The sequence below is a fragment of the Streptomyces sp. NPDC037126 genome (genome assembly GCF_055605965.1).
Genome location: NZ_JBVJTD010000007.1, coordinates 57,672 through 113,570 on the forward strand (window position 1 = coordinate 57,672; position 55,899 = coordinate 113,570).

The following is a 55,899-nucleotide window of genomic DNA, read 5'->3' on the forward strand; positions in this document are numbered from 1 at the left end:
GGCCGCTGCCGATCAGCAGCAGGTGGTCGCAGGAGTCCTCCAGTTCTGCGATCACGTGGGAGGACATGACGATCGTGGTGCCGTGCTGGGCTGCAGTGGACATGAGGGTGCCCATCAGCTCGTGGCGGCCCAGCGGGTCGAGATCGGCCATCGGCTCGTCCAGCAGCAGCAGTTCGGGCCGCTTGGCCAGGGCGAGGGCGAGCGCGACGCGGGTGCGCTGGCCGCCGGAGAGCGAGCGGACCCGGGCCGCGGGGTCCAGGTCGCCACCCGCCACGACCCGCTGCGCGGTTGCCGGGTCCCAGCGGCCGGGGTTGAGGTCGGCACCCATGCGGAGGGTCTCGGCGACAGTGAGCTGCGGATACAGCGGCTTGTCCTGGGTGACGAAGCCGATGCGAGGCCGCACGTGAGCCGGATGGTCACCGAGTACCGTGAGCGAGCCGTCACTTGGGCCGATCACGCCCGCCGCCAGGGCGAGCAGCGTCGACTTGCCCGCGCCGTTGGGCCCCGCGAGCGCGCAGACGCGTCCGGCGGGCAGCCGGAAGGTGCACTCGCGCAGGGCCCAACTCCCGTGCCGTGAGAAGGACTTGCCCAGCCCCCTCGCCTCGATGGCGATGTTCGTCACTGCTGTTCCTTTCCCGTGGGCTCGAAGTGCTCGTCCAGCACCAGAGCGAAGAGCGCCGCCACGTCGTCGCGCTCCAGGCCGGCCTCGCGGGCGCGCGTCGCCCACTCGGCCAGTTCGCCCCTGAGTGGAGAGTCGCCCGGTGCGGCGCCGAGCGACTTGCGTACGAAGGTGCCGAGTCCCCGGCGGGCCTCGACCAGCCCCTCCCGTTCCAGTTCCCGGTAGGCCTTGAGCACCGTGTTCGGGTTGACCGCCGTGGCCTCCACGACCTCCCGTGCGGCGGGCAGCTTGTCACCGGGCTGCAGCATGCCCAGCCGCAGAGCCTGTTTGGTCTGCTGGACGATCTGCACGTAGGTGGCGACCCCGCTGCGCCGGTCGATCCGGTATTCGATCATCCCGGCAAACACCCTTTCACTAATTGAGTAGTGAATAGTGGATCAGGGCCGCTGCGGCTGTCAAGCGAACCCATCGGTGGGCGCATCCGTCGGGTGCGGCTACCTGCGGATCCGCCTGCGGGACTCCGACGGACCCTTCGCCGCCGGGCGCGTCGGAATCCGGCCATGCTCCCCCGGGGAACGCGGGCCGCTGCGCCGTCGGCGCCCGTCACTTCGCCGACTGTCGTGGCAGGCCGTTATTGTGCCGTTTCATGACCGATGACTTGCGGGGACACATACCGCCCCCCGCCCGCCAAGGGAGTGGCGACGCACGTCCGTTGCCCGGGCGCGAGACGGAGATCCAGCTGCTGCGGGAGGCCTTGGCCGGACTGCGGGACGGGGCAGGGCGGGCAGTGGCACTCGTCGGGGAGCCGGGCATCGGCAAGAGTGCTCTCATGTGGGCCGTGGCGGCCGAGGCGCGTGCCGTCGGCATACCGGTACGCGCGGCGCGTAGACGGGCCGAGGGCGCACACACCGGGGCCGGCTCCCCGCACCTGCAGGACCTCGGTGATCTCGCGGCCGAGGCGGCCGAGGGCGGCCCGCTGCTGGCCGTGGTGGAGGACTTCCATCTCCTCGCGGCGGACCAGCTCCCGAGCATGGAACGACTGCTTCAGGCGACCTCTACGGGACAGGTCCTGTGTCTCGTGGCGTGCCGGCCGCGACAGCTCTCACCCAGGTACGCGGAGATGATCTCCTGGGCGGCCTCCGTGGGCCTTCTGGAGGTGCACGACGTAGGACCGTTGTCCCGCGATCAGGCCATGGAACTGCTCGGTGACCATCCGCACGCCGACGAGATCCACGAGGAGGCACAGGGCAATCCGCAGTACCTCAAGGTGCTCGCGGCCCGGGGCCGTACCGGCTCCGAGGCCGTCACCGCCCTTCTCGGGGAGCTGGCCGGTCTCGATCCCGAGGCCCTCTCGGTCCTCCAGGCCGCGGCCGTCCTCGACGAACCGTTCCATCTGGAGCTGGTGGCCGCCGTCGCCGGGCAGGAGGCGTCCGCCGCCAGGCATGTGCTGGACACGCTGACGCGGCTCGACCTCGTCCGGCCCGCCGTACCCGCGCCGCGACTCGAACTGCGCCACCGGGCCGTGCGCGACGTCGTCTACGAGTGGCTCGAACCCAGCCGGCGCACCGAGCTGCACCGGCGGGCCGACGCCGCGCTGGCCGAGCAGGCCGCGCCCCTATCGAGACGTGCCCGTCATGTCGCCCGTGCCGCGGACCCCGGCCGTCCCGAGGACCTGACGATCCTGATCGCCGCCGCACGCAGCACCCTGTACACCTCCCCCGCCGTCGCCGCCGACTACCTGCGGGCGGCGCTGCCCCTGCTGCGCGAGGGCCAGGACCACTGGCACGAGACACAGGTGCTCCTCGCCCGCGCCCGTCTGCTGACCGGAGACGCGTCCGAAGGCCGCGAACTGCTCGACGCCCTGCGGTCGGCCATGCCCGGCCGCCCCGGCGAGGTCGCCGCGCTGGTCGACTCCAGCCGGATCGAGCGGCGTTTCGGGCGGTACACGGAGGCAGGCGCCCTCGCCCGATCGGGGCTCGCGGCGCTGGCCGACAAGGACGCCGCGATCGCGGCCGCCCTGCACACCGAGATGGCCGACCACACCTACGACCTTCAGCAGTACGAGGCGTCCCGGCAGCACGCCGATACAGCGGCGGCCATCGCCGAGCGGCACCACGACCACGTCGGCCAGGCCCGGGCACTGGCGCAGGCCGCACTCGGCTACCTGTTCACCGGCGACCTGACCACGGCGCAGGCGCGGGCTTCGACCGCCGCCGAACTCATCGACGCCGGCGCCGACTCCTCCCTGCTGACCAATCTCGACGCCTCGGTGCAGGTCGGGTTGACGGAGGGCATGCTGGGGCGGCTGATGGACGCCGACCGGCACCTGACGCGTGCGGCGGTCCTGTCCCGGCGAACCGGACAGACCTACATCGAACCGCAGATCCTCACGGTGCTCGCCAACGCCCAGCTGCGTTCGGGAAACCTCGACGGCACGCTGGCCACCCTCGAGCGGATCACCCTGCGCAGGGAAGGGGACTTCAATCCGTCGGAGGAGGCAGTCGGCGCCATGGTGCGGGCCGAGGCCCTCTTCTGGCGGGACGGTCCCGGCGACCTGGAGGAGGCCGAGGCGTCGGCCGCGCGCACCCTCGCCGTCGCCGGTGACACGCCGACCGCGTGGGCGGTCACCGTCCGCTGCTTCCACGCCGAACTCGTTCTGCGCACCGGTGACCCGGCGCGGGCCCGGTGGCTGCTGCTGGACGCCGCGGGCGGCCCCGAGCTGCCCAGGCTCACCGCCTGGCGCAAGCCCCGCTGGTGCGACACCCTGGCGCAGGCGTCTCTCGCCGTGGGCGACCGTGAGTCGGTCGAGCACTGGGCCCGGCTCGCCGAGCGGTGCGTCGAGGAACTCCCCTCCCCCGGCCGGACGGGTTTCGCCCTGCGCGCCCGGATGAGGGCCCACGCCGCGCGGGGGCAGACCGCAGCGGCGCTACAGAAGGCGGCGGAGGCGGTCTCCGACTTCTCCCTCAGCGGTGAACGCATCGAGGCCTGCGGCACCCTGCTGGCTTCGGCCGAGCTGTCCCTGGACGCGGGACGAACCCACGGCGTGGCCGAATGGCTCGACGGTGCGGCCGTCCTCGCCGACCAGTGCGGCTCCGGCCGCCTGGCGGGCGAGGTCGGCGAGCGGCGGACCCGGCTGGCCGGCCACGCCGGGAGGACCGACACACTGCCGTCACTGACCGCACGCGAACGCGAGATCGCCGGCCTTGCCAGCACCGGCATGACCAACGTCGGAATCGCCACGACCCTCTTTCTCAGCGTCCGGACCGTGGAGACCCATCTGCGGCAGGTCTACCGCAAGCTCGGCGTCTCCAACCGTGCCGCCCTCACCCGCAGGATCATGGACAGCACCCCGTCCGAAGCGCCGCGGACGAATGCCGACTGACGGGCGCGACCGGCGGGTTACGGTGCCGGTGCGCCCTCTGCCGGGCTACTTGACGTCGACGTACTCGCCGGCCGAGGTGACGGCGGCGGTGGTGGTGTCGGTCGCGAAGGAGAATCGGTAGTAGCCGTCGGACGTGGCCTTGGTGGTGGTCCTGAGCGCGCCGCCGGTGCCGCTGGTGAGCGTCTTGAGGGTCTTGTAGGTGTTGCTGCCCTTCGGGCGGAACTGCAGCATCACCTTCTGGCCCGTGTAGCCCGCGTAGGTGCCGTGGTTCCAGTCGGCGCGCTTCAGCTTGCCGGTGACGGTGAGGGTTCCGCCCTTCTTCACCGGCTCCGGAGCGGCGTCGGCGGTCAGCTGGGCGGCCTTCTTCAGGTGGGTGGTGGCGACGTCGTCGTTGTAGCTGGCGTTGGCATAGAGGTCGTAGCCGCCGAGGAACAGCTTCCACGTCCCGGCGGCGCCGTTGTTCTTGAAGTCGGAAGCCGCGTTGACGTGGAAGACGGCCTTGCAACTGTAAGTGCCCGTCCGGGTCGTCGACTCGGTACAGGTGGGGTCGTCGGTCGTACCCAGGGACCCCGTGATGGTGTCGGCGCTGGAGCTGTCGGTGCCCTGCCAGAGAAAGGCCTCCGTGAGCGCAACGCCGCTGGAACTCGTCGCGGTGTAGCTGACGTTGATGGTCGTCTTGGTGGTGACGCCGAGGACGGTGTCCTTGCCGCCGTTGATGACGGCCTTCGAGAACGTCATGCTGCCCAGCGAGGTCCGCGGCTGCGCGGTCCTCGTGGCGAAGGCGCCGAGCCTCGCCGACGCTCCCGGGCGCTCCGCGGCCTGTGCGGCCGCCGGTAGAGCGAGGGCGGACCCGACGACGGCGACGGAAACAACGGCGGCGGTGGCGTGTATGCGCATGTGCATTCCCCGTGGTGTCGTAAGCGGCCCGCCGGGTCGTCTCCCCGCCGGGCCTGTCGCTGCACAGTACGTTTCACGGGTCGCGGCCCCGCATCCGTGCAATCACGCAGACCACTACGCAGGTTCACCGCACGATCCGCTGGACGCGGCGACACCACGCGTCCAGCCCGGGGATCCCTCCCAGGAGGAGTCCGGCTCACAGACGGTGAATCGCTCACGGCAGGGCCCACCCCCGCCGCGACCATCGGCGGGCTGCCCGGCCGGGTAGCTCACAGCTGTCTGCGGATCCCCGGCCCGTGGGCAGGCGTCCGTGCTGGTCGGGCAGGTCGTCCTTGATGGCCCGCCGGGCGTCGCCTCGGCGCAGGATGGGCAGGACGGTGTGCTGGCGGACGTCCTCCACGAGGAAGGCCGTACCCAGGAGCAGCGCGGCGGCGGCCAGTGCGAAGGCATGGGGCGCGCCGAGTTGGTAGGCCGCATCGAAGGCCGCGCGCACCGTCGAGACGGTCAGGACCGCGCCGAGCAGCGACTTGCCGAGGAAACCGACCACGGCCAGCGGTACGAGCATCAGGGCGAAGGCACACGGGTGCATGCCGACCGCGGTGCTGGTCTGCTGCGTGGGGGCGATGATGTGGAGCACGCGGAGACCGACCCAGGACGTGGCGAACAGTCCCAGCGCGGTGGCCGCACCGGTGTCGCGGGTCAGCTACGCCATCACCGCGGCGAGGAGCTCCAGCGGGAACACGAACACCGCCATCAGGATCCCCGCCGAACGGACCTGCTCACCGGTGAGCACACCCAGCGCGATGCCGGCCAGCAGCGCCATACCGATGCCGAACATTACACCGATATAGATCTAATGCGAAGAAAATGCAGATGCTCCCAGTGCCCAGCCACCACGTCGCCTGACGTCGGCCGCTTCCGACCACCGGGGCCGTGTCCCAGCGGGGCCGGCCGGTCGCGCTTCGGGTGCCCCAGCGGGGGAACGCGGCCCGGCACCGGGGCCTCGCCCCCGTTCGGAGCAGCGACGGCCTAGGGTCGGCGAGCGGATTCGTCTCGGCAGGTCACCGGCTCGGCACGGCGCGCAGTCATAGGCGGGGGCCGCTGTTACGGTCGGTCTGCTCTTTCGGTTCTGTGGGCCTGCGCGTCCTGGAAAGTGGGCCGGCACCGCACCCGCACGGTTTCAGGAGGCGGCGTATGCGGGTTGGCCTGCATGCCCTGGGCATCGGGAACGGTGCTCGTCCAGAGGTGATCCGGGCGGTGGCCCAGGCGGCCGAGACGCATGGGATCAGCCGGCTCTGGGCGGGCGAGCACGTCGTCCTGGTCGATGCCCCTGCCTCGCCGTACCCCTATTCGGACGACGGCCGGATCGCCGTCCCTGCCGACGCCGACTGGCTCGACCCGCTGCTGGCGCTGAGTTTCGCGGCGGCCGTGACGAAGGAGATCGGGCTCGCCACCGGAGTCCTGCTGCTCCCGGAGCACAATCCCGTGGTGGTCGCCAAGCAAGCCGCGACCCTGGACGTCCTGTCGGCCGGACGGCTCACCCTCGGCATCGGCATCGGCTGGTCCGCGGACGAATTCGCCGCACTCGGTGTGCCGTTCACCGCGCGCGGCCGTCGCACGGAGGAGTACCTAGCCGCCATGCGGACCTTGTGGCGCGAGGAACCGGCCACGTTCGAGGGAGACTTCACGCGCTTTCACGGCGTGCGCGTGAATCCCAAACCTGTTCGCGAACACGGGATCCCGGTCGTCATGGGCGGCAACAGCACCACGGCGCTGCGCAGGGCCGCGACGGTCGCGGACGGGTGGTACGGCTTCAATCTCTCGGTCGCCGAGGCCGTGGAGCGTGTGTCGGTCCTGACCGAGCACGACCCGCAGCCGAACGACTCGACGCGGAAGCGCACCGTGGCGGTGGCCCTGACCGACGCGACCCCGGCGGATCTGCCAGACCTGGCCGACGCCGGAGTGACCGAAGTCGTCATCGTCGGGTCACCGCCCTCGGCACCCGAGGAGGCCGTGAGCTGGGTTGCGGATATCGCCGACTGCTGGGTGGGAGCGGCCGCCCGTTAGTGGTGCCGGTGCTCCTTGGTGGTGCCGGTGCTCCATGGTGGTGCCGGTACGACGCCGGGGCGCCGCACCTTTCCACGTCACCCGCCGGCACCGGCCGCGCCTTCGTGGCAGCCCCGTACGTCGGGACGCCGAGACATCAGCCGAATACACTTTGAGTATCTATGTCCGCCCTTGCGGGCACATGAAGGGTTGTGCCATGGATGGTGTCGCCGACATGGGGGGCACCCAGGGATGGGGTCCCGTTCACCCGCCGAACCGCGACGAACCCGTCTTCGCGCAAGACTGGGAACGCAAGGCGTTCGCGCTCGCGATCCTCTCCAGCCGCGTCGCGTGCGGCGGCGTCAACACGGACGCCTTCCGGCACGCCCTGGAGCGCTTGGACCGGGCCGCCTACCTGGACGACGGCTACTACGGGCGCTGGCTCAACGCCGGCGAGCTGCTGCTCACCGAACACTCCGTCCTGGCGCCGGGCGCGATCGAGGCCCGCGCCCGCAACCTGCGTGGCGAGGGTGTCGAGGAACCGCCGATCCCCGAGCCCAACCGGCCCGACTACGCCCCCACCGCCGAGGGCTCGCTGCGCTCCGTCGACGCGGCCCCCGCCTTCGGTGTCGGCGAGCGGGTACGCGCCAGGAACAGGTCCGTGCCCGGGCACACCCGGCTGCCCGGCTACGTCCGGGGACACACCGGGGTCGTGGACGTCGTCCAGCCCGCCCATGTGCTGCCCGACACCAACGCGCACTTCGAGGGCGAGAACCCGCAGTACGTCTACTCGGTGCGGTTCGACTCGCGCGAACTCTGGGGCGCCGACGTCGACCCCTTCGCCCTGACCGTGGACATGTACGAGAGCTACCTGGAGACCATCGCATGACCACCACCGGCGGCCCGGACGAGTTCCCTTCCGTGGCGCTGCGCACCGAGGCCCTCGAGCAGTTGCTCACCGAGCGCGGCCTGATCGACCCGAAGGTGATGAACGGGATCATCACCGACTACGAGACCAATGTGGGCCCGCTCAACGGTGCCAAGGTCGTCGCCAGGGCCTGGACCGACCCCGACTACCGTCGGCGCCTGCTCGAAGACGGCACCGCCGCCATCAAAGAACTGGGCTTCTCGGGGCCGCAGGGCGAGCACATCGTCGTGGTGGAGAACACCCCGTCCACCCACAACGTGGTGGTGTGCACGCTGTGTTCGTGCTATCCGTGGCCCGTGCTCGGCCTGCCGCCGGGCTGGTACAAGGACCCCGCCTATCGCGCGCGGGTGGTCAGGGAGCCGCGCACGGTGCTGTCGGAGATGGGACTCGACCTCGGCGACGACGTGCGGATCATCGTCCGGGACTCCACCAGTGAGGTCCGCTGGCTGGTGCTGCCCGAGCGGCCGGCCGGCACCGAACATCTCACCGAGGCGGAACTCGTGCCCCTGATCACCAGGGATGCGATGGTCGGCGTGGCCAAGGTGGCGGCTCCGTGAGCGCGCCGCTCGACGTCGAGGGTCCGGGCGCGCCGCCCCGCTCCAACGGTGAGCTGGTGTTCGCCGAGCCGTGGGAGAGCCGCGCTTTCGGCATGGCCGTGACCCTGTACGAGGCGGGTGCCTTCACCTGGCCGGAATTCCAGGCCGCGCTGATCGCCCGGATCGCCGCCTGGGAAGCCTCGGCGCGGCAGGGCGAGCCGTACCACTACTACCGGCTCTGGCTGGCCGCCCTGGAGGACGTGCTCGCGGGCCTGCGCGCGGTGACCACGGACGAGGTCACCACACGCGCCCGGTCCCTGGCGCGGCGCCCCCCGGGCCACGACCACCCAGACCACGACGACCATCCGCACTGACCTGCAACGCAGCCCCGGGCACACAGCCCGGCCCGGGCGCCGGTCCCCTCCCTCGGACACCGCTGACCAGCCGCTTCATCGGCTGTCCGGCACGCCCACGAACGAGTGAAACCACCCCCGGTCAGGGGTGAGGGCCCCGGGCGCGGTGATCATCACGGTCTCCCCCCGCCGTCGGCAGCCCGGCACACCTGCGTGTTATCCCCCGCCTCCTCGCCCTCGCCAACGGCCGCGGTGACGGGACCGGCCTGGACGTCCCGCCCGGCGACACCGCCCTCAGCGTCCGGCAGATCTACCCCGGCACCGTCTTCTCCACCCAGGCCCAGGGCCGTGACGTCGTCGTCGCCGAACTGAAACGGCGCTTCCCCGAGGCCGAGAAGACCATCACCACCAGCGGCTTCCCCGAGACCGGCGGGGCGGCCGGGCGGCACCCTGCGGTCGTACGGGATCCTCGCCGACATACTCAAGCGGTTCGGCGCCCAGGTCGACCTTCGCCATGAGCACGTGTGCTTCGTGCCGTCGGTCAGCGCGGTCTCCGTCCGCGACATCGACCAGCAGAAGGATCTCTACGCCGACATCGACGACAACGATCCGTCGGAGAGCGATGTCGACGACTTCGTCTGCTTTTCCACCAACACCGGCCACACCGCCATCACCGGCGAACTGTGCACGTGGCTGCCGGACCGGCTGCCTGACTGATCCCGGACTCCCCCGGGGCTTGCCATCGGGCAGCCTGCGTTGACCCGCGAGAGCCACCGCGAGGGGTTTTCGCAGGTCAACGTGCGGTTACGCGCTCCGCGCGATTGGTCACCAGGCGACCGGCAGCTCGGCAAGGCAACGGAAGACGGGGTGCTCCTCACGGAAACGCAGGCGAGACGCCTCGCATGCCAGGCGCAGGTTCGGCAGCCTGTTGAACAGGGAGCCGAGGGCGAGGGTCACCTCCAGCCGGCCCAGCGACGCGCCGAGGCAGAAGTGGGGACCATGGCCCCACAGCAGGTGGCCGGAGGCGTCGCGGTGGATGTCGAGGCGTTCGGGGTCGGGGAAGACAGTGGCGTCGTGGTTGGCCGCGAGCAGGCTGATCATCACCGACTCGCCCTGCCTGACCAGGGTGTCGCCGATCAGGAGGTCCTCGGTGGCCTGCCGTACGACGCCGTCCTGGATGACCGACCAGAAGCGCATCGACTCCTCCACGAACCCCGGCAGGAGCGCCCCGCTCTCGGCGAGGACCTCGGCGCGCAGCCCTTCGTCGGTCAGGAGGCTCAAACTGCTCACCGCTATCTGACTGGCGGTCGACTCATGGCCGGCGATGAGCACCAGCTTGAGGATGCCCAGGAGAGCGGCGCGGTCGAGTTCGCCGGTCGCCACGTGGTCGACGACGAGTCGGCTGATCAGGTCGTCACCCGGGTCGTACTCCTTGGCGCGCGCCGTCTCGTCAAGGAAGTCGATGATCCGGTGGTGCGCGGCCAGGGAAGCCGCCGGGTCGCCGTCCGTGAGCATGAGCTGGGTCTGCTCCAGGAAGAACGGGGTGTGCGTGTCCGGGATCCCCATCAGCCGGGCGATGACGAGTGCCGACACCTTGACGGCGAAGTCCCGCACCAGGTCCGCCGGTTGACGGCCGGCTGCCAGTGCGTCGGCGACCTGGTCGGTCACCTCCTGGAGCCGGGGCCGCAGCGTGCGCACCCGGCGTACGGTGAACTCCGGCGCGACCATCCTGCGGAGCCGGCCGTGCTCCGGGTCGTCCATGCGCAGGAATCCGCTCGGCCGGCCGTCGGCGGGCACGGGGATGCGCAGGGGAAAGCCGGGCCGGATCTCGTCGGCGCTCAGCCGGGGGTCCTTGAGGGCGGCCTTCACGTCCTCGTAGCGGGTGATCAGCCAGACCAGCTGTGCCTCACCTGCGCCTGCCGGCAGACGGACCAACGCCGGCGGGCCGTCACGAACCACGCCGAGGGCTGGCGGCGGCGACATCGGACACACGCGGGCCAGCGGCCAGTCGAGCACACTGGGGTGTGCAACGGGCATGGTCCTCCCCTTCATCGCGTACGAATGCCCGCGCCGCCCGCATCCCCGGCGGCGGGTGCCCCAACCGGACCACACAAGCACCGGCCGCTGACACCTCGGTGACCGACCGCTGACCCCGCCCGGCAGCCGGCCGCCGAAGCGAGGAGCGTGCCCTCTTTGATCGAGTCCTCGCGCGCAGACGGCAGCCTCGCGCGTGACGGCACGCACGGTGGCCGAGCTCGACGCGACAGCAGCGCTGGGCGACGTCTCACAGGCCTTGCCGCAGGTACTGCGCCCCGCAGCCGCGGCAGAAGGGTTCGGCCTCGGGCGTACCCCACTCCCGGGCGGGCCGGGTCTCGGCGGCGGGGTCGAGCTCGCGGCCACACATGGCCGCGCATCCCTGATGACCGAATGCGCGTCTCGTCGGCGTCCGGATGGAGAGCCTTGCCCGCACGGGCCTGTGCGCCGTGGCGGCCGAGTACCCGGGACGCCCCGTGCGAAGCGCCTGCCTGGTTCCGCCACGTTCGATATCCCCCGTTCGCCCACCTAAGCAGTTGAAACATGTATAGAGTTCCCCCGCACTTGTTCGACTTCAAAAGGGGGGGTCCCTTTGCGTACTCGTCTTGCCGTCTCGGCCGTGGCGGTCGCCGTCGCCGGCGTCTTCTTCAGTGCGCCCGCCGCGTCCGCGGCGACGCTGCCGTCCACCAACACCGCCCACCACTGCACCCACCACACCACCGGGCTCTGCGGCTGGACGCACCACCAGAAGCCCAAGGACAAGTACGAGACCGCCAAGTGCGTGGACGCGTCCCTGTCCTACTCGCGGCACTCGCAGGGCACGTGCTCCCACCACCACGGCGTCCGCTACTGGTTCAAGTAGACCTCGCGCGCAGAGGTGGGCCAGCCTGAAGGGTGGCCCACCTCGCCGTCCCGTGTCCAACATGTGCCCTCCAGGAGACTGATGACGGCAACCGGCGTGGTGCCCATGGTCTTCGTGCACGGGACACGCTTCAGCGCGGGACAGTGGAGTGTGCAGCTTGCGGCGCTCGGCGACGAATTCCCGTTGACCGCCGTCGACTTGCCCGGGCATGGGAAGCGCTCGTCCCAGCCCTGAAGCCTGAGCAGCGCAAGCGACGTCATCGCATCCGCGGTGGACACGCTGGGCGGATACGCCTCGCTGGAGCTCGCGCGCCGTCACCCGGAGCGACTGCGTGGGCTGATCCTCGCGGGAGCCAGCGTCTCCACCCGTGGTCCGCGGGCGGCGCCGTACCGGCCGTACCGGTGGATCGCCCGGCTCGTATCCCGCATACCGGTGCATCGGCTGGCACAGTGGAACGACCGGTTGCTGCGGCGGCTCTATCCGCCAGAGATGGTGGAGGCGACCATCCGTTCCGGCTACGCGAAGGCGCCGGTGCTGATCCTGAACGGCGAGAGGGACGGCTTCTTCCGGTCCGGCGAGGCCGACTTCGCCCGCGCGCATCCGCACGCCCGCGTCGAGTTGATCCCGCGGGCACGACACCTCGCGAACTTCGACGATCCGGACGCGTTCACCGACGCCGTCCGCCGCTTCGCCCAGCAGCTCCCTGCCCTTGGCTGACCGCGCCACCGCCAGGGCCCCGCACGCGGCCGGCGTCCCACCCGGGCCTGCCGCCACGCGCTTCACGCGGGAGCGATGAGTTCGGGCCCCGGATCCGGTCTGCCCCGGCATGACTCGCATCATCGCTGACATCTCGGTCTCTCTCGACGGCTTCGTCACCGGGCTCGACCCCGGCCCGCACAACGGCCTGGGCACCGGCGGCGAGGCCCTGCACACATGGGCGTTCTCCGACGACCCCGACGACCGCCGGATCCTGCGCGAGGGGACCGCACGCTCGGGCGCCGTCGTCCTCGGCCGCCACCTCTTCGACGTGGTCGACGGGCCCAAAGGCTGGGACGACACGTCCGGCTACGGCGCCGGCGAGGTGGGCAAGCCCGCCTTGGTCGTCGTGACGGCCTCGCCGCCGGAGTCGGTGCGGACGACCGACCTCGACTGGACGTTCGTCACCACCGGCCTGCCCGACGCCGTCGCCGCCGCGCGCGAGCGAGCCGAGGCGGCCTCGTCGGACAGCGGCAAGGATCTCGACGTGATCCTCATGGGCGGCGGCGCCACGATCCGCTCGGCGCTCGGCGCCGGCCTTGTCGACGTGCTGACGCTGCACCTCGCACCCGTCGTGCTGGGCGCCGGGACACCACTGTTCACCGGCGGAGCGCCGCGCAAGCTGGTGCGGCGGAGCGTGATCCCGACGTCGACCGCGACGCACCTGACCTACGACCTCTCCCGGTGATCCGATGACCACTGTCAACGCCAATGAGATCGCCCTGGGCATCGAGTCGTTCGGTGACGACGACGCGCCGCTCGTCCTGCTCGCGGGCGGGACGACGATGCTCTCCTGGCCCGACGCGCTGTGCGAGCGCCTCGCCGCCGGCGGGCGCCGTGTGGTGCGCTACGACCTGCGCGACAGCGGGGAGTCGACAACGACCGATCCGGAGGCGCCCGCCTACACCCTGCGCGGCCTCGCCGCCGACGCGGCGGCCCTTGCGGACGCGCTCGGCGGGGCGCCTGCGCACCTCGGGGGGATCGGCGTCGGCGGGATGGTCGCCCAGGTGGCCGCGCTCGATCATCCGGGCGCGTTCTCGGCGCTCACCCTGGTCGGCACCCGCGCGGTCGCCCCCGGCCCGCCCGACGATGACCTCCCCGACCATGACCGGGCGACCATGAGCCGGCTGTTCGCGCGTCCGATGCCCGACTGGGCCGACCGCGACGCGGTTGCGGACTTCGCCGCCGCCGGCGCGGAGATCCTCGGCGACGACCCCGTCGCCGCACGGGCAATCGCCGCACGCGTCTGGGACCGCACGCAGGGCACCGCACCCCCGGTCCAGATGGCCAACCAGATGGGCATGGTGTTCTCCAGACTCGACTGCACACCGCGCTGGCGCGAGCGCCTGCCCGAGATCGGGGTCCCCACGCTCGTCGTCCACGGCCGCCACAACCGGTTCTTCCCCGTCGGCAACGGCGAGGCGATCGCGCGCGCGATCCCCGGGGCACGGCTGCTCGTCCTCGACGAGGCCGCCACCGCGATCCCCGGTGCGGCGGTCGGCGAGGTCACCGAGGCGATGCTCACGCTGTCATAGAGGACGGCGTGTGCCGCGCGGCTCCGGCCCCCACGCAGCCTCGGTGGGCGAAGTCGGAAGCCTTCTCCGTCGGCGCTCTGCGCATCGTTCTGAGGGGCGACAGGTAGGTGGGCAGAACGCTCAGCGTCACTCCGACTGCACCTGTCCACAGGGTGCCTGCCGCTCCGAACGCGGAACCCGAGTGCCACCCCCGGACACGAACCGGTGATCACTCGGTCCATGGCCCTCTGCAGGACGTTGCGCCCGGCCCCGTACTCCTCGGCGAGCAGTGCCCGTGACGGCAGGCGCTCGCCGATCTCCCGCTCCCCCGCGAGAAACCGTGCGCGCAGCGCTTCGCCCACTTCGAGGTACGGAGCCTCTCGGGGCATGGATGATCCTCCGGTTGTACGTTGCCAGGGGTGTTGGCGAGTTACTGCACCCTGGGAAAGCTGCTGGATCAGGAACACGCTCCGCGCTCACGCACCGGTGCCGGTTCGCAGCGAGTCGCCGTGGTGGTGTCGTGCCGGCCCGTCCGTGCCGCACTGGCAAGATGGCGACATGGAACGTGTCCTTGGAATCGGTGGGTACTTCGTCCGAGCCGCCGACCCGGCTGCCCTGAGCGCGTGGTACCGCGACTGCCTGGGCCTGGACGCGGACGAGAACGGCTTGTGGCGTCAGGGGGTCGGGCCGACGGTGTTCGCCACGTTCGAGTCCGAGACCGACTACTTCGGGTCCCCCGCGCAGCAGACCATGCTCAACTTCCGGGTCCGTGACCTGGATGCGATGCTGGCGCAGTTGCGTGCCAAGGGAGCGGACGTGGCGGCGGAGACGCAGGACATGGACGGCGTCGGCCGATTCGGCTGGGTCACCGATCCCGAGGGCAACCGGGTCGAACTGTGGCAGCCCGCCTGACCCTGCCTCCCACGGCGGCGAGGTGCTGGTGGGGGCCGCGGCTCAGCCCGACCCGGCAGATTCAGCGTGCGATCCGGTGCCCCCGGTGACGCAGCCGGAACGCGCCGTAGACGAGGTCCGCGAGCAGCACGACGGCGCCGATGATGAGCAGGTAGAACAGGGCATGTGAGGCGAAGCCGATGATGCCCAGTACGACGGCTATGAGGATCAGGAGCAGGAACAGGCTCATCGGCTCTCCCAGTGGCCTCGGTGGTTTCAGCGGCGGGCGAGGCGGCGCTCGCCGCCGGCACCCGCGGCGTAGTCGAGCGCGTAGTGGGCGAAGACAGCCGGCTCCGCCGAAGCCGGCAGCTCGCCGTCCGTGTCGATCGCGGGGGCCTTCTTGACCATGTTCTTCTCGTAGGCGACCTTCAGGTACCCAGGACCCACGGTCGCGTCCACGAGCGGCACGAACACCAGTCGGCGGCGAGTGGGCAAGCCGGTGGTGATCGTGGCGTACAGCGGCTTGTCTGTCGCGGTGTCCACGTACACCGACTCCAGGACCCCGATCTTGTGGCCACCGGGGTCGACCACGTCGTGACCACGCCATTCACGGATGTCGCCTGCTTCGAACACGATAGACCTCCAGGCGTACGAGTACCCCGTGCCCGCACGGCATGCCTCCGACGTCGTCGTACGGGAAAATCGAAGGGTGCCTGGGCGTGTGCCGCGTCCACCGGAACCGCCAGGGCGCGTTCGGGGGGGAAGCAGATGTCCATGACGCATATGGGGTCCGGCTCTGGGAAGGCGGAGTGCGTCCCCTTGAAGCCGGGGGGAGGGAGTTCGATATGAGCCAGGTCAGGACGAGTCGGCCGGATCTTCCTCGGCCGTTGCGCGTCGTCGCCTCCGGGCTCCGCCGCTTGCCCGGAGCCGAGCAGGTGAACAGGGTCGCCGACGGAGCACTGGACTTGATCGGCGCGGTCTCTCCGCGAGGCCGCCGGATGGCGGTGTACGCCGGAGCCGGAGTGCTTGGCGTGGCCGGGGTGGTGGAATGGCCGGTCGCCGTCACGGGCGCGGCCATCGCCTGGCTGACACAGCCGCGTCCCGGACAGGCGGCGCAGTCGCCGGCGGGCGCGTCCCGTGAGACGGCGCCGCACCGCCCGCCCATGGAGGCCGCGCCCGGTCCCGCTCCCGTGGGACGCGCCGCCGTCCCACGTCGCTACGGCGCCGGTGACAGGCTGACCCCTTCCCACTTCCACGACGATCGCTCCGAAGGCCATGTGCACGAGCAGCCGGCGAAAGTCGGGGACCCCGCCACCACCTCGGGACTCAAGCAGGTCGCGGAGGCCTCCGCGCACCACCACGGCCCGGCCTCGCGAGACAGGGACCCCCTGCACGGCAGGCCCCGGTAGCAGAACCCGGAGCCCTGGCACTCGGTGGCGAAGCGGCGTCCTCCTGATTCGGTTCGGCCACTTCGATGTCACCGAGTGCCCACCGTGCGTGATGTTCGATCGCCGGGTCGGGCAGGATGCTCCACCGCATGACGGCGTCGCTTCCCGAGGGTCAGACCGGTCTGCCGTGCGGCAGAGGCCGGGTCAGATACCGAATGCGGCAGCGTAGTGGACGGTTCCGCCGGGTAGCGGACGGTCGGTGTCGAGGCTGAGTGCCATCAGGGCGTCGTCCGGGACGTCGATGGTCACTCCGATGCCGTGCTCCGAGGCGCGGACGAACCCGAACCGGGGGTAGTACGTCGGGTGTCCGAGGACGACCACATGGTGCTCCCCCAGCGACCTTGCCGCGGCCAGGGCCGCGCGGACGGCCGCGGTGCCCGCACCGGTTCGCTGATGTTCCGGGCGGACCGCACACGGCGCCAGGCACAGGGCCGGTGTGGTGCCTATGCGGCAGCGGGTCAGCAGGGCGTGGCCCACGGGGCGGCCGGCCTCGTCCGCCGCGACGAGGGAGAGGCCCTCGATCCAGGCTGCCGGGTCGGCGCGCAGGGCGTCGACGAGGTCGGCCTCCGCGGCGGTGGGGAAGGCGGCGAGGGTGATGTCGCGGATGGCAGGGATGTCGGCGCTGGTTTCGGCGCGCGTGATCCAGGTGTTGCCCATGAGGATGGAAGATCCGTTTCAGAGGAGGTTCGTGTGGTTGCCCGGCGAGCTCACGCTCTCGGCGAGGGCGGGTGGGAAGGTCAGGCCACGGCCCGGGACGTGAGGGAGACCCGGGCGCTGCGCACGGTGGCCCTTAGCGCGGTCATCAACCCCACCTCCTCGATCCTCGACGCCTGCACACGAACGCGGTAACCATACAACGCTCCGAGCGCCCGCCGAGGGTCGCGATGACCCCTGACGTTCCGCCGTCGAACCATCCGCCACCGCTTCAACGGAGTTGAGCCGAGTAGCGGCCTTTGTAAGTCCGTTTGCGTCAGGTCGTCTCGGTACAGGTGTACGCCCATCAGCCGGCGGAAGGCGTGAGGACGGTACGGTCGAACGGGCCGCCGTGCGCGGCGGCGTACTCGACGGCTTCGTCGGCCTCGTCGAGCGGGAACGCCCGGACGTGTTCGGGATCGAGATCCAGCGCACGGGACGCCACGAGTCGGATCATGCCGACGTTCGCCGAGCGTGGGTACATCCACTGTCCGCGCACGGTGACGGAGTTGCGCATGATCCACGGGTAGGGCAGGGCGAATTCCGCGCCGCCGAGCATGCCGACGCCGCCCATGAGGACGACCCGGCCGCTCTCGCGGACGGTCATGGCCGCCGTCCGCGCCACCGAGCTGGGCGCGGCGGGCGGGAGCAGGTCGATCACCATGTCGATCGGGCCTTCCGCGGCCGCGGACATGGCGAGGTGGTCGGCGGATTCGTCCTCGGTCAGCTGAACCGGGCGCACGCGGGGGCCGAACCGGTCGGCGAGGAGGTCGAGCACGGCACGGTTGCGGCCGGGCGCGACCACGCGACCGGCGCCCATGGCGAGCGCCACGGCGACCGCGGCGCTGCCCAGATTGCCGGTGGCACCGCTGACGAGCAGCGTCTCACCCGCTTGGAGGCCGCCGGCCAGGAGCCCTCCGTAGGGGATCACGTACACACCGAGCGAGGACCAGCGCGCCGGGTCGCTCTCCGCTTCCACGGGCAGCGGGTAGACGTTCTCCGTGGGTACCCGCATGAGTTCGGCGAACGCCCCCTCGTGCAGGTGCCGCGCGAGCCTGGCGCCGCCGTCGCCGCGGGAGCTCCAGCCCTGCAGCATGATGTCGGGGATCAGAGCGTCGTCGCGGGAGCGGACCGTGCAGTCGCACCACACCAGGTCACCGACGCGCAGCCGGGTGGCGTCCGGTCCGACGCCGACGACCCGTCCCACGCCACCAGTACCCGGGACCACGGGGGGTTCGAGCGGATAGTTCCGCCGGCCGCTGAAGACCTCGTCGGCGTACGGCGCGACGCCGGCCGCCAGGACCTGTACCAGGACCTCACCGCCGCCTGCCTCGGGATCGGGTATCTCCTGCACGGTGAGCGGGGCACCGAACTTCGTCAGGACTGCAGCTCGCATCTTTCGGCCTCCTTGATCGTCCGTCTTCGAGGCTAGGAGCCTGCAAGGCATGCGCCAAGCGAGGATGTGGCATATCTGGTATGCGTAGTGCGCATGGACTTCTCCAGTACGGCTCTGCGGGTGCTGCGACAGGTCGCCGAGTCGGGGAGCTTCACCGCGGCGGCCTCCCAGCTCGGCTACACCCAGTCGGCGGTCTCGCGTCAGGCAGCGGCGCTCGAACGGAGCGCGGGCGCCGTGCTGTTCGAGCGCCGCTTCGACGGGGTGCTGCTCACCCCCGCCGGTCTGACCCTGCTGCGGCACGCTCGGACGATCCTGGACTCCGTCGAGGCGGCCGAGCACGAGCTCAGCGGATCGGTCCCGCAGGTAGAACTGGTGCGGGTGGGAATGTTCCCCATCGCCGGGGCGGCGCTCCTGCCCGGTGTGCTCACACGGCTGGCGGCGGCCGGTCCGCACATCACGGTCACGACGCGTGAGGGCACCACGCCCGCTCTGATCCGGGCCCTGCGGGCGGGCTCGATCGATGTCGCCGTGCTGACCTCCCGCCCGCCGCACCGGCCGTCCGACGGCGAGTCCCCACGGCTGCACATCGAAACGGTCGAGGACACCGAACTGCTCGTGGGGGCGCCGACGACCGGCCTCTTCTCCGGCCGTGGCGCGGTGCACGTCGACGAGCTCGTCGACGCGCCCTGGATCGCCGCCGCGTCATCGAGTACCGAGCCTCTGCTCGGCGTCTGGCCCGGCCTGCCCGGGCGGCCACGCATCGTCCACACCACGAGCGACTGGCTGACGAAACTGCAGCTGGTCGCCGGTGGCTTCGGCGTGACGACGGTCCCGTCCCGCATGTCGGCACTGCTGCCGCACGGCGTGAGCCTGCTGCGTGTGGAGGGGGTGCCACCAGAGGTGCGGCGGATTCTCGTGGCCCGGCTTCCCGGCCGGCCGACCCCCGGAGTCTCCGCTGTGACACGGGCGCTCGCCCCGCTCGCCTGACGCGTGGCGCCGGGCAGCCGAGGCACCAGACCATCACGGTCTCCGAGGCCTGCCGGGCACCGGTCCGCGCTGTCCTCGGGTGACGTGACGAGGCTGTCCGCGGGACAGAACACCCGCACCTGTTCCGGCTCCGGCCGATGCTCTTCGTCGTCCGGGGCCCGCGGTCACCCGACGGTGTTCCAGAACGTGCAGTGGTGGCGGGCCCGCACCGTGCGTGTGGGGACGATGTGGTCCGGCGCCAGGGACAGCACCGTCCGCCGGGACCAATGAGGCGACGCCGGGCCGTTCGGGTCGGCGGTGCGGGCGAAGCGGGCCCAGTAGCCGATCATGGTGTCGGCCAGTCGGTGCTGTGCCGCGGTCAGGTCGCGGGGGCGGCCGCCCAGGTCGAACAGATAGGGCAGCTCACTCGCGTGCGGTGCGCCGAGCGGGAAGGGCGGCGTGCCCGGGGTGAGCGGCGGGGCGTGCTCGTCGGCGAACTCGTAGCGCCAGACCGGCACATGGGCGGCGAGCAGGCTGCCGGTGCGCGCCGTCGGGCAGGCGAAGTCGGCGTCGCCGACGACCGCGCCGAACACCGGTCCTCCGTCGGTGTCGTGCACCGGATACTCGCGGACGATCGCCTCCGCCCGCCCCGGGGCGGGGAAGAAGGCGGCGACGACGTCCGGCCAGGTGCCGGAGGTGACGGGATGGCCGGCCTGGATGATCCCGGCGGCCCAGCCGTTGCCCTCGTCGTGGTTGTTGCCGATCAGCACAGGGACATGGTGGAAGTGGCCGGCAGCGATCGCCGTCGCGGGGTCGCGGGGCAGCAACGGAGTGCTGTGCGCGGGCTGTTGATCGGTGTCCTGGGCCGCGATCAGACGCTTGACGTCCACGCGCCGCAGGCATGCCAGGACGTCGTCGGCGGAGCCGCAGCCGGCCTTTGCCGCGAGGTCCGCGCCCGCGGCGCGGGCGGAGGACAGGGGAACGGAGAACGGGGCGAACGGACGGTCGGGGCGTCCCGTGCACGGCCCGCTTTCGACGATCGCGCGGCTGAAGAGCCCCGCGGCGGTGGGTGAGGCGAGCTGGGCGCAGACGCTGTAGCCACCGGCCGACTCGCCGGCCAGCGTCACATTGTGCGGGTCGCCGCCGAAGGCGCCGATCTCGGCGCGGACCCAGCGCAGCGCCGCCTGCTGGTCGGCCAGGCCGAAGGTGCCGGAGCCGGGCAGTGCGTCGTGCGCGAGGAAACCGAGGGCACCGAGACGGTAGTCGACGGTGACGACCACGATGTCGCCGCGGGTGGCCATGCGGTGGGCGTCGTACGAGCTGCCCGCCCCGGTGGTGAAGCCGCCGCCGTGCACCCACACGATCACCGGGCGGAGGCGTGCCGGTCCGGCGCCGTCGGGCGTCGTGACGTTCAGGTGGAGGCAGTCCTCGTCGGTGCTGCCGCCGGGCACCTCGCCGGCCGGCTGTGGGCAGGCGCTCGCGGGCCGGGTCGCGTCCCGCACCCCGGACCAGGGGGCCGGCCGGTGGGGCGGTGCCCAGCGGAGCCTGCCGACCGGGGGCGCCGCGTAGGGGATGCCCTCGAAGGTGCGGTAGCCGTCGTGGGCAGCGCCCCGCACCGGTCCGTCGTGGGTGCGTACCGTCGTGGCGGCGGCAGGGCGTGCGGGCTGTGTCGGTGGTGGCGCGGACCAGGCCGTCGCGAGTACGGCGGTCAGGGCGCAGCCCACGGTGGTCAGGACGCGACGCGTGATCATCTTCTCCCCGTTCGGTCAGCTGCCGCCCATGCCGCCCTGTGCGGCGATCATGGTCATCGGCAGGGCGCGGACTGCTTTCTCCAGGCCGGGCGCGAGGGCGGCGAGAGTCCCCGTGCAGGCGTCGATGCGGGTCTGAAAGGCCTTGTGGTCCTGCCGGGAGACGACGGAGTGGACCCCGCCGGCGGCGGCCAGCGCCAGCAGCGCGGCGTCGGCTGCGGGGATCTCCCGAACGGGCCCGGCTCCGTGCAGCGCCGCGGAGACGCGGGCGTGCAGCGCGGCGGGCACCGAGCGGTCCGTCACGGTCAGCCGCCGCGAGCCGAAGGGGGTGCGGGGTTCGTGCACGGTGAGGAGTCCCGCGGCGGCGAGCCGGGCCTCCACCTCCGTCAGGGTCCGCTTGCGGTGGCGGCGCATGAGGTGCTTCCAGCCGTGTCCGGCGGCGGCATCGCGCAGAACGCCGTCCAGGACGGGGTCACCGGTCGGCTGGGAGCCGGACACGGTGACCGTGCCGCGGTCCTCCCCCAGCCTGCCCCGCAGCGCGAGGTCGACCAGGGCGGCGGCACGGACCAGCAGCTCCGCACGGGAACGGTCGTACGGGCCTTCGGCCGCGTCGTCGTGGGCGAGCAGATACATGAGGCAGGAAAGGTCGTCGATCACACTTCGACGCTATGGCCGGGTGCCCCACCCGGGGATCGGCCGAGGGAACGGACCGGCGCTGGGAACGCAGGAGGATCGCGGCCCCGGTCTCCTCCTTGAGGATGAGGCGGTGGCCTTCAGGGGCGGCGCGGGTGCACCAGGCCGTGGTCGTAGGCGGCCACGACGGCCTGGACGCGGTCGCGCAGGCCCAGTTTGCGCAGCACCGCGGTGACATGGTTCTTGACGGTGGCCTCCGACAGACGCAGCCGATCGGCGATCTCCGCGTTCGACAGCGCCTGCCCGATCAGGGTGAGCACCTCCCGCTCGCGGCCGGACAGGCCCTGCAGGGAGGGCGGCGGCGCCGGGTCGGGGGTGCAGCGCAGGAACTGGTCGAGGACACGGCTCAGCACGGTCGGCGCCAGCAGCGCGTCGCCCCGTGCGGTGAGGCGGATCGCGTCGACGAGTTCGGTGGGACGGATGTCCTTCAGCAGGAACCCGCTCGCCCCGGCCCGCAGGGCGGCGACCACGTGCGCGTCCACGTCCCAGGTGGTCAGCACGAGCACCCGGGCCCCGCTGCCGCACTCCGCGATCTGCCGGGTCGCCTCGATGCCGTCGAGGACGGGCATGCGGACGTCCATCAGCACCACGTCGGGCGCCAGCTCCCGCGTCAGACGTACCGCCTCCTGGCCGTCGGCCGCCTCACCGACCACGTCGAGGTCGTCCCGAGCGTCGATGATCATGCGGAATCCGGTACGGACCAGGGCCTGGTCGTCGGCCACCACCACGCGCAGCGTCATGAGGCGCGCTCCACCGGCAGCTGCGCCGCCACCTCGAACCCTCCCCCGGGCAACGGGCCTGCGCGAAGGCTGCCGCCCACGAGCCGTGCGCGCTCCCGCATCCCCACAAGACCGCGTCCCGCTCCCGCCGCGGCCGAACCCCCCTGCGACGTACGGCCGTTGTCGACCACCTTGATCTTCACGCACTCCCTTTCCGCCGTCACGCGCACGCTCACCTCGTCGGCGCCTGCCGCGTGGCGCAGCGTGTTGGTGAGGGCCTCCTGGACGATCCGGTAGGCCGCCAGTTCCACCGCGGCCGGCAGCCCGTCGGTGGGGCCCTCGCGGCGCAGGTGCACGGTCAGACCGGTGGCGCGCACGCTGTCGGCCAGCTCGTCCAGACGCGCGAGCGAGGGCCCCGGCTCCCGCTGCTCACCGGTGCCGGCCTCCCCCGCCTCGGGCCGGAACGCACGGAGCAGCAGGCGCAGTTCGCCGAGCGCCGAGCGAGCTCCCGTCTCTATGGCGCGAAGCGCCTGCCGGGCCTGGTCGGGTCGTTCGGTGAACACGTCGTCGGCCGCGCCCGCCTGGACGACCATCACCGACAGGGTGTGCGCCACGACGTCATGAACCTCGCGGGCGATCCGCGCACGCTCCTCCATCACGGCCCGGCGCATTTCCGCCCTCGTGCGTGCCTGCTGCGCCCTGCGCCACTGCCCCGCCGTCCACGCCAGGACCACCGTCAGCAGGTAGACGGTCAGGCCCGCGGGGCCGCCCGCAACGAATGCCAGCGGCGACGGCAGGCACATGGCCGCGAGCGCCGACACCGACACCCGTCGTGGTCTGGTGGCCGACAGCACGCACAGCGTGACCTGCGCCGCGAGCAGCGCCCCCGTCAAGGACACCGCGGGCAGCAGCGCCCACACCGCGAGCCCCGTCACCGCGTTCGCGGCCAGTACGGCGACCGGGGCCCGCACCTGCCACCTCAGGGCACAGGTCTGTGCGAGGACCAGGGCCAGGGCCACCGGCAGGCGCCCGCCGTGCCCCGCGCCCGCCACGAGCACCGAGGTGCCCAGGACCAGGAGCACCAGACCGGCCGACCCCCACCACAGCGCCCGGGCCACCCGGGGCGGCACCTCGCTCCGCTCTTCCCCGACGAACACGTCGTCCGGCTGTCCGGTGCTGCGGTCCACACCCCGACCTTATCCAGCGACGCGAGCGAGGCCGTTCAGAATCACCGGGTGCGCGATGACCACCGAGGCGGGGGCGACGGACAGGTCGGTCACAGACGGTCACTGCGCCTCGCGGAATTGCTCGTCGGGAGATCGCGACGTTTGTAGCCGGTTCCACCCACAAGGACGCCCCTAGTTCAGATGTGAACCGGCGTGAGTCTTTGCCTCCCGGCAGCAAACTCCCCAGTTCAACCACTGGGGACCTGCGAGGTTCGTACGGCCGCCAGGTGGGTCTTTCTGTCGACACACGGGAATAGTTGAAGTCTCTTCGACGCGGGATTCGAGTTGACTCGGTCGACACGCGGGGCAAGCATCGGGATGGAGTCGCCTCGCCTGCATTCAAGTTTCCAGGACTCGTTGCCATGGACGCATGACGCACAGTTTCCGATTTTTCTTGGATCAACTATCCGATGCATGGGACGAGCCTATCCGACCCACCCACGCTGGAAGAGAGAAGTCGATGAGAAACGGAATTTTGGCGGCCGCGATAGCGGCGGCGGTGTCCGCAGGGCCAACCATCGGCCTCATTCCAACCTCCCAGGCTTTCGCCGCTCCAACGTCTCCCTCAGCAGCATGCAGCGTACAAGGTGGAGTGATAAGTGGCAGCGGCTTCACTCCCAACCGGAACTACAACATCACGCGCAACGGTGCATCCATTGCCCGCGTCTCCGCAGGACCCAAGGGCGATATCCGAAGCGCCATCACCGGCGGCCTTCCGGTCTCCATAGGGCGAATTCAATGCCTGCCGCCCGGATCGGGCGGAGCGGGCGGAACGGCATCCTCACCCGGTGCCGCAGCTGCGACCGCAAAAGGGGCAGCAGCGGCAGCACAGGCAGTTCGAGGCGGTGCTTCCCAGCAGCAGGCAGCCCAAATAGGGCGCCAGGCGGCACAAGCGGAAGCACAAAAGCTCGGATTGCCGCCATCCGTGGTCAACCAAGTGACGAACAACGTCACGAACATCGTCAACAACACCATAAACGGGGGACAGGGCAACACCATCGGTGGCACCCAGATCGGCGGCCAGGGGAACACTCAGGGCAGCACGCAGGGCGGCCAGGGCAACGCCCAAGGCAGCACGCAGGGCGGCCAGGGCAACGCCCAGGGCAACACCACCACCAACCAGCCGGGCACCACACCGGGCCAGCCCGGCACGAAACCCGGCACCACGACCGGTCAGCCCGGTACCACCCCCGGCTCCACGACGGGCCAGCCCGGCACGCCCCCCGGCTCCACCACGGGCCAACCCGGTACCACCCCCGGATCCACGACCGGCCAGCCCGGTACCACCCCCGGATCCACGACCGGCCAGCCCGGCACCACCCCCGGATCCACGACCGGCCAGCCCGGCACGACCCCCGGATCCACCACGGGCCAGCCCGGGAACAACCCCGGCACGACCACCGGTCAGCCCGGCAACAACCCCGGCACGACCACCGGTCAGCCCGGCAACAACCCCGGCACGACCACCGGTCAGCCCGGCAACAACCCCGGCACCACGACCGGTCAGCCCGGCAACAACCCCGGCACCACGACCGGCGGCCAACCCGGCACCACTACGGGCCAGCCCGGCACCAGCCCCGGCACCACGACCGGTCAGCCCGGCACCACCCCCGGCACGACCACAGGTCAGCCCGGCACCACCACCGGCGGATGACGGAGGGCTGATCGCTGGATGGAACTCATCACCTCGCAGAGGTAGCCACCTCTGCGAGGTGATGTCACGTTTCCCGGCGGGCCGCAGGCCGGGCGGGCACCCACGCTATGGCGCGAGATCGTAAGAGATGCCAGATCAACGCCTATCCGGGATCCTCCGGCGAGTGATCTTCCAACACACCATATTGAAGGGCCAAGCGAGTGAGGTCGGCCCTACGATGAAACCCGCTCTTTTTGCGCAACCTCTCCAGGTGCGTATGAACCGTGTTTTCAGTGATGTTCAACTTGTTGGCGATCTCGCGATCGGTCGCGCCGTTCGCAACGAGCTGCAAGATCTGCCTCTCGCGGTAAGTGATATGCGGAGGCGGTACCGGCAGGCTCTGACCGGCGAGACTGGCGCCGAAGTAACTCCGTCCCGAGGCGACGGCGCGGATGGCCGTCGCCAACTCGGACTCCTCGGCTTGCCGGCTCAGGTAGCCCCGGGCACCGGCCTTGATGCACGGGACGGCATCGGACTGCGCCCCCGAGGTCGACAGCACGATGACCGCGTACCCCTGGCGGTACAGCCGTGCGACCTGTTCGAACGCCGCCTGTTCAGATACCTGCAAGTTGACCAGCACGATGACTTCTGCGTCATTCAGCTCGCGAGTCAGGTCATCGACACCGCCGACGAACGTCGTGACCCGCAGATCTGGCTGGGCGTCGATCGCCTGGGTGAGACCAGGTCGCAGCAACGCCCAGTCACAGACGACGGCCACACACGTCGGTGAGGATCGCATCGAACGCTCCAGCTCAGCCGGAAACCGCTGAACGCATCACGCAGCGGATCAGACGGCCGGCGCCTGCCGCCGTCTGATCCCAGACTCGCCCCTGCCGTGTGAGCCGGCACCCCGGCTGACCCGGACGAGGAAGGTCGGACGACGAGAGCCCCCGTACGAACCACGGTGCTCCTGGGATCCGCCAGCAGTCATCGCGCGTCGACGCCCAGCGGCGGCTGCCCTTTCGTCCAGGTCGGCCGGACCACGATGCGGCTGAATCGCCAGCCGTCGAGGGTGCGACGGAGGTCCGCCTCGAAGCGGCCGCCCACGGTGAAGAGGGGGTCGGCCCCGTCGCCGCGCTTCTGGAGTGAGGCGTCATGATGGACGTGGGTCATCAGGGCGTTCCACGAGGCGGTGGCCCGCTGGGCGCCAGAATCCGCTTCGGTGATGATTCCGGAGGCGATGTGCTGCGTGCGGTCGTAGCGCCCGAGCGCCTCCTCGGTGGCACGAATCGCTTCGGCCCCGCGGGACGGCCCCAAAGGCGTCTCCATACGCGCGTCCTCCGTCAGGAAGTCGCGACCCCAGTCTGCCGAGAACTTCCGTCCGTCCAGCGCGCGGAAAAACCGGTCGACGAGCATGCTGATCTCTGTGTGATCCGTCTGTGTGGTCATGGTCAGAGCTTCCTACCTCAAGTTAACTTGAGGTCAAGCCCGCCCGACTCGGCGAACGGAAGATCGGCGTGACCTGTCACCTGCTTTTTCATCCTGTCGGTGTGTGCGGACAGCGGTAGCGTCTTTGTAGGGTGAAGCTGAAGGCGTGAGCATGAATAGCGAAAATCCAGTGACCGCTGAACAGGTCCATGCCGCATTGGTCGCTCTCGGCGTCGAGCCGGTCGCCGATCCGTCGGCACGGCCCGAGGAGCCGCAGGCAGAGGACCGGCTGCGGCTGCTGGGGAGTCTGCTGGCGAAGACGGAACTGGAAATCACCGTCGCGACCCGGTTGACCGAGGAAGAGGAGATCGAGGACGTCCTCGACACGCTGCTTGGCTGGTCGGAGCAGGTGGGCCCCGACACCGGACTTGCGGTCAACGTCCTGACGAACAGGCTGCACCGCACTGCGATGCAGGTCGCGCCCGATGCGGAGGACCTGCCCCCGGGCAGGGAGGCCTGTTTCGCGGCCGCCATGACGGCGGTGTACGCGCTCGGTGCCCAGTTGCATGCGGACCGCGGTGATGTCGAGGGGACCCGCCAGGCCCTGGGCGGAGCGGAGGAAGCCCTCATCGACATCCTGCAGGGCATGCATGACCTACGCGTCACCATTGGAGACGTGGTCGGCGGGCTGGAGGACGAAGAGGGCTGATCCCGTCACGACACGGCGTCGACGTCACACGGGTGGATCGTGGCGTCAGTGGACACCGTGGGCTGGTCCGGCCAGGCGACCGCATATCGGGGATCGTCCCCGCGGCTCAACCGTACGAAGCGCAGCAGTTCCCGGACGACGCCCGCGTTGCCCATCGCCCAGCCGGTGCACGGTTCCAGGTCGCCCGGGGTGGCCCGGTGATCGAAGTTCGACCAGCGAGCGCCGTCACCGTCCCGAATCGCACGGGCTGCCAGGTCCGAGACGAGGACGCGAGCGAAGTCGTGGCCATCCTGCTCCTCGGCGATCCGGTCACAGGCCAGAGCGAGGACGCCTGCGGTCCCGCAACAACGCCCGTTGTTGTCCCAGAAGCCCGGGCGCAGCCGCTGGGGCAGGCCGGAGCGGGTGACCGTGTGCCAGCAGCGGTCGGCGAGGGCGGGCCATGCGGCGTCGGCCGTGAGGTCCCGCAGCAGCCGGAAGACCTGGGCGTCGCCGGCCGGGCCGTGACACCAGCCGTAGCTGACCGGCTCGATCACATCGGGGCGGTACTGCGGGGTGGAGTGCGGCACCAGGAAGCCCCCCGGCCCCGCCTCGTCCCGCGCCACGACGTCCGCGGCACCGGCCAGCGCCAGTTCGAACAGATCCGCACGACCGGTCGCCCGGCCGACCCGGGCGAGCGCCAGGACGATACCGAGCGTGCCGTGCGAGATGTGGTGCAGCCGGGAGTCGACACCGGTGCGGTGCGGCCAGTGGACACCCGCCGGGGTCTGCTCCGCCGTTCGCAGGTACGGCTCCGCGGCAAGGACGGCCAGTTCGGCGTCGCCGGCGAGGAGCGCCCCGAGGCCGATCCCCGCGTTGCCGCCCATCAGCTCGAACAGTTCACCCCAGCGGGCGCCGTCGAAGCGTGACCGCACCAGCCGCAACGCGCGGTCGGCGGCTGTGCCGGAGGCCGCGTCGCCGAGTTCCTCGTGAAGGATCCGCAGGGCGAGCGCGATTCCGGTGCGGCCGAAGTAGAGGGAGTCGTCGTCGATGCCGTCGACGGCATCCGTGAGGCTGCGGGCCGCGCGCAGAGCGGCGTCGGCGTAGGAGTCGTCGCCCAGGTGTCGCCATGCCTCCAGGAGCACGGGGATGTTCCCGGCCGTCCCGCTGTACAGCGTCGGGTTGAGTTCGTCGTCCGAGGGCCTCGTCGTCCAGGCGAGGCCTCCTCCAGGGGTTTCCCGCGCCGCCCCGGTCAGCCACCGCAGCCCGTCCACCGCGAGCCCCTCGACCTCGTCGACCGCCACGCCCGTCGCTTCCGCTGCCGTCATGGGCCCACTCTCGCATGATCTTCCGGACCCGCCCAGAGGGCGATGGCGCTCCTACGGCCCCTCCCCCGTCGCGCCACGACCGCGCCGGAGCGAGCAGGGGACAACGGGCAACCACAGTCGAAGCACAAGCCACCTCAGGACCGTGACCAGTCGGTTCACCTGGTTCAACGGCCAAGCCGCGCCCGCATGATCGCGACTTCCAGGGCTCACAGGTTCGGCTTCGGATACCCGCTGGCCACCGGGGCACGTCGCTCTGTACTTTGCCTCCATGACCGACAACCGAAGGGACAATGCCGCGTAGGCGCCCGTCATCCCTGCGGGGCGATCTCCCCGCCCGCTCCCACAGGCGGCGGCAGTATCCGATCATCGACCGCCTCACCAGTTCTTGCGCGGCCGACCTGCGTCGACTGGAGCGGACCCGCTTCTGGCCCGAAGCCACGGAGGAAGCGTTCTGGCACTGGAAGGCCCTTGCGCACGGCCCTCTCCGGCAACTCGCGGACGCATTCTCCGGTGATGATTGCGGCATCCTTGGGTGCGGGTGCTACGGCGTGGACTTCCGCGGGCACCTCGAAACCATGCTTCACGCGCTGCCCCGGAAGAGCGCACGCGAGTTGCGCGCCCTCGTGTGGGCCCTCGACAGGAAGATCCTGGCGAAAGCGCAGGTCATACCGGCCGACAGTCTTGATCAGCCATGGTGGCGAGGCGAGTTGAGGCGAGTCCTGGGACCATGACCGTCTGTCCCAGCAGCTCCCACACGCCCGATCAGCCACCCAGGCGGGGAACGCCCGTCGTCCAACGGGCCTGGCGGTGGTGCTGACCGCGGCTCAACGAGCGCTTTCTCAGTAGGTCCAACGGCCGCGCGGGGCACGTGAGTTCCCGATGAGGTTGTGACCTTTCACCCAGCCCGTCCGCCTGTCCCCACACACCACCGGGGGCCCATACTCCAGGACCTGACCAACCCACGGGTGAAGGAGAACGGTGAGCACAGCGGCGGCGGCAGGGACCTGGAAGCTCGGGGACCTGGAGGTGAACCGCATCGGCTACGGCGCGATGCGGCTGACGGGCAACGGCATGATGGGGAACTCCGACGGAACGCCGATCGACCGCGATGCCGCCGTCGCCCTGCTGCACAGCGCGTTCGAGCAGGGCGTCAACCACATCGACACCGCCGCCTTCTACTTCTCGCCGCTGCGTTCCGCGAACGAGCTCATCAACCGCGCCCTCTCGTCGTGGCACGGCGACGTGGTCGTGACGACCAAGGTCGGCCCGGCGCGCGATGCCTCCGGGGAGTGGCTCGCCATGGCTCGCCCCGAGCAACTGCGCGGCCGGGTCGAGGAGAACCTTCGCCAGCTCGGCCGGGACCACCTGGACGTGGTGAACCTGCGCCGCAACGGGCCCGACATGGCATCGATCGGCGAACACTTCGGTGTCCTCGCCGACCTGCGCCAGGCGGGCCTCATCCGGCACCTCGGACTGTCGAACATCCGCCCGGAACACGTGGCCGAGGCCCAGGCGATCGCACCCGTGGTCTGCGTGCAGAACTCCTACGGCCTCGACTGGCGCCGCGCCGACGAGAGCGGACTGGTCGACCTGTGCCGGGAACAGGGCATCGCCTTCGTCCCGTACTTCGCCGTCGCCGGCCTGCGCCGCGAGGCGGCCGCGGTTCAAGAACACGACGCGCGCGTGCGCTCCGTGGCGCTGGCCCACCTTGCGACGCCCGCCCAGGTCCGGCTTGCCTGGACCCTCCATCGCGGTCCTCACGTGCTGGCCATTCCCGGCACCACGAACCCGGCGCACCTCGCGGAGAACATCGCCGCCGGGACCCTGCGCCTGACGGAGGAGGACCTGGCCGTCCTCGACGGGCCGGGCGAGAGCACCGCCTGGGCGCCTGCGGACGACGGCCGATGAGCCCTTCGAAGAAGTAGCCGCCGTCGTAGCGTCCGGTTCCGACGAGGAGGAGGGGATCCGTGGGGTGGAAGGCCATCGCGTGCACGGGGTGGTGCGAACGGAGGAGCGCGCGGCAGGACAGATCAGCGGTGCTGTAGACGCCGACCGGCGCGGGGCTGTCGAAGTCGCGCACACCGGCCACCGCCAACAGGCCGCGGCGGCGAGCGCGGGTTCACCGACCTCGGCGAAGGGCCGGTCACCGAGGATCCGGTCGATACGGAGGGCCATGTCGGTGATCTTTCAGTGACGGAAGCAGGCGGGAAGCGAAATTCTTCATCGGTCGACCAGAACGGCTCGGCGCGAAGTGCCCCGCACAGTTCCTCCCTGGGTCCCGGTGTGCCGTGGGCGGCCTCGTGGTACACGGACCGAGACGGTCGATGAACCATGCGCTGGGCCGGAAAGAGGACCGGAATGACCGAGAAATTCACTGTCGGGGATCACGTCCGATGGAATTCCGAAGCCGGACACGTCGAGGGTGTCATCATCAAGAAGCACACCGGTGATGTGGATTACAAAGGCCATGTACGTCACGCCACTGAAAGCGAGCCACAATACGAGATCAAGAGCGACAAGACCGATCACATCGCCCTGCACAAGGGTGGCGCACCGACGAAACTGCAGCACTGAATCGCGCGGCCGAGAAAGACGGCTTGAAGTGTCGGCGAACTGGTCGAGGTGGCAGGATGGCGAACCGCGTCTACACGGTGGGGCATTCGACGCGCGACTTCGACGAACTTCTCACGATGTTGCGCAACCATGAGACAACCCACCTCGTCGACGTGCGCTCGTTTCCTTCGTCACGGAAGTTTCCGCAGTGGAACCAGCCGGCGATCATCGATGCGCTTCCCGCGGACATCGAATATCGATGGAACCCGAAATTGGGCGGTCGACGGCACACCCCTGCGGGGGTTCCGAGCGCGAACGGCGCGTGGCAGGTCAAAGCGTTCCGTGATTACGCCGACTACATGGCGAGCGAAGGATTCGCGGAGGGACTGGACGACTTGCTCGGACTCGCTGAAGACGGACGGCCGGTGATCATGTGCAGCGAGGCCGTGCCGTGGCGTTGTCATCGCAGGCTGATCACCGACGCGTTGATCGTCGGGGGCACGGAGGTGGTGCACATCATGTCGGCCACGACGGACAAGCCCGCCACGCTGAATCCGCACGCCCGCGTCCAGGACGGACACCTGACCTACCCGCCCACCGACACGACAAGATGAGCCGTGCAGGGGCTCAGTTCCTGCCGCGCACTCGGCGCGGCCGGCTTCCATCGCCGACATCCAGGCAGGCGAAGCCGGTGCCCTGCGAACCGGCACACCGCGTCATTCCGGAGGAATGCGAAACTCGAATTCCGGACGGTCCCACGGCACTGCGGGCGGGTTCGCGAGCGCGACCCCGGTGCGCACCGCGCCGACGCGGTGGTAGAAGTCCTCGGCGGGAACATGCGACACGACCTTGACACGGTCGAGCCCGGCGGCACGCGCCTCGGACTGCATGTGCGCGACGAGCAGTCGTCCAATACCCCGCCCCTGCGCTTCATCGGCGACGAACAGCAGGTCGAGCTCCGGCGGAGCGAGGAGGAGCGAGTAGAACCCGAGGACCCGGCCTCCATGATCGTCGGCCTCGACAGCCACGAAGGTGCGGTGGGCCTCGATGTAATCAGGACCGACCCGGTAGCCCGCGACTGCGGCTGCGTACTTACCCTCGTAGGCGCTTGAGCCACGCACGAGCCGCGTCAGCCGCTTGGCATCCCGCGCGACGGCCCTCCGTATCGTAATCGGCTGACTGATCCGGGAAGTGCGTGAACTCATCGGGAGAGTATCGCGCACCGGGGAGTGCCTTCGTGCGGCGGGTCGGATGCCGTCCGTGAAGATCACGGACGTTGCGGCGCAGGAGTCCTGGACACCCCCCTCCCAAACGCCGCCCACCCGCTCACCGACGCGGCGTCGGTGTCGCACGCGAGGAGACCCCAGGCGCCGGGAGTCCAGGCGAAGATCGCGTCCTGTCCGAAGCCGCGGCCCAGGTCACGCGCGGCAGTGTCGCTCAGGCCGACGACGGCGACGCTCTCCTCGCTGTGCGTGCCGTGCATGTCGCCGCCCTCCGCGGACCACCAGGTGAGGCCCCTGCGGTGGATCTCTTCGAGCAAGAGGCGGTGCGCACGGGCGTTGCGGTCCGCGGACGCGGTACGGCCCAGGGGATTCCAGGCGGTGATCACATGGACGGTGGCACCGCCGGCCGGTTGCGGGAAGGAACCCTCGGTCGTGCCCGAAGGACGCGGTTCGACACGAACGGTCCGGTCCTGGAACCGGATCTCGACGACCGCGGACCGGTAAAGATCCCAGTTACGGGGCGTGACGGCTGCGTCGATGATGTGCACAAGGGCCTCCTGTGGAACGAAGACCCCCTTACAGCTCGTGCAGGGAGATCAGTGCTTGTCCCCGACCCGGTCGCACTCGGCCGGGTCGGGCCAGACCGTAAGGTTTCATGATCGCGACATCGAAGCAAGGGGTTCTGAAGATGTTGCGTGAGGTGCGTGGGAAGCGCCCCCGCTGCTAGCGGTTCACGCCGGCGAGGGCAGGTGCACCCCGGGCGGCAGCCCCAGTCCGATCTCCCGACGCGGCAGCGACAGTCCAAGGTGCTCCCCAGCCGTGAGCACGTCCATTGTCAGTGCGGTGCGCTTCACTGGGCGCCATGGATCTCACGCAAGCGACCGTGAACGACCTGCTCGCCCAACTCGGCCCGGGGGACGGCCACATGTACCTCCCCGGCGATCTGGACCCGCAGGGCCTCACCGATTTGCTCGGCGGCAGGTACGGCGCCCCGCGCACTCTCGTCCTCGACGGCTTCACCGATCCGACGGTCGACGAGTCCAGCGGCGCGGCTCTCCTCGTCCCCTTCGAGCACCGGGCGGTGGCGATACGGGCGTGGGCCTACGGGGATCAGTGGATCGGCGCGGGCAGGGCGCGGGACGCCGAGGGCGTCGAGCGCCCGGTCCTGGTGGTCGCTCGCAGGGAGGTGCCAGAGCTCCTGGCGGTCGCTCCGGGCGAGGACGTCGACTGGACGGAGCGGCTCAGACGGATCACCGGCTGGACGCGGCCCGACGAGCGGCCGGACGTGGACTGGGCGGGGGTGGAGTCCCGCCTGGGCACCGCGCTGCCCAGCGACTACAAGCGCATGGTCGAGATGTTCGGCGAGGGCGCCTTCGACGGGTATCTGGACCTGGACCAGGAGCCGGGGACGCACTTCAAGGAGGACGGTCTGCTCATCTGGGCGGGGACCGAGCACGAGGACCTGTACTGCTGGAGGACCGAGGGCGACGACCCCGACCGCTGGCGCGTCGTGGTCCACTCCTTCGACGGCGAGGAAGTCCCTTTCGACTCCCGGGCAGCGGAGTTCGTCTGCCGCATCCTCATCGACCCGCACCATCGGTTCACCATGGCCCGCTACTTCGACACGCACTGGTTCATGAGCTACCGGGAAGTCGACTGAGCGGTCCCGCGGACGGCGCGTCGGCCGACGGTTGTCGCGGAGCGACTGCCTGTGACGACGTCTGCGGTCCCGTCCGGCTGCGGCCGCTGTCAGCGAGGCGCCTGAGGCCCCTCCACGAAGCGGGTGAGTTCCTCGGTGGCACCACGGGGCAGGTCGGCGAGGGCTGCCTCCGGCAGGTTCGTGATCGCGGTGCGCAGCCGCTCGGCGAGGTCCGGGAGCAGGGACCAGGCGGAAGCCGGGGCGCCGATGGCGGCGAGCAGCAGGTCTCCCTCGTAGAAGTACGCGTCCAGCAGCGGATCGTCGAGCAGCAGGCGCACCGCGAGGGGAAGGACGTGGGGCAGGGCCACCTGCTGTGAGATGAGCGTGCGCAGATCCGCCGGACCGAGTGCGCCCAGCGGAACGCTGGGCAGCCCGTGCACCTTGCGAACCAAGTGGGTCGCGTCGGCAGCGGGAGGAGGCCAACGGGGCGGGTCCGACTCGTCGAGCGTGCGGTCCAGGTGCAGCAGACGGTCCATCGCACCATTCTCGGCCCTCGGCCGGCTGCGGCCGGTCTTCAGGGCCGACGGGGCGCATTTCAGGACGGCCCGTGAGCTGTTCCCCGACGACGTCCACGATCTGTCGACCAAACCCTGCTTCCTGTTCTTCATCGTTCAGGCACCACCGTCGGATTCCGGCTCGCACGACTGACCGGTCGCGGATCAGGACTGGTTGATAGCGGTCCGGACCCCCAGGGGGCCACGCAGGTTCGGATCCTGCCGTCTCCGTGGACCCCCTACGGCGGTGTCCACCTGTCAAGTGTCGATCGTGCACAGCCTCTTCGTCGCGCGTGTCAGGGCGACGTACAGGTCCCGTTCCCCGCTGGGGCGGGCCGTGGCGATCTCCTCGGGGGCGGCGACGATGACCGCGTCGAACTCCAGGCCGCGGGCCTCGGAGGCCGGGACGAGGCGGGCCCACCGGGTGATGCCGGCGGAGGTCATGTCGCCGACTCTGGCGTCCGCGCAGATCACCGCGAGCAGTTCGGACGGGTGGGTCTCGGCCTGGGCTCGGGCCTCGTCGGTGACGGTGGTGACGAGGGACGAAGGGGACGCGGTGCGGCTGCGGGGCCGCTCGCCGTGGCGGATGGACCGGCTCGGTGCGCGGCCGGGAGCGATCCTCGTGAGCAGGTCGTGGGTGGTCGCCAGGATCTCCTCGGTGGTGCGGTAGCTGACCGTCAGGGTGTGGAGGGTGAACCTGGTGCCGACGTGCGGGCCCAGGGCGTCGGGCCAGTCGCTCGCCGTGGTCGCGGGGCCGGCCTGGGCGAAGTCGCCCACCAGCGTCATCGACCTGGCCGGGCACCGGCGCAGGACCATGCGCCACTGCATGGCCGTGAGTTCCTGGGCCTCGTCGACGACGACGTGCCCGAAGATCCGCTCCGGCGGCCCCTCCACGAGGCTTGCCGCCTCGTCCAGCAGCGGTGTGTCGGCGTCGGTCCACGGGGCGTCCGGAGGGCTCAGCAGCCGGGCCCGCTCCTCGCTGCTCAGCGACGGCAGCAACGTGTGCAGCATGCGGGCGTCGGCCAGCAGGGACCGTACGACGGCCTCGGGGGTCAGCCGGGGCCATAGGGCCTCCACGGCCCGGTCCACGTGGGCGTCGTCCGCAAGGTCGGCCCGAAGGGCTTCCGCATCGAACTCCTGGGCCGTGTCGCTCGCCGTCGTACCGTCGAATCCGAGGGCCTGCAGGTCGGCCCGGGCCACGGCGTCCAGGTTCAGGCCGGTTGCGCGTTCGACCTCGGCGTCGATGCGGTCGAGGGCTTCGGCGGTGCCGCGTTCCACCGCGTCCGTGACCGCATCGATCAGGTACTCCTTGAACACCTCCCGCGCGCGGTTGTGCGGGAGACCGCTCGTCATGGCCGTGTGCCGTGCCTCCGCGACATCCGCGCGCTCCAGGCGGACGCGGCCCTGTCCGATGCGCACGGAGAAGTCTCCGTCCGGCGCCTGCCGGGAGCGCACCAGAGCCGCCAGTGCCTCGGCCAGCGCGGAACTCCCCTTGATCCGGGCCGCGTCGGAGGGCGCGGCGGCGGCCGAGGGGACTCCGGCCAGCTCGCCGCACGTCGCCAGCAGAACGTCGTTCTCCCCGAGCGAGGGCAGCACCTGGGAGACGTAGTCGAGGAACCGTGCGTTCGGCCCGAGCACCAGGACGCCGCGCTCGGCGGCTCGTGGGAACGCGTACAGGACGTACGCCGCGCGGTGCAGTGCGACGACGGTCTTGCCGGTGCCGGGGCCGCCCTGGACCACCGTCACGCCGCGGTGCGAGGACCGGACGATCGCGTCCTGTTCCGCCTGGAGGGTCGCCACCGCCGCACGCATGCGCCCGGTGCGCCGTCCCTCCAGGGCCTGGAGCAAGGGGCCGTCACCGACGACGTCGCCGGGCACGGGGGCGGAGCCGTCCAGCAGTTCGTCGCTCACGGCGCGGACCTCGCGGCCCTCGACGCGCAGGTGCCTGCGCCGTCGCAGGCCCATGGGATGGACCGCCGTCGCCGCGTAGAAGGGGCGTGCGGCCTCCGCACGCCAGTCGACGAGCAGCGGGAGGTCGCGGTCGTCCCTGTGCAGGCCGAGCCTGCCGACGTGCAGGGCGGTGCCGTCCTCGCCGTCGATGCGGCCGAAGGCCAGCGCCTCCTCGGCTCCGTCGAGCCTTCGCAGCTGCCGTGTCAGCTGATCGGCGGTGACGTCGCGCGCGTACACCTCGCCCGCACTGTCGGCGGGTGTCCGCAGGACCTCCGTCAGTTGTGCCCGCGCATCCGCGAGCCGTTCGTCCAGCAGCTTGTACATGGCGGATACATGGGTCTGCTCCACCGCAATCTGACCTGCGGCGTCCTCGTTGACCGGCGACAAAAGACGGCCTCCTCCCGGGTCGGCCCTCCACTATGAAGCCCGATTTGCACAAAAGTAAGGCTTGACTTACCCGGACGTTTCCGCCCTCCGGGGGTCCGCGGTGGGACCGCACGGTCACTCATCCCCCTGCTCAGACCGGGTGCCGGCCGGAGATTCGCAGGCCCGGGCGGGCGGAAGCGCTTTCGATCCTGGTCGCTGCCCGTTCCCGGAACGTTCAACTCGTCCCCCTGCCAAGGTTCTTGGTCGCCCGCCTACGGTCCATGACGGTTCGAAGGAGGGGGTTCATGGAGGCAGTCCTCGCAGTCCGGGCTCGCGGGATCACGAAGTGCTTCGGCGACGTCGTGGCACTCGACGGCATCGACCTGGATGTGACACAGGGGCAGATCCACGGTCTGGTCGGACCGAACGGGGCCGGCAAGACGACACTGCTCGGCCTCCTGCTGGGCCTCGCCGCCGCCGACAGCGGCACTCTGGAGATCCTGGGCACGCCGGTGGGCCGGGCGCTCGCCGCTCCCGGCGGAGTCTCCGGTTTCGTGGACGGGCCCGGGCTCTATCCCTCGCTCACCGCCAGGCAGAACCTGGCCGCGCTGGCCGCCCTCCGCGGCCGGGACGCGCGGACGGCGGGGATCGACGACGTACTCCAGGAGGTCGGGCTCACCGATGTGGCCGACGACCGGGTCCGCGGCTTCTCCCTCGGCATGCGCCAGCGGCTCGGGCTCGCCGCCGCACTGATCACCAGGCCCCGGCTGCTCGTGCTCGACGAACCGGCCAACGGCCTGGACCCGGCGGGCAAGAGACATGTGCACCGGGTTCTCACCGGGCTGGCGGCGGACGGCACCGCCGTGGTGCTCTCGAGCCACCGCATGGACGACCTCGAGGCACTGTGCTCGGAGGTCACCATCCTCGCCACCGGCCGGATCGTCTTCACCGGCCCGCTGAACAAGCTGGCCGCCGAGAACCGTGAACTCGACTACCGGCTGCTCACCTCCGACCCGGGGACCGCGCGGAGGCTCGCCGACGACACGGACGGGGTCCGGGTCGTCGACAACAGCGCGGCCAGGCGTGACACCGACATCGTCGTCGTGCGCGCGCTGGTGCCCGCCCTCGACGAACTGGTGGTGCGGCTCGTGCGGTCGGGCGTCGCGGTGCGCGAACTCGCGCCCGTGGTGTCGCCGTTGGAGACCGCGTTCCTCGCCCTCACCGAACAGCAGCAGGAGGCCGGCCGATGACCGCGACCGTCGTCGAGGCCGACGTCGTCGGCTCCAGGGCCGTCTCCGTTCCGCGCGGCTACCGCTTCGAAATGGTCAAGCTGGTCTCGCAGTGGCGGATCCGCCTGCTGGTCCTCGCCTGCTGGATCGCGCCGGCGCTCTTCGTCGCCGGGGTGAGCCGGCAGAGCACGCTCCCCGCGGACACCCTCTTCGGCCGCTGGATGCACGCCACCGGGTGGGCCGGTCCGCTGGTGATGCTCGGTTTCGCGGGCACCTGGGCGCTGCCGCTGCTGACCTCGGTGGTGGCCGGCGACGTGTTCGCCTCCGAGGACCGGCTGGGTACCTGGCGCCATCTGCTCGTGGTCGTACGGTCGGCCCGGCGGATCTTCGCCGCGAAGGCGCTGGCCAGCCTCACCGTCATCCTGCTGCTGGTGGCCGGGCTGGCCTGTTCCAGCGCGGTCGGCGGCCTCGTGTCGGTCGGCGACCAGCCGCTGGTCGGCCTCGACGGCCATCTGCTCACGCCGGGGGACGCGGCCGGCCGGGTCCTGCTCGCGTGGGCCGCGGCCCTCGCCCCGACCCTGGCGCTCGCCGCGATCGGGCTGCTCGGTTCCGTCGCGCTGGGGCGGTCCCCGATGGGGCTGCTGCTGCCCCCGGTCGTCGCGCTGGCGATGCAGGTGACCCAGATGCTGCCGCTGCCCGTCGCGGTGCGCCTCGCGCTGCCCGGCTACGCGTTCATCGCCTGGAACGGCCTGTTCACCAGCCCGGCCCAGCTCGCCCCGCTGCTGACCGGCGTCGCGGTCAGCCTGGTGTGGGCGGTGCTCGCGACCGCGCTGGCCTATGTGCTGTTCGTACGGCGGGACTTCACCAACCCGGTCTACGACGGTTCCGGGCGCCGCGCGGTCACCGTCGGTCTGCTGCCGCTGGCCGCGCTGACCGCCGCCACCGTCGCGGTGGTCGCCGTGGCCACCCCGTCGACGGCCTCCGGGATCGAACAGGCCAAGGTCCAGAAGTCCCTGGCCACGGTGTTCGCCCATCTCTACCGCCTGCAGACGCGGCAACTCCACCGGCCCGCCGTGACCGAGGCCGAGTTGCGGGCCACGGCGGCGTGCACCAAGAGCGACGGCCAGGCCGCCCAGGAGGGGGCGGGCAACGACTGGCGTTGCGTCGTGAGCTGGCATCTCCCCGGTGTCGCGGTGACGGGGACGGCCGTCTACCAGCTCGACATCACCTCGGACGGGCGGTTCGTGGCGGACGGCGACGGTCCCAAGGAAGTCAACGGCTACTTCCTGGTGCGGACTTCGACCGGTGACGCCCCGAATCCGCTGTGGCAGTTCGACGGCAACGTGGAACTGCTCGACACCCACTGAAGGGAAGAGTTCCGTGCAGGTAACACGTCAGCGTCGGATCAACGAGAAGAGCAAGGTCGACCTCTTCGGCAGACGCATCGGCCGCCGGACCATGCTGGTGACGGCCGGGATCGCGGTCGCCCTCGGCGTCACGGGCACCGCCGTGGCCTCGACGTATCAGTTCGGCACCCAGCAGGTCGCCCAGGTCACCGCCAACGGTCAGGTCATCTCCAGCGACCAGTACATCAACCCGTACGGCAGCCGTACCGTCATCAACGACGGCAAGATCATGTCGTCGACGGTCAGCCCGGACGGCACCCACCTCGCGGCCTCGATCGCCGACGGCGACGCATCCCTGGTGGTCATGGACCTTGCCACCGGGCAGGTCAAGCAGAAGGTCGGCACCAACGCGGCGGACGACCTGCGCATCAGCAGCGGCGCGGTCGGCCAGGAGGGCCCGACCTACTCGCCCGACGGCAAGCAGCTGTGGCTGGGCCAGGCGAACGGCTACACCAAGTTCACCGTGAACGCCGACGGCACCCTCTCCAGCCCCACGGCCGTGTCGATCCCGGCCGACGGCTCCAAGCAGGCGCTGGTGGGCGCGGCCGTGTTCTCGGCCGACGGCTCCACCGTGTACTCCGCGGTCAACGGCCAGAACCGGGTGGTCGCGATAGACGCGACGACCGGGGCCGTCAAGCAGAGCTGGGCGGTCGGCAACGCCCCGCGCGGGATCGCCCTGGTCGGCGGCAAGCTCTACGTCAGCAACGAGGGCGGGCGCCCGGCCAGGGCCGGCGACACCACGATCAACTCCTACGGCACCGACGTGGTGGCGAACCCGAGGACCGGCGCCAGCACCACCGGTACGGTCAGCGTCATCGACACCGCGGACCCGTCCGCCGCCGTCGGCACCGTGGACGTCGGTCTGCACCCGACCGCCGTCTACGCGAGCAAGGGCGCCGTGTTCGTCACCAACACCGCCGACAACAGCGTGTCGGTCATCGACGCCCGCAGGGACAAGGTCGTCCAGACCATCGCGACCCAGCCGTGGCCGGAGGCGTCGGTCGGCTACGAGCCGAACGCCGTCACGCTCACCGACGACGGCCGGCTGCTGGTGACGCTCGGCCGCGCCAACGCCGTGGCCGTCTACCGCTACTCCTCCCCGCAGCAGCCCGCCCGTTACGTCGGCCTGCTCCCGACGGACTACTACCCGTCGGGGATCACCGCCCTCGGCAAGAAGGTGGTCGTCGCCAACACCCGTGGCGTCGACGCCCGTCGTCCCGACAGCGCCGGCCACAACACCCACGACACCACGTCGAGCCTGACGCGGTTCACGCTGCCGAGCGACCTCGTCGTCAGGTCGGAGACGGCCAAGGTCTTCCGGCAGAACGGGTGGACCGCCGGCTCGGTCGGCACGGCCAAGGGTGCGAGCCACGCGAGGGCGATGCCGGTCCCGGCGCGCCTCGGCGCCCCCTCGACGATCAAGCACGTCTTCCTGCTGGTCAAGGAGAACCGCACCTACGACCAGGTGTTCGGCGACCTCCCGCAGGGCAACGGCGACTCCTCGCTCACCCAGTTCGGTGCGAACGTGACGCCGAACCAGCACGCGCTGGCGCAGCAGTTCGGGCTGTACGACAACTTCTACGACATCGGCACGAACTCCGCCGAGGGCCACAACTGGCTGATGCAGTCGGACAACCCGGAGTACACCGAGTCGTCGGCCGGCGAGTACACGCGCAGCTACGACACCGAGAACGACGTCCTCGGCCACCAGAAGACCGGGTTCATCTGGACCGGTGCGCAGGCGGCCGGCAAGTCCGTCAAGGACTTCGGCGAGTTCCAGTCGAACGAGAGCAAGCCGGCCGGCGCGACCTGGCAGAACCTGTACTGCGACAGCAAGAACATGGCCGCGACCGGCGCCCAGACCGCCTACCCCATCAAGACGGGCTCGGCGATACCCTCGCTCAACGACGTGTCGGTGCAGGGCTTCCCGCTGTTCGACCTGGATGTCCCGGACGTCTACAAGGAACAGATCTGGAAGCAGGACTTCGAGAAGAACGGCCCGGCGAACCTGAACATGTTCTGGTTCTCCAACGACCACACCGGCGGCCCGGCGAACGCGGCCGCCGAGGTCGCCGACAACGACCTCGCGGTCGGCAGGATGGTCGACGAGATCACCCACAGCAAGTACTGGAAGGACTCGGCGATCTTCGTCGTCGAGGACGACTCCCAGGCCGGCCTCGACCACGTCGACGGCCACCGCGCCCCCGTCCAGGTCATCAGCCCCTACGCCAAGCACGGGACCGTCGACAACCACTACTACTCGCAGATCACCATGGTCCGCACCATCGAGCAGATCCTCGGGATCCACCCGATGAACCAGCTCGACAGCGCGGCCACCCCGATGTACGGCGCGTTCACGCAGAAGGCGGACGACACTCCGTTCACCGCGGTGCCCAACCGGACGTCGCTGACCCTCGGTGTGAACCCCCAGCCGTCCTGCGGCTCGGACACCCCGGCGGCCCAGGACACCAAGGCGGCGGCCGCGCCGACGTCCGTGGCGGTGCCGTCGGACGCGCGGAAGGTCGCGGCGCTGTGGCAGACGTGGGCGTCGCACCAGCGGCTGACGGGCAAGAACGCCGTGCCCGACTACGCGAACCCGACCCAGATGAACCGCTACACCTGGTACCAGACCCACAACTGGACCAAGCCGTACCCGGGTGACAAGAAGGTCTACGCCCCGAACGACGTTCCGGGCGCCTACCTCCCGTCGTCCGAGAACGACGGCTGACCGAGGCAGGCATCACGGCGGAGGTCCCTGGCCGGCGGTCGCGCCGGGCGGAGACCTCCGCCGTCGCGTGTCACTCCGGTGGCTCCGTCCGGCTCTCCTCGCCGCTGGACAGGCTGGTGGGGTGGCGGCCCCAAGGTTGCTGCGGCTCCGGGCGCGAGGGCGCGGGCGGGATCCTGCGCTCGACCGGGGCGCCGGGGGTGACGGTCATCGGCTCCCCGTGGTGCAGCACCGCGAGGGGGTCGCCCTCCACCAACTGGTAGCGGGCGTGCGTCGGTTCGATCTCCAATCTCAGTCTGCGTCCACGCATCTGCACCGTGAACGCCACTTTGGACAGCGCTTCGGGCAGGCGCGGCGCGAAGCCGAGCAGGTCCGGCTTCCCTCCGTCGCCGATGTGCCGGCGCAGGCCTCCGAAGCCGCAGACCAGTGCGATCCAGGTGCCGGCGAGGGAGGCGATGTGCAGCCCGTCGCGGGTGTTGTGCTCCAGGTCGTCCAGGTCCATCAGCGCGGCCTCGGCGAGGTAGGCGTAGGCCAGTCTCAAGTGCCCGGTCTCCGCGGCCAGCACCGCCTGGCAGCACGCCGACAGGGAGGAGTCGCGGACGGTCAGCGCCTCGTAGTAGGCGAAGTTGCGTGCCTTCTCCTCCTCGGTGAACGCATAGGGGCACGCCATCATCGCCAGCACCACGTCCGCCTGCTTCACCACTTGTTTGCGGTACAGGTCGAAGTACGGGTAGTGCAGCAGGAGCGGGTAGTTCTCGGGTGGGGTCGCCTCGAAGTCCCAGCGCTGGAAGTGTGTGAACCCGGCCGACTGCTCGTGCACGCCGAGGGTCTCGTTGTACGGCATCGCCATGCGGGCCGCGGCGTCCCGCCAGACCGCGGTCTCCTCGTCGTCGACCCCGAGTTCCGCGGCCCGTTCGGGGTGGCGTGCGGCCGCGTCCGCGGCGGCCACCAGGTTCTGCCGGGCCGTCAGGTTGGTGTACAGGTTGTCCCGGGCGATGGCGCTGTACTCGTCGGGCCCGGTGACCCCGTCGATGTGGAAGACGCCCTCCGCGTCGTGGTGGCCGACGGAGCGCCACAGCCGGGCGGTGTCGACGAGGAGGTCGAGTCCCTCGCCGCGTTCGAAGTCCTCGTCGCCGGTCACCATGACGTAGCGGACCGCGGCCATGGCGATGTCGGCGTTGATGTGGAACGCGGCCGTCCCGGCGGGCCAGTAGGCGGAGCACTCGGCGCCGCTGATGGTCCGCCAGGGGAACACCGCGCCGGACAACGTCAGTTGGCGCGCGCGGTCCCGGGCCGCCGGCAGCGTCCCGTGCCGCCATCTCAGGGCCGACGCGACGCCTTCCGGAGCGGTGAACGTCAGGACGGGAAGCACATAGGACTCGGTGTCCCAGAAGGAGTGCCCGTCGTAGCCGGTGCCGGTCAGTCCCTTGGCGGGGATCGCCCGGTTCTCACCGCGGGCCGCCGCCTGGAGCACGTGGAAGAGGGCGAACCGCACCGCCTGCTGGATCTGTGCGTCGCCCTCCACCTCGACGTCCGCGCCGGCCCAGAACCGGTCCAGATAGGACCGCTGCGCGGCGACCAGTCCGTCCCAGCCGGTGCTGACGGCGGCGGCCACCGCCCCGTCCACCTGGTCGTGCACGGCGGGCAGCGAACGCTCACCGGACCAGCCGTAGGCGACGAACTTGACCAGCCGCAGCCGCTGCCCGGGCGCCAGGTCCGCGGTGACCGTCAGCCGGCTGACGTCGGGCTCGCACTGCGCCGTCCAGCGGGTGCTGTCGGGGCCCTCGACGAGATGGTCGGCGGCGGCTCCCACCCGCAGGGCGCTGTGCTCGGTGCGGTGCACGAGGCGCAGCCGGGTCTCCTGCGCGAAGTGCTCCTCGGCCACCAGCGGGGACTCGGTCGCCGCGGCGACACGCGGGTCGCCCTCGATGTGGGGCAGCTGTTCGTTGGCGACGAGCTCGGACTGCACGGCCACCGTGACCGGTCCGTCGATCGGCTCGACCTCGTACACGATCGCGGCCACGGCCCGCTGGGTGAAGGACACGAGCCGTTGCGAGCTGATGCGGACCTCGCGGCCGCTGGGCGTGGTCCAGTGCGCGGTGCGGCTGAGCACGCCGGTGCGGAAGTCCAGGACCCGCTCGTGCGACACCAGCCGGCCGTAGCGCAGATCGCACGGGTGGTCGTCGACCAGCAGCCGGATGATCTTGCCGTCGGTGACGTTGATCAGGGTCTCGCCGGACTCCGGATAGCCGTAGCCCGCCTCCGCGTAGGGCAGCGGATGCCGCTCGTGGACGCCGTTGAGGTAGGCGCCGGGCAGCCCGTGGGGCTCGCCCTCGTCGAGGTTGCCGCGCCAGCCGATGTGCCCGTTGGAGAGGGCGAACACCGACTCGCTCTGCGCCAGCACCTCCAGGTTCAGCTCGGTCTCGCGCAGGCACCACGGCTCGACCGTGTAACTGGGGTGGGTGATCATCGGGACTCCAGGAGTTCGGCCAGGTCACGGACCACCACGTCGGCGCCGTGGACCCGCAGCTGCTCCGCCTGGCCGACCCGGTCGACACCGACGACCAGGCCGAAGGCCCCCTCGCGGCCCGCCTCGACACCGGCCAGGGCGTCCTCGAAGACAGCGGCCTCGTCCGGTTGCAGTCCGAGCCCGCGGGCCGCTTCGAGATAGGTGTCGGGGGCGGGCTTGCCGCGCAGATGACGCTCGCGCGCCACCAGCCCGTCGATCCGTTCGTCGAACAGGTCTTCGATGCCGGCTGCCGCCAGGACGTCCCGGCAGTTCGCGCTGGACGAGACCACGGCGCAGGGCAGACCGGCCTCCCGCACGGCGTGCACGAAGCGGACCGAGCCCTCGTAGGGTTCCACCCCGTCCTCCCGGATGCGGCGCAGCACCAGGTTGTTCTTCCGGGTGCCCAGGCCGTTGACGGTCTCCGCCTCCGGCGGGTCGTCCGGCGATCCCTCGGGCAGGTGCACGCCGCGTGCCGCGAGGAACGTGCGCACGCCGTCCTCGCGGGGCCGCCCGTCCACGTACTCGTCGTAGTCGTCGACCGCGTCGAAGGGTACGAACGCGGTCCCCTCGCGTGTCGCGCGCTCGCGGAGATAGCCGTCGAACATCTCCTTCCAGGCCGCCGCGTGCACCTTCGCGGTCTGGGTGAGCACGCCGTCGAGGTCGAACAGGCAGGCACGGACGTGAGCAGGAAGCCCCAGCATGGCGTCGAGGCTAGGAGGTGGCCGTGCGCCTGCCGCCGCGAGTGGCCGTCCGGCACGCCGGAAGACACCCGCTCGGCCGAGGCGCGGGCGAGGGCACGGGAGCGTCCGCGGCCGCCGGGCGGGCTTTCGCCCGGGGTGTTCCGGTTGCGGGCTGTGGTGTGTGCCCGTGGCCTGGTGGGGGAACTTGAGTCGCCCGGGCGGCTCAGGCGAGACCCGGGTGAGAGGAGCCGAGGTGACAGAGTCGGCGTCAGCCACGGGCGGCCGGGACCAGGGCGCCCGGGAGGGCGGGTACGAGCCGGATCCGCGCAGGTGGCAGGCCCTGTGGGTGACCCTGGTGGCCGGCTTCATGAGCCTGCTGGACGTGACGATCGTGGCGGTGGCCCTGCCCACCGTCCAGCGCGACCTGCACGCCTCCCCCGCCCAGGTGCAGTGGGTGGTGTCCGGTTACGCCCTCACCTTCGCCCTCGCCCTCGTCACCGCCGGGCGGCTCGGCGACGCCCTGGACCGGCGCCGCATATTCCTGCTGGCCCTCAGCGGCTTCGTGATCTTCAGCGCGGCCTGCGGAGTGGCCCCCGACATCACCTGGCTGGTGGTGGCCCGCCTCGCCCAGGGTCTGGCGGCCGGCTTCATGGCTCCCCAGAACTCCGCCCTCATCCAGCAGATGTTCCGCGGTGCCGAACGCGGCCGCGCCTTCGGGTTCTTCGGCGCCACCGTCGGCATCTCGTCCGCCGCCGGCCCGATCACCGGCGGTGCCGTCCTCGCCCTGGCCTCCGGCGCCCAGGGCTGGCGGTGGATCTTCTACGTCAACGTGCCCATCGGCGTCCTGGCCGTCCTCCTGGGCCGCCGTCTGCTGCCGCACACCCGGCGGTCGGGCCGGGGGCGGGGACACGTGGACGTGCCCGGAGTACTGCTCCTCGGCCTCGGGGTCCTCGCGGTGATGTACCCGCTGGTCCAGGCGGACTCGGGCGGACTCGGCCGGCTGTGGTGGCTGTTCCCGGTCGGGGCCGCGGTGCTCGCCGTGTTCGTCCAGTGGCAGCGCCGCCTCGTCGCCCGGGGCGGTCAGCCGTTGCTGGACCCGCGCCTGTTCAGCTCCGTGCGCGGCTACGCGGTCGGCGCGGGCGTCGGAGCGCTGTACTTCATCGGCTTCAGCGGCGTCTGGCTGGTCTTCGCGCTCTTCTACCAGCACGGTCTCGGCTTCTCCCCGCTCCGGTCCGGCCTCGCCGTGACCGCCTTCGCCCTGGGCTCGGCGGGTGCGGCCGTGATCTCCGGGCGGCTGGTCGAACGCTTCGGCCGCCTGCTCACCGTGTGCGGGCTGGCGGGTGTGATCGTCGGCCTGGGCGGCACCGCGCTGCTGCTCCGCTTCGCGCCCCTCGGCACCGCCCCCTGGCTGGCCGCCCCGGCCCTGTTCCTCGGGGGCATCGGCGGCGGCTTCGTGGTCGCCCCCAACATCACCCTGACCCTGCGGGACGTGCCCGTGCGCATGGCGGGCGCGGCGGGGGGCGCCCTGCAGACCGGCCAGCGGCTCGGCGCCGCGGTGGGCACCGCCGCCCTGCCCGGCCTGTTCTACCTGGTGCTCGGCCGCAGCGGCGACTACCGCGGCGCCCTCGTCGCCGCGCTGAGCGCCGCGCTGGTGGGCATGTCGGCGGCGCTGGCTCTCGCGACGTTCGACTGGCGGCGCGACCTGCGCAAGCACCGTCCGTGCCGCAAGTGCCCGGACGAGGTCGCCAACAACCCCGTGCACGCCCGGCAGACCTGACCCCCGCGGGTACCCGAAGTGCGGCTCGGTCGGCCGTCCCCCACACTTGTCGCATCGGCGACGTCACTCTGGGATTGACTTAGATCACCCTCCGTGACACCAAGGGCCGGGCACGCCTGGTGCGGCGTGGGCCCGCCGCCGACACAACCTGATCCCGGCGGCCGCGCTCACCGCGCGGCGTCTTCCGGGATGCCCACACACGGGACGGCTCACATGATCGACAGGCGGACCTTCGGCAAGGCGCTCGGCGCGGGCGCGATGGGGACGGCCGCATCGGTGGCCGCCGGACCCCGGCCTGCCGCCGCCTCGAAGGCAGCGGCACCGCCCGCCGGCGAGGCGGGGTCCGCGGGACGGACTTCGTTCGCCTCGGTGAAGCAGGTCAGGGCCGGCGAACTGGACGTGGGCTACGCGGAGGACGGCCCGGCGACCGGCCGGCCCGTCGTCCTGCTGCACGGGTGGCCCTACGACATCCACAGCTACGTGGAGGTCGCGCCGCTGCTGGCCGCCGCGGGCTACCGGGTCATCGTCCCCTACCTGCGCGGGTACGGCACGACGACGTTCCGGTCGCCGAAGACCTTCCGCAACGCCCAGCAGGCGGTGTTCGCCCGGGACGTCATCGCCCTGCTGGACGCCCTGCACATCAGGCGGCCGGTGCTCGGCGGCTTCGACTGGGGCGCACGGACGGCCGACATCATCGCGGCACTGTGGCCCGAGCGCTGCAAGGCCCTGGTGTCGGTGTCCGGGTACCTGATCACCAACCGCGAGGAGAACGAGCGGCCGCTGCCTCCCGCCGCCGAGTGGGCGTGGTGGTACCAGTACTACTTCGCCACCGGGCGCGGGGAGCTGGGCCTGCGTGAGTACCGGCACGACTTCGCCAGGCTGATATGGCACAACGTCTCCCCCACCTGGCACTTCGACGAGGCCACCTTCGACCGGACCGCGAAGGCCTTCGACAACCCGGACTACGTCGGCATCGTGATCCACAACTACCGCTGGCGGCTGGGCCTCGCAGCGGGCGACCCGCGCTACGACGGCGTGGAGGCCAGGCTCGCCGCGGGCCCGCGCATCGCCGTGCCCACGGTCACCCTCGACGGCGCGCTGGACCCCTTCATCCCGGCGGGCGGCGGGGCCGCCTACCGCGCCAAGTTCACGGGGCCCTACGCGCACCGCACACTCGCCGGCATCGGGCACAACGTGCCCCAGGAGGCTCCGGCCGCGTTCGCGCAGGCGGTCCGGGACGCCGACCGCTTGTGACGTCGGCGTCGCGAGGGAGTCGTATCGGCCGCCTCGGAATGCGGCTCGCCGTCCCTGCGGATTCGACTTCGTCACATTCCGGCCATCCCGCGAAATGGCTTCACGGGCGGGCTTCCATAAGGCCTTCTTGAACCTTCCTCAACAAGCGGTTATAGAGGGCCGGTTGGTGTGATCACCGTCTCCGCCGCGGACGGAACCGAAGTCCCCGGGAATGCGTCCACAGGCATTCAAGCCCCTTTCATGAATGGCCTGTTGGCGCAAGCCCGTCCCGAATGGTGAGATACGCTTGTCCTACGGACGCCCCGCTCGTCACGGGCGTGCCGCTTCTTCACATCCCTCGCGACACGGTGCACGTCAGTGGACCGGTTTCGTCGCGCCCGCCGGTCTTTTCCCGCGCCGGCGGCCCACGCCTTCGAGCAGGAATTGATGCCCGTTCAATCACTTGCGGAGCTCGTACGTTTCGCCCGCCAGAACTCGCCCTTCTACCGTGAGCTCTACTCTCGGCTCCCCGATCGAGTGGCTCATGTCACGGATCTCCCGGTGCTGCCCCAGGCCGATTTCTGGCGGGCCAATTCGCCCCGGGACAACCGGCTGCTGACCGCTCCGCTGGAGGAGGCGGTCGTGTTCCGCAGCGGCGGAACCACGGGGTCGCCGAAGTTCTCCTACTACACCCGCACGGAATGGCGGGAGTTCACCGCCGCGTTCGGCGCGGGGCTGGTCCCCGCCGGGCTGCGGCCGGGTCACCGAGTGGCGGACCTCTTCTACGCGGGCGACCTGTACGCGAGTTTCACCTTCGTCCTCGACTCGCTGCACCGTTCCCCCGTGTCCAACGTCCGCCTGCCCATCGGCGGCGCGACGCCCTGGGAGTCCACCGCGGCGACCCTGGAGGAGTTCGGGGTCCAGGTCGTCGCCGGCACGCCGACCACCCTGTGCTCGCTCGCCGAACGCCTCACCCGCGCCGACCGGACGCTGCCGGACGTGGAGCTGCTGTTCTTCGGCGGGGAATGCCTCTTCGGTGACCAACTCCCGTTGCTCAGGGCCGCGTTCCCGAACGCCGAGCCGCGCTCCCTGGGATATGCGAGCGTGGACGCCGGGCTCCTCGGGCAGGCGGTGCCCGGCGGCGACCCGCGCGTGCACCGCGCGTTCACCCCGGACACGCTGGTCGAGATCCTCCACGACGAGGCCGACCTACCCGTCGACGGCGAGGGCGTGCCGGGGCGGCTGGTCGTCACCAGCCTGAACAGGCGGCTCATGCCGGTGCTGCGCTATCCGGCGGGCGACCGGGCCGAGTGGGTGGACCGGGACGCGGGTGTCTTCCGCATCCTCGGCCGCGCCGAGGAGGGCGTGCGGGTCGGCCCCGTCTCCCTGCACACCGAGGACGTGCACGACGTCGTCACGGCCGCCGACACGTCCGGCGAGGTGACCGGTGTGCAGCTGGTGGTGCGCCGCCGGGACGGCCGGGACGGTCTGGTGCTGCGCCTCGCGGTCGCCGAACCGGACGCCGGGCACACCGAGTTGGGCGCGTCCGTCGTGTCGGCGGTGCTGGCCCAGCGTCCGTTCTACGCCGACGCGAGCGCCGCCGGGCATGTGAACCCGCTCACCGTCGAATGGGTGCGGCACCGCGAGCTCGCGGTCAACTCCCGTTCCGGCAAGCTCGTACGGGTCCTCGACGAACGGCCGCACTCATGAGCGCGGCGCCCGCGCGGCGTCCGCCGCTCGTCCTGCGCAACCCGTCCTTCGGCCGGGTCTGGGCCGGCCAGCTCCTCACCCAGGCGGCCGGCCGCATGTTCCAGGTCGGCGCGGTCTGGTGGCTCGTCGGGTACGCGGGCGGTCAGCACCGCGGCCTCGACTCCGGGCTGTTCCTCATGGTGAGCACCCTGCCCGCGGTGGCACTCGCGCCGGTGGTCGCCCGGATCGTCGCCCGGTACCCGCACCGCACGGTGCTCGCGGGCGCGGCGGCCGTGGCGGGCGCGGTGGCCGTCGTCGCCGCCGTCCTGGCGTACGGCGACTCCCTGCCCGTGGCCGCCGCCTACGCCGTGGGACTGGCGCTGGCCGGCTGCCAGGCGGTGTTCGATCCGTGCCTGACCACCTCGGTGCCGGAACTCGTCGAGGACGCCGACATCGAGGCGGCCACCGGATTCGAGCTGTCCACCCAGTCCGTCGCCGGGCTGTGCGGCGGGCTGCTCGGCCCGCTCGTCGTCGACGCGGGCTCACTGGCCGCCGTCGTCGCCGCGTGCGGCGCCGCGTACCTGCTCGCGGCCCTGCTGATCGCCTCCACCCCCTTCCCGCGCGCCGAGGCCGCGGAGGCACCGGAGGACGGCCCGGCCCCCGGGCGGCGCACGCTGCGCCAGGTCCTGGCCGGTCTGCCGTTCATCCGCCGGGTCCTGGTCTGCTTCGCCGCCGCCAACGTCTTCACCACCGCCGTCTACGTCGTGATGCCGCTGTACACCCGGGAGGTGCTGCACGCGACCGGTTCGACCGTCGCCTCCCTGGAGGCGGCCCTGGGAGCGGGCACCCTGGTCGGGTCGTTCACCGGCGGGCGGCTGCCCGGCCGCCCGGTCACCGTCGGCAGCGCCTGCCTGGCCCTGATGGCCGCGTGCCTGGGCCTTCCGGGGCTGTTCGCCGGACACGCGGCGGCACTCGCCTCGATGGCCGTCGCCGGCTGGTGCGTCGGCGTGATCGGCGTACGGTTCGTGGCGCTGTTCCAGCGACTGGTGCCCGCCGAGGACAAGCCGGGCTTCTTCGCCGTCATGCAGGCGCTGCTGGGTGCGACGTTCCCGGTGTCCTCGCTCGTGTTCGGCGCGCTGGGCGACCACCTGACGGCCCGGACGCTGTGCCTGGCCCAGGGCGCGGGTCTCGTGCCGGTGGCGCTGGCTCTGTGGTGGCTGGGCAACCGCGCGGACACCACCGCGCGGCGGACGTCCGACGCGGCGGCGCCGGTACCGGCGGGAGACGCGTCGTGAACGTCGTCCTCTCCCCCGCCCGCGTCCAGGACATCGCGGAACTGCGGCAGTTGTACTTCGAGGTGTACGGCCACGGCTATCCGGTGCCGCTCGGCAGCGACCCCGTGGTCATGCGCCGGCTGATCAGCGACGGCACCGCGCACTGGCTCACGGCCCGCGCCTCCGGCGCCGCCCTGGTCGGCTCCGCCGTCGTCCTCACCGAGCCGGGCAGCCGCATCGGCAAGCTGGTGGGCCTCGCGGTGCACCCGGGCCACCGCGGCGGCGGGCTGGCCTCCCGGCTGACCGGGGCGGTCTGCGACGAGGCGTTCGCCACCGGGCGTCTCGACTCGGTCTACGCCACCGTCCGCGTCGTCACCGCGGGCCCTCAGCAGGTCGTCGTGCGCAACGGATTCAGGCCGCTCGGCCTGCTGCCGAACGCCGTCGAGGTCGAGGGGTGCGAGACGCTCGCGCTGTTCGCCCGCTACGCCGACGGCGTGCTGGAGCACCGGGAGCCCGTGCCGGGCGTCCCGGAGCGGCTGTCGGCGCTGCTGTCCGCCGCCTCCGGCGGCGTGGGCATCGACTACGGCGGCACACGGGACATCCCCTCCCGCGACCCGGTGCGCACGGCCGCGGGCGCCGAGCCGATCGAACTGATCGCGGCCCCCGGCTTCGTGCGCCGCCGCTTCCTGGAACTCTTCCCGGAGGCCGACGACCGCTTCTTCCCGCTGCACACGCCCAACGCGGTCCTGGTCGCCGCCGACGGCAGCTTCGAGGCGTACGCCGACCTCGACCCCGTCGCGGGCAGCTGCGCCCTGCTCGCCGTCCATCCCCGCCCGTCCGCGGTCGCCGGCGCCCTGGAGGGGCTGATGGCCACGGTCAACCGGGCGGGCGCCGACTACGCCGAGGCGCTGCTGCCGCTGGCCGACACGCAGGCCCTGGAGGTGTTCCTCGCCTCGGGGTTCGTACCGAGCGCGGTCTACCCGGCGATGCGCCGCATCCGGGACCGCCTCCACGACTACGTGGTGCTGTCGCGCACCAGCCGCCAGATCGACTTCCGCACGACCGCGGTCAGCCCGCTGCTCCAGCCGTACCTCGGTGCCTACCTGAGCGCCTGGACCACCACCTATCTGCCCCTTCACGAGGTGTCCCGATGAAACCCCATCTCGCTCCCGTCGAGGTCCCCGACCCGGCGGCGCTCGGCGCCGTGCAGCGGCTGTGCGATCTGGAGGAGCCGTACGCCTGCGGCCCCGCCGCCGACGAGCTGTTCGCCGCCGCCATGGCGGAGACCAACGCCTGGCACTCCCGTCGCGCCCCCTTCTTCGCCGACCTGCTGGACGATCCGGCCGAGACTCCCGCGCCCACCGTCGGCGAGGGAGTGCGCAGCCCGCTGGTGCCCGCCGCCTTCTTCAAGCGCCACGAGGTGCTGTCGATCCCGCGCGACGAGGTGTTCCTGCACCTGACCTCGTCGGGGACCACGGGCCAGAAGTCGCAGATGTTCTTCGACGAGTGGACGATCCGGTCGGCTCAGCGCATGGTGGCGCGGATCTTCGACCACTACGGCTGGATCACCCCCGAACAGCCGGTGAACTACCTGCTGTACAGCTACGAGCCGGCCCCCTCGCTGAAGCTGGGCACCTCGTTCACCGACAACTACCTGTGCGACTTCGCGCCGGCCCGGCACACCACGCACGCGCTGCGGCACACCGGCACGGGCCACGAGTTCGACGTGAACGGCTGCATCGCCGCGCTCCACCGGTACGCCGAGGACGACGTGCCGGTGCGCATCCTGGGCTTCCCCGCGTTCCTGTACTTCACCCTGGAGCGGATGCGGGCGATGGGCCTGCCGCCGCTGCGGCTGCCCGAGGGTTCGCTGGTGGTGCTCGGCGGCGGCTGGAAGGGCCACGCGGACCGGCAGATCGGCAAGGACGCGTTCTACGCCGAGGTCACCGAGCGTCTCGGCATCCCCGGGGACCGCGTCCGCGACACCTTCGGGTCCGTCGAGCACTGCGTGCCGTACATCGAGTGCGCCGAACACCGGCTGCACGTGCCCGTGTGGTCGCGAGCGGCCGTACGGGACACCGGGACGCTGCGCCCCCTGCCGTACGGGGAACGCGGCTTCCTGCACCTGGTCAGCCCCTACATCACCTCGGTGCCCGCGCAGAGCGTGGTGATGGGCGACCTCGCGTCGCTGCACCCGGGCGGGGAGTGCCCGTGCCCGCTGTCCACCGACTGGTTCACCGTGCACGGCCGTGCCGGGGTGAGCCGCAACCGCAGCTGCGCGGTCGCCGCCGCCGAACTGATGAAGGGAATGTCGTGACCACCTCCGTACTCCACCTCTGGCAGGGCGAGTTCGTCGACGACGCCGAGGCGGGCCGGCGGCTCGCCGGGCTGCCGGAGTCGGCCGCGCGGGTCCTGACGCGTCCCCTGCCCACCGACGTGGTGCTCGGCGCCTGTGCCGCCGTAGCCCGTGACCTGGCCGATCCCGCCTCCGCCCTCCACAGCCGCCTGGCCGGGCACCTGCCCGCGGGCGAGGGCGCGGCCGTGCTGGAGGAGCTGGCCGCCGCGCTCACCCGGGAGGCGTTGGAACACAAGCTGCGAAGGGAACTCGGCGGCCCCCGGCCCGAGCGGCTGACCCGGCCGGACGCCCGCGAGACGGTCTACGAGGCCTGGGCACCCGTCGGCCTGCTGGTGCACATCGCACCCGGAAACGCCGCGGCCGTGGCGCCCCTGAGCGTCGTGGAGGGGCTGCTGGCCGGCAACCTGAACGTGCTGAAGACCAGCAGCTCCGACTCGGCCCTCGCCCTCGACCTGCTCGCCGCCCTCGGCGCGGCCGACCCCTCGGGGATGATCGCCGAACGCGTCGTCGCCCTGCGCTTCTCGTCCTCGCGCCGCGAGTGGCTCGAGGCGCTGTGCGGACAGGCCGACGCGATCGCCGTGTGGGGCGGCGAGGACGCGGTGCGCGCGGCGGGCGAACTGGCCCCGGCCGGCTGCCGGGTGGTCGAATGGGGTCACCGGATCTCCTTCGCCTACCTGACCCGGCGGGCCGCGTCCGAGGACGCCGTGCTCGACGCGCTCGCCGAGGACGTGTGCCGCTTCGAGCAACAGGCCTGCTCAAGCCCGCAGGTCGTGTACCTCGACACCGAGGACACAGAGGAACTGTTCGCGTTCGGCGGGCGGTTCGCGGAGCGGCTGGCGAAGGCGTCCGACGCCCGGCCGGCGCCGGTGGCCGGTCAGGCCGAGCAGGCGGAGATCACCACCGTGCAGCAGCTCGCCCGGCTCGAACAACACCTGGGTCTCACGCGCGTGTTCGCCGCCGAGGACGGTTCCTGGCGGGTCCTCGCCGACACCCGCTCCGCGCTCGACGCCTCCCCGCTGCACCGCAGCGTGTGGCTCAAGCCGCTGCCCCGGCACGCCGTGACCGCGACCCTGCGTCCCATGCGCCGCTACCTGCAGACCGCGGCGGTCGGCGGCGACCGCGCGGAGGTGGCCGAGCTGTCCCGTGCGCTGTTCGCCGCGGGCGTCACCCGGGTCACCCCGGTCGGTTCCATGCTGGACGGCTACGAGGGCGAACCGCACGACGGTGTCTACGCGTTGCAGCGCTACAGCCGCAGGGTGAGCGTGCGTGCGGCGGACGCCGACTTCCGTACGGTCGCCTGTCTGGACGACCTGGTGGCGCCCCCGGTGCTGCCTCCCGCGCCCGACGCCCCGCTGCTGGGCAAGGAGGGCGTGCAGCGCGCCCTCGCCACCCTGGATCCCCGCCACGCGCACCTGTACTTCCGCAGCGGCGGATCCACCGGCGCCCCCGCGCTCTCGGTGTTCACCTGCGACGACTACGACAACCAGATGCGGGCCGCGGCGGACGGGCTGCTCGCCGCCGGCTTCGACCCGGCCCGTGACCGGGCGGCCAACCTGTTCTACTGCGGCGGGATGTACGGCAGCTTCATCAGCTTCTTCTCCATCCTGGAGCGGCTGAACGCCACCCAGCTGCCGATGGCCGCGGGCCCCGACCACGCGGCGGTCGCCGAGGCGCTGGTCGCCCACCGGGCGGACACCCTGTTCGGCATGCCGTCCTACCTGTGGCAGTTGCTGCACGCCGAGGCCGGCCGGCTGCGTGCCTACGGGGGCATCCGGAAGGTGTTCTACGGCGGCGAGCACTTCACGGCCGAGCAACGCCGCGTTCTCACCGACGAGTTCGGGGTGCAGGTGATCCGCTCCGCGGCGTACGGCAGCACCGATCTGGGGCCGCTGGGCTACCAGTGCGCGTCCTCCGACGGCTCGGTCCACCACCTGCTGACCGACCTGCACTCACTG

The 55,899-nt window shown here is 71.3% G+C and carries 53 protein-coding genes and 1 pseudogene (2 of these 54 running past the window's edge); 30 read left to right on the forward strand and 24 right to left on the reverse strand.

All coding sequences use genetic code 11. From position 1 onward, the window contains the following. Together ACZ7FF_RS17800 and ACZ7FF_RS17805 are read right to left on the reverse strand one after the other, a co-directional pair. On the reverse strand, positions 1-622 hold the 5' portion of the coding sequence (locus ACZ7FF_RS17800; RefSeq protein ID WP_470813141.1) for an ABC transporter ATP-binding protein. The gene continues 302 nt to the left of window position 1, outside the view; 622 of the gene's 924 nt are visible here — the first part of the coding sequence; it begins with the start codon at positions 620-622; the stop codon falls past the left edge of the window. Further along, positions 619-1,014 carry a GntR family transcriptional regulator gene (locus ACZ7FF_RS17805; RefSeq protein ID WP_470813142.1) on the reverse strand — a complete coding sequence of 132 codons (396 nt, stop codon included), beginning with the start codon at positions 1,012-1,014 and terminating at the stop codon, positions 619-621. The genes ACZ7FF_RS17800 and ACZ7FF_RS17805 overlap by 4 nt, the downstream gene beginning before the upstream one ends. Positions 1,015-1,331: 317 nt before the next feature. Here ACZ7FF_RS17805 and ACZ7FF_RS17810 point away from each other — a divergent pair, with 317 nt between their 5' ends. After that, a complete protein-coding gene (locus tag ACZ7FF_RS17810; protein WP_470813143.1) occupies positions 1,332-4,001 on the forward strand; it encodes a helix-turn-helix transcriptional regulator in 2,670 nt (889 codons plus the stop codon). 45 nt (positions 4,002-4,046) lie between these two features. On the opposite strand, the gene ACZ7FF_RS17815 is transcribed toward ACZ7FF_RS17810, so the two are convergent. The 3 genes from ACZ7FF_RS17815 to ACZ7FF_RS17825 form a co-directional block, all read right to left on the reverse strand. Then, positions 4,047-4,898, reverse strand: a complete 852-nt coding sequence (locus tag ACZ7FF_RS17815) for a hypothetical protein (RefSeq protein WP_470813144.1) — start codon at positions 4,896-4,898, stop codon at positions 4,047-4,049. A gap of 214 nt (positions 4,899-5,112) precedes the next feature. Then, a complete protein-coding gene (locus tag ACZ7FF_RS17820) occupies positions 5,113-5,535 on the reverse strand; it encodes a hypothetical protein (RefSeq protein WP_470813145.1) in 423 nt (140 codons plus the stop codon). 66 nt (positions 5,536-5,601) lie between these two features. Next, on the reverse strand, positions 5,602-5,736 hold the full coding sequence (locus tag ACZ7FF_RS17825) for a hypothetical protein (RefSeq protein ID WP_470813146.1): 135 nt from the start codon (positions 5,734-5,736) through the stop codon (positions 5,602-5,604). 293 nt (positions 5,737-6,029) lie between these two features. Here ACZ7FF_RS17825 and ACZ7FF_RS17830 point away from each other — a divergent pair, with 293 nt between their 5' ends. The 5 genes from ACZ7FF_RS17830 to ACZ7FF_RS17850 all read left to right on the forward strand — a co-directional run bounded on the left by ACZ7FF_RS17830 (position 6,030) and on the right by ACZ7FF_RS17850 (position 9,478). Then, positions 6,030-6,965: an LLM class F420-dependent oxidoreductase gene (locus ACZ7FF_RS17830; RefSeq protein WP_470813147.1), complete on the forward strand. Its 936-nt coding sequence runs from the start codon at positions 6,030-6,032 to the stop codon at positions 6,963-6,965. Positions 6,966-7,161: 196 nt separating this feature from the next. Continuing rightward, positions 7,162-7,833 carry a nitrile hydratase subunit beta gene (gene nthB, locus ACZ7FF_RS17835; RefSeq protein WP_470813148.1) on the forward strand — a complete coding sequence of 224 codons (672 nt, stop codon included), beginning with the start codon at positions 7,162-7,164 and terminating at the stop codon, positions 7,831-7,833. Further along, positions 7,830-8,429, forward strand: coding sequence for a nitrile hydratase subunit alpha (gene nthA, locus ACZ7FF_RS17840; RefSeq protein ID WP_470813149.1), 600 nt, complete (start codon positions 7,830-7,832; stop codon positions 8,427-8,429). The genes nthB and nthA overlap by 4 nt, the downstream gene beginning before the upstream one ends. Further along, positions 8,426-8,782 (forward strand): nitrile hydratase accessory protein, encoded by a 357-nt coding sequence (locus ACZ7FF_RS17845; RefSeq protein ID WP_470813150.1) that lies wholly within the window; start codon positions 8,426-8,428, stop codon positions 8,780-8,782. Before nthA ends, ACZ7FF_RS17845 begins: the two co-directional genes overlap by 4 nt. 510 nt (positions 8,783-9,292) lie before the next feature. After that, positions 9,293-9,478, forward strand: a complete 186-nt coding sequence (locus ACZ7FF_RS17850; RefSeq protein WP_470813151.1) for a hypothetical protein — start codon at positions 9,293-9,295, stop codon at positions 9,476-9,478. A gap of 108 nt (positions 9,479-9,586) precedes the next feature. Here ACZ7FF_RS17850 and ACZ7FF_RS17855 read toward each other — a convergent pair whose 3' ends face one another. Then, the gene (locus ACZ7FF_RS17855) at positions 9,587-10,798 is read right to left on the reverse strand and encodes a cytochrome P450 (RefSeq protein WP_470813152.1); all 1,212 of its coding nucleotides are present in this window, start codon (positions 10,796-10,798) and stop codon (positions 9,587-9,589) included. Between the two features lie 589 nt (positions 10,799-11,387). Between ACZ7FF_RS17855 and ACZ7FF_RS17860 the strand changes: the two genes are divergently transcribed. From ACZ7FF_RS17860 to ACZ7FF_RS17880, 5 genes are all read left to right on the forward strand, one after another. Beyond that, the gene (locus ACZ7FF_RS17860) at positions 11,388-11,657 is read left to right on the forward strand and encodes a DUF3761 domain-containing protein (RefSeq protein WP_470813153.1); all 270 of its coding nucleotides are present in this window, start codon (positions 11,388-11,390) and stop codon (positions 11,655-11,657) included. A gap of 105 nt (positions 11,658-11,762) precedes the next feature. Beyond that, the gene (locus tag ACZ7FF_RS17865) at positions 11,763-11,891 is read left to right on the forward strand and encodes an alpha/beta fold hydrolase (protein ID WP_470813391.1); all 129 of its coding nucleotides are present in this window, start codon (positions 11,763-11,765) and stop codon (positions 11,889-11,891) included. A 36-nt stretch (positions 11,892-11,927) separates the two neighbouring features. Then, positions 11,928-12,374, forward strand: coding sequence for an alpha/beta fold hydrolase (locus ACZ7FF_RS17870; protein ID WP_470813154.1), 447 nt, complete (start codon positions 11,928-11,930; stop codon positions 12,372-12,374). Between the two features lie 109 nt (positions 12,375-12,483). Beyond that, on the forward strand, positions 12,484-13,101 hold the full coding sequence (locus ACZ7FF_RS17875) for a dihydrofolate reductase family protein (protein ID WP_470813155.1): 618 nt from the start codon (positions 12,484-12,486) through the stop codon (positions 13,099-13,101). 4 nt (positions 13,102-13,105) lie between these two features. After that, entirely contained in the window at positions 13,106-13,948 is an 843-nt protein-coding gene (locus tag ACZ7FF_RS17880; RefSeq protein ID WP_470813156.1) for an alpha/beta fold hydrolase, read from the forward strand. A gap of 224 nt (positions 13,949-14,172) precedes the next feature. On the opposite strand, the pseudogene ACZ7FF_RS17885 reads toward ACZ7FF_RS17880, so the two are convergent. Then, positions 14,173-14,316, reverse strand: a pseudogene (locus ACZ7FF_RS17885) (GntR family transcriptional regulator); the annotation flags it as partial. A 169-nt stretch (positions 14,317-14,485) separates the two neighbouring features. Between ACZ7FF_RS17885 and ACZ7FF_RS17890 the strand changes: the two are divergent. Beyond that, entirely contained in the window at positions 14,486-14,839 is a 354-nt protein-coding gene (locus tag ACZ7FF_RS17890) for a VOC family protein (RefSeq protein ID WP_470813157.1), read from the forward strand. Between the two features lie 61 nt (positions 14,840-14,900). Here ACZ7FF_RS17890 and ACZ7FF_RS17895 read toward each other — a convergent pair whose 3' ends face one another. Then, complete coding sequence (locus tag ACZ7FF_RS17895; protein WP_470813158.1) at positions 14,901-15,068, reverse strand: hypothetical protein; 168 nt, start codon at positions 15,066-15,068, stop codon at positions 14,901-14,903. A 26-nt stretch (positions 15,069-15,094) separates the two neighbouring features. Beyond that, positions 15,095-15,451, reverse strand: a complete 357-nt coding sequence (locus tag ACZ7FF_RS17900; protein ID WP_470813159.1) for a PRC-barrel domain-containing protein — start codon at positions 15,449-15,451, stop codon at positions 15,095-15,097. A gap of 302 nt (positions 15,452-15,753) precedes the next feature. Here ACZ7FF_RS17900 and ACZ7FF_RS17905 point away from each other — a divergent pair, with 302 nt between their 5' ends. Then, a complete protein-coding gene (locus ACZ7FF_RS17905; RefSeq protein WP_470813160.1) occupies positions 15,754-16,227 on the forward strand; it encodes a hypothetical protein in 474 nt (157 codons plus the stop codon). A 183-nt stretch (positions 16,228-16,410) separates the two neighbouring features. Here the strand turns inward: ACZ7FF_RS17905 and ACZ7FF_RS17910 are convergent, their stop codons facing one another. Together ACZ7FF_RS17910 and ACZ7FF_RS17915 are read right to left on the reverse strand one after the other, a co-directional pair. Beyond that, positions 16,411-16,923 (reverse strand): GNAT family N-acetyltransferase, encoded by a 513-nt coding sequence (locus ACZ7FF_RS17910; protein WP_470813161.1) that lies wholly within the window; start codon positions 16,921-16,923, stop codon positions 16,411-16,413. A gap of 343 nt (positions 16,924-17,266) precedes the next feature. Then, positions 17,267-18,355, reverse strand: a complete 1,089-nt coding sequence (locus tag ACZ7FF_RS17915) for an alcohol dehydrogenase catalytic domain-containing protein (protein WP_470813162.1) — start codon at positions 18,353-18,355, stop codon at positions 17,267-17,269. A gap of 93 nt (positions 18,356-18,448) precedes the next feature. Between ACZ7FF_RS17915 and ACZ7FF_RS17920 the strand changes: the two genes are divergently transcribed. Next, entirely contained in the window at positions 18,449-19,342 is an 894-nt protein-coding gene (locus ACZ7FF_RS17920) for a LysR family transcriptional regulator (RefSeq protein ID WP_470813163.1), read from the forward strand. Positions 19,343-19,506: 164 nt separating this feature from the next. Here ACZ7FF_RS17920 and ACZ7FF_RS17925 read toward each other — a convergent pair whose 3' ends face one another. From ACZ7FF_RS17925 to ACZ7FF_RS17940, 4 genes are all read right to left on the reverse strand, one after another. Beyond that, positions 19,507-21,072, reverse strand: coding sequence for a carboxylesterase/lipase family protein (locus ACZ7FF_RS17925; RefSeq protein ID WP_470813164.1), 1,566 nt, complete (start codon positions 21,070-21,072; stop codon positions 19,507-19,509). A gap of 15 nt (positions 21,073-21,087) precedes the next feature. Beyond that, positions 21,088-21,726, reverse strand: coding sequence for a GOLPH3/VPS74 family protein (locus tag ACZ7FF_RS17930; RefSeq protein WP_470813165.1), 639 nt, complete (start codon positions 21,724-21,726; stop codon positions 21,088-21,090). Positions 21,727-21,842: 116 nt separating this feature from the next. Further along, positions 21,843-22,502: a response regulator gene (locus tag ACZ7FF_RS17935; protein ID WP_470813166.1), complete on the reverse strand. Its 660-nt coding sequence runs from the start codon at positions 22,500-22,502 to the stop codon at positions 21,843-21,845. After that, entirely contained in the window at positions 22,499-23,668 is a 1,170-nt protein-coding gene (locus ACZ7FF_RS17940) for a sensor histidine kinase (protein ID WP_470813167.1), read from the reverse strand. The genes ACZ7FF_RS17935 and ACZ7FF_RS17940 overlap by 4 nt, the downstream gene beginning before the upstream one ends. A gap of 976 nt (positions 23,669-24,644) precedes the next feature. On the opposite strand from ACZ7FF_RS17940, the gene ACZ7FF_RS17945 reads away from it, so the two are divergent. Next, the gene (locus ACZ7FF_RS17945; RefSeq protein WP_470813168.1) at positions 24,645-25,361 is read left to right on the forward strand and encodes a hypothetical protein; all 717 of its coding nucleotides are present in this window, start codon (positions 24,645-24,647) and stop codon (positions 25,359-25,361) included. 142 nt (positions 25,362-25,503) lie between these two features. Here ACZ7FF_RS17945 and ACZ7FF_RS17950 read toward each other — a convergent pair whose 3' ends face one another. After that, complete coding sequence (locus tag ACZ7FF_RS17950; protein ID WP_470813169.1) at positions 25,504-26,139, reverse strand: LuxR C-terminal-related transcriptional regulator; 636 nt, start codon at positions 26,137-26,139, stop codon at positions 25,504-25,506. 188 nt (positions 26,140-26,327) lie between these two features. Continuing rightward, entirely contained in the window at positions 26,328-26,789 is a 462-nt protein-coding gene (locus ACZ7FF_RS17955; RefSeq protein ID WP_470813170.1) for a nuclear transport factor 2 family protein, read from the reverse strand. 169 nt (positions 26,790-26,958) lie between these two features. Between ACZ7FF_RS17955 and ACZ7FF_RS17960 the strand changes: the two genes are divergently transcribed. Continuing rightward, positions 26,959-27,477: a hypothetical protein gene (locus ACZ7FF_RS17960; protein WP_470813171.1), complete on the forward strand. Its 519-nt coding sequence runs from the start codon at positions 26,959-26,961 to the stop codon at positions 27,475-27,477. A 5-nt stretch (positions 27,478-27,482) separates the two neighbouring features. On the opposite strand, the gene ACZ7FF_RS17965 is transcribed toward ACZ7FF_RS17960, so the two are convergent. Beyond that, on the reverse strand, positions 27,483-28,781 hold the full coding sequence (locus ACZ7FF_RS17965) for a lanthionine synthetase LanC family protein (protein WP_470813172.1): 1,299 nt from the start codon (positions 28,779-28,781) through the stop codon (positions 27,483-27,485). A 978-nt stretch (positions 28,782-29,759) separates the two neighbouring features. Between ACZ7FF_RS17965 and ACZ7FF_RS17970 the strand changes: the two genes are divergently transcribed. The 3 genes from ACZ7FF_RS17970 to ACZ7FF_RS17980 all read left to right on the forward strand — a co-directional run bounded on the left by ACZ7FF_RS17970 (position 29,760) and on the right by ACZ7FF_RS17980 (position 31,948). Then, positions 29,760-30,689 carry an oxidoreductase gene (locus tag ACZ7FF_RS17970; RefSeq protein ID WP_470813173.1) on the forward strand — a complete coding sequence of 310 codons (930 nt, stop codon included), beginning with the start codon at positions 29,760-29,762 and terminating at the stop codon, positions 30,687-30,689. 450 nt (positions 30,690-31,139) lie between these two features. Beyond that, a complete protein-coding gene (locus ACZ7FF_RS17975) occupies positions 31,140-31,355 on the forward strand; it encodes a hypervirulence associated TUDOR domain-containing protein (protein ID WP_470813174.1) in 216 nt (71 codons plus the stop codon). A 56-nt stretch (positions 31,356-31,411) separates the two neighbouring features. Further along, positions 31,412-31,948, forward strand: coding sequence for a DUF488 domain-containing protein (locus ACZ7FF_RS17980; RefSeq protein WP_470813175.1), 537 nt, complete (start codon positions 31,412-31,414; stop codon positions 31,946-31,948). Between the two features lie 102 nt (positions 31,949-32,050). Here the strand turns inward: ACZ7FF_RS17980 and ACZ7FF_RS17985 are convergent, their stop codons facing one another. Beyond that, complete coding sequence (locus ACZ7FF_RS17985; RefSeq protein ID WP_470813176.1) at positions 32,051-32,539, reverse strand: GNAT family N-acetyltransferase; 489 nt, start codon at positions 32,537-32,539, stop codon at positions 32,051-32,053. A 62-nt stretch (positions 32,540-32,601) separates the two neighbouring features. Continuing rightward, the gene (locus ACZ7FF_RS17990; RefSeq protein ID WP_470813177.1) at positions 32,602-33,105 is read right to left on the reverse strand and encodes a DUF3293 domain-containing protein; all 504 of its coding nucleotides are present in this window, start codon (positions 33,103-33,105) and stop codon (positions 32,602-32,604) included. 314 nt (positions 33,106-33,419) lie between these two features. Here ACZ7FF_RS17990 and ACZ7FF_RS17995 point away from each other — a divergent pair, with 314 nt between their 5' ends. Next, complete coding sequence (locus tag ACZ7FF_RS17995) at positions 33,420-34,217, forward strand: hypothetical protein (RefSeq protein WP_470813178.1); 798 nt, start codon at positions 33,420-33,422, stop codon at positions 34,215-34,217. A gap of 89 nt (positions 34,218-34,306) precedes the next feature. On the opposite strand, the gene ACZ7FF_RS18000 is transcribed toward ACZ7FF_RS17995, so the two are convergent. After that, on the reverse strand, positions 34,307-34,732 hold the full coding sequence (locus ACZ7FF_RS18000; RefSeq protein ID WP_470813179.1) for a contact-dependent growth inhibition system immunity protein: 426 nt from the start codon (positions 34,730-34,732) through the stop codon (positions 34,307-34,309). Between the two features lie 276 nt (positions 34,733-35,008). Further along, the gene (locus tag ACZ7FF_RS18005; RefSeq protein WP_470813392.1) at positions 35,009-37,024 is read right to left on the reverse strand and encodes a HelD family protein; all 2,016 of its coding nucleotides are present in this window, start codon (positions 37,022-37,024) and stop codon (positions 35,009-35,011) included. A gap of 347 nt (positions 37,025-37,371) precedes the next feature. Here ACZ7FF_RS18005 and ACZ7FF_RS18010 point away from each other — a divergent pair, with 347 nt between their 5' ends. Genes ACZ7FF_RS18010 through ACZ7FF_RS18020 form a run of 3 tightly spaced genes read left to right on the forward strand, consistent with a single transcriptional unit; the run spans position 37,372 to position 42,429 of the window. Next, positions 37,372-38,316, forward strand: a complete 945-nt coding sequence (locus ACZ7FF_RS18010; RefSeq protein WP_470813180.1) for an ABC transporter ATP-binding protein — start codon at positions 37,372-37,374, stop codon at positions 38,314-38,316. Continuing rightward, positions 38,313-39,662 carry an ABC transporter permease gene (locus ACZ7FF_RS18015; protein WP_470813181.1) on the forward strand — a complete coding sequence of 450 codons (1,350 nt, stop codon included), beginning with the start codon at positions 38,313-38,315 and terminating at the stop codon, positions 39,660-39,662. The genes ACZ7FF_RS18010 and ACZ7FF_RS18015 overlap by 4 nt, the downstream gene beginning before the upstream one ends. A gap of 13 nt (positions 39,663-39,675) precedes the next feature. After that, on the forward strand, positions 39,676-42,429 hold the full coding sequence (locus tag ACZ7FF_RS18020; protein WP_470813182.1) for an alkaline phosphatase family protein: 2,754 nt from the start codon (positions 39,676-39,678) through the stop codon (positions 42,427-42,429). A gap of 70 nt (positions 42,430-42,499) precedes the next feature. On the opposite strand, the gene ACZ7FF_RS18025 is transcribed toward ACZ7FF_RS18020, so the two are convergent. Next, positions 42,500-44,896 carry a glycoside hydrolase family 65 protein gene (locus ACZ7FF_RS18025; protein ID WP_470813183.1) on the reverse strand — a complete coding sequence of 799 codons (2,397 nt, stop codon included), beginning with the start codon at positions 44,894-44,896 and terminating at the stop codon, positions 42,500-42,502. After that, a complete protein-coding gene (locus tag ACZ7FF_RS18030) occupies positions 44,893-45,636 on the reverse strand; it encodes an HAD family hydrolase (RefSeq protein ID WP_470813184.1) in 744 nt (247 codons plus the stop codon). The genes ACZ7FF_RS18025 and ACZ7FF_RS18030 overlap by 4 nt, the downstream gene beginning before the upstream one ends. Positions 45,637-45,868: 232 nt before the next feature. Here ACZ7FF_RS18030 and ACZ7FF_RS18035 point away from each other — a divergent pair, with 232 nt between their 5' ends. The 7 genes from ACZ7FF_RS18035 to ACZ7FF_RS18065 form a co-directional block, all read left to right on the forward strand. Continuing rightward, a complete protein-coding gene (locus ACZ7FF_RS18035; RefSeq protein WP_470813185.1) occupies positions 45,869-47,392 on the forward strand; it encodes an MFS transporter in 1,524 nt (507 codons plus the stop codon). 213 nt (positions 47,393-47,605) lie between these two features. After that, positions 47,606-48,646, forward strand: coding sequence for an alpha/beta fold hydrolase (locus ACZ7FF_RS18040; RefSeq protein ID WP_470813186.1), 1,041 nt, complete (start codon positions 47,606-47,608; stop codon positions 48,644-48,646). A gap of 426 nt (positions 48,647-49,072) precedes the next feature. After that, positions 49,073-50,335: a phenylacetate--CoA ligase family protein gene (locus ACZ7FF_RS18045; RefSeq protein ID WP_470813187.1), complete on the forward strand. Its 1,263-nt coding sequence runs from the start codon at positions 49,073-49,075 to the stop codon at positions 50,333-50,335. Next, positions 50,332-51,609, forward strand: coding sequence for an MFS transporter (locus ACZ7FF_RS18050; protein ID WP_470813188.1), 1,278 nt, complete (start codon positions 50,332-50,334; stop codon positions 51,607-51,609). The genes ACZ7FF_RS18045 and ACZ7FF_RS18050 overlap by 4 nt, the downstream gene beginning before the upstream one ends. Next, complete coding sequence (locus ACZ7FF_RS18055) at positions 51,606-52,742, forward strand: GNAT family N-acetyltransferase (protein WP_470813189.1); 1,137 nt, start codon at positions 51,606-51,608, stop codon at positions 52,740-52,742. The genes ACZ7FF_RS18050 and ACZ7FF_RS18055 overlap by 4 nt, the downstream gene beginning before the upstream one ends. Then, positions 52,739-53,905, forward strand: a complete 1,167-nt coding sequence (locus ACZ7FF_RS18060; RefSeq protein ID WP_470813190.1) for a LuxE/PaaK family acyltransferase — start codon at positions 52,739-52,741, stop codon at positions 53,903-53,905. The genes ACZ7FF_RS18055 and ACZ7FF_RS18060 overlap by 4 nt, the downstream gene beginning before the upstream one ends. Continuing rightward, positions 53,902-55,899: the 5' portion of an acyl-CoA reductase gene (locus ACZ7FF_RS18065; protein ID WP_470813191.1), read on the forward strand. It continues 516 nt past the right edge of the window; the window shows 1,998 of its 2,514 coding nt (coding positions 1-1,998); the start codon lies at positions 53,902-53,904; its stop codon lies beyond the right edge, outside the window. The genes ACZ7FF_RS18060 and ACZ7FF_RS18065 overlap by 4 nt, the downstream gene beginning before the upstream one ends.

What these genes read in the sequence shown, in the direction of transcription:
- ACZ7FF_RS17980 (WP_470813175.1), top strand. Translation starts at nt 31,412, where the DNA reads ATGGCGAACCGCGTCTACACGGTGGGGCATTCGACGCGCGACTTCGAC.
- ACZ7FF_RS17825 (WP_470813146.1), bottom strand. Translation starts at nt 5,736, where the DNA reads ATGTTCGGCATCGGTATGGCGCTGCTGGCCGGCATCGCGCTGGGTGTG.
- ACZ7FF_RS17925 (WP_470813164.1), bottom strand. Translation starts at nt 21,072, where the DNA reads ATGATCACGCGTCGCGTCCTGACCACCGTGGGCTGCGCCCTGACCGCC.
- ACZ7FF_RS17985 (WP_470813176.1), bottom strand. Translation starts at nt 32,539, where the DNA reads ATGAGTTCACGCACTTCCCGGATCAGTCAGCCGATTACGATACGGAGG.
- ACZ7FF_RS18010 (WP_470813180.1), top strand. Translation starts at nt 37,372, where the DNA reads ATGGAGGCAGTCCTCGCAGTCCGGGCTCGCGGGATCACGAAGTGCTTC.
- ACZ7FF_RS18015 (WP_470813181.1), top strand. Translation starts at nt 38,313, where the DNA reads ATGACCGCGACCGTCGTCGAGGCCGACGTCGTCGGCTCCAGGGCCGTC.
- ACZ7FF_RS18045 (WP_470813187.1), top strand. Translation starts at nt 49,073, where the DNA reads ATGCCCGTTCAATCACTTGCGGAGCTCGTACGTTTCGCCCGCCAGAAC.
- ACZ7FF_RS17805 (WP_470813142.1), bottom strand. Translation starts at nt 1,014, where the DNA reads ATGATCGAATACCGGATCGACCGGCGCAGCGGGGTCGCCACCTACGTG.
- ACZ7FF_RS17890 (WP_470813157.1), top strand. Translation starts at nt 14,486, where the DNA reads ATGGAACGTGTCCTTGGAATCGGTGGGTACTTCGTCCGAGCCGCCGAC.
- ACZ7FF_RS17855 (WP_470813152.1), bottom strand. Translation starts at nt 10,798, where the DNA reads ATGCCCGTTGCACACCCCAGTGTGCTCGACTGGCCGCTGGCCCGCGTG.
- ACZ7FF_RS17965 (WP_470813172.1), bottom strand. Translation starts at nt 28,781, where the DNA reads ATGACGGCAGCGGAAGCGACGGGCGTGGCGGTCGACGAGGTCGAGGGG.
- ACZ7FF_RS17975 (WP_470813174.1), top strand. Translation starts at nt 31,140, where the DNA reads ATGACCGAGAAATTCACTGTCGGGGATCACGTCCGATGGAATTCCGAA.
- ACZ7FF_RS17915 (WP_470813162.1), bottom strand. Translation starts at nt 18,355, where the DNA reads ATGCGAGCTGCAGTCCTGACGAAGTTCGGTGCCCCGCTCACCGTGCAG.
- ACZ7FF_RS17865 (WP_470813391.1), top strand. Translation starts at nt 11,763, where the DNA reads ATGGTCTTCGTGCACGGGACACGCTTCAGCGCGGGACAGTGGAGTGTG.
- ACZ7FF_RS18000 (WP_470813179.1), bottom strand. Translation starts at nt 34,732, where the DNA reads ATGGACCGTCTGCTGCACCTGGACCGCACGCTCGACGAGTCGGACCCG.
- ACZ7FF_RS18005 (WP_470813392.1), bottom strand. Translation starts at nt 37,024, where the DNA reads ATGTACAAGCTGCTGGACGAACGGCTCGCGGATGCGCGGGCACAACTG.
- ACZ7FF_RS17875 (WP_470813155.1), top strand. Translation starts at nt 12,484, where the DNA reads ATGACTCGCATCATCGCTGACATCTCGGTCTCTCTCGACGGCTTCGTC.
- ACZ7FF_RS17880 (WP_470813156.1), top strand. Translation starts at nt 13,106, where the DNA reads ATGACCACTGTCAACGCCAATGAGATCGCCCTGGGCATCGAGTCGTTC.
- nthA (WP_470813149.1), top strand. Translation starts at nt 7,830, where the DNA reads ATGACCACCACCGGCGGCCCGGACGAGTTCCCTTCCGTGGCGCTGCGC.
- ACZ7FF_RS17950 (WP_470813169.1), bottom strand. Translation starts at nt 26,139, where the DNA reads ATGCGATCCTCACCGACGTGTGTGGCCGTCGTCTGTGACTGGGCGTTG.
- ACZ7FF_RS18025 (WP_470813183.1), bottom strand. Translation starts at nt 44,896, where the DNA reads ATGATCACCCACCCCAGTTACACGGTCGAGCCGTGGTGCCTGCGCGAG.
- ACZ7FF_RS17920 (WP_470813163.1), top strand. Translation starts at nt 18,449, where the DNA reads ATGGACTTCTCCAGTACGGCTCTGCGGGTGCTGCGACAGGTCGCCGAG.
- ACZ7FF_RS18050 (WP_470813188.1), top strand. Translation starts at nt 50,332, where the DNA reads ATGAGCGCGGCGCCCGCGCGGCGTCCGCCGCTCGTCCTGCGCAACCCG.
- ACZ7FF_RS17895 (WP_470813158.1), bottom strand. Translation starts at nt 15,068, where the DNA reads ATGAGCCTGTTCCTGCTCCTGATCCTCATAGCCGTCGTACTGGGCATC.
- ACZ7FF_RS18060 (WP_470813190.1), top strand. Translation starts at nt 52,739, where the DNA reads ATGAAACCCCATCTCGCTCCCGTCGAGGTCCCCGACCCGGCGGCGCTC.
- ACZ7FF_RS17995 (WP_470813178.1), top strand. Translation starts at nt 33,420, where the DNA reads ATGGATCTCACGCAAGCGACCGTGAACGACCTGCTCGCCCAACTCGGC.
- ACZ7FF_RS18030 (WP_470813184.1), bottom strand. Translation starts at nt 45,636, where the DNA reads ATGCTGGGGCTTCCTGCTCACGTCCGTGCCTGCCTGTTCGACCTCGAC.
- ACZ7FF_RS17955 (WP_470813170.1), bottom strand. Translation starts at nt 26,789, where the DNA reads ATGACCACACAGACGGATCACACAGAGATCAGCATGCTCGTCGACCGG.
- ACZ7FF_RS18040 (WP_470813186.1), top strand. Translation starts at nt 47,606, where the DNA reads ATGATCGACAGGCGGACCTTCGGCAAGGCGCTCGGCGCGGGCGCGATG.
- ACZ7FF_RS17935 (WP_470813166.1), bottom strand. Translation starts at nt 22,502, where the DNA reads ATGACGCTGCGCGTGGTGGTGGCCGACGACCAGGCCCTGGTCCGTACC.
- ACZ7FF_RS17910 (WP_470813161.1), bottom strand. Translation starts at nt 16,923, where the DNA reads ATGGGCAACACCTGGATCACGCGCGCCGAAACCAGCGCCGACATCCCT.
- nthB (WP_470813148.1), top strand. Translation starts at nt 7,162, where the DNA reads ATGGATGGTGTCGCCGACATGGGGGGCACCCAGGGATGGGGTCCCGTT.
- ACZ7FF_RS17815 (WP_470813144.1), bottom strand. Translation starts at nt 4,898, where the DNA reads ATGCGCATACACGCCACCGCCGCCGTTGTTTCCGTCGCCGTCGTCGGG.